This window comes from Providencia sp. PROV_01, assembly GCF_053098325.1.
Genome location: NZ_JBRFKD010000002.1, coordinates 1282611 through 1340281, shown reverse-complemented (window position 1 = coordinate 1340281; position 57671 = coordinate 1282611). Strand labels below are relative to the sequence as shown.

Here is a 57671-nt window from a genome sequence, read left to right as displayed (position 1 = left end):
GTGCAAGCGACCCGCGGTATCTACTAACAGCACATCGTAGAATTGCAATTGTGCGTGTTTTAATGCTTTTTGAACAATAGCAGCGGGTTTTTCTTGTACTTCCGAAGGGAAAAAATCAATTCCAACACTTTCAGCTAACGTCTCTAATTGTTTAATCGCCGCGGGGCGATAAACGTCAGCAGAGACAACTAATACTTTTTTCTTTTGTTTTTCTTTTAAAAGCTTACCTAATTTTGCAACGCTGGTTGTTTTACCCGCACCTTGCAAACCCGCCATTAAAACGACCGCAGGAGGTTGTGCGGATAAATTAAGTTGGTGGTTTTCGTCCCCCATCGCGCGAGTCAGTTCATTTTGAACTATTTTGATGAACTCTTGGCCTGGTGTTAGACTTTTATTGACATCTTGCCCAACCGCATTTTCTTTAACTTTTTGAATGAATTCACGGACTACTGGCAAAGCAACGTCAGCTTCCAGCAAGGCCATGCGAACTTCGCGTAGTGTTTCTTTAATATTTTCATCAGTTAGACGCCCACGCCCACTGATATTGCGCAACGTGCGCGATAGTCTGTCAGTTAAATTATCAAACATATGTCTTAGCTCAATTCTGTTGATGGGCCGATGTCAGCCTGATCTGGTTGCTAATACAGATAATTTCAAGTGCGTGTTATCTAACAACTTGAATTATAAGCATCAATGCCTTCACAATGAGGAAGGAAAACCAACACTAAAAATAATCGCGGCAAAATAATGCCCCATTGTAACATGCCCGCAGTTTTTTCGCTGCCCCCTGTTTGAAACGGATGATACAGGTTATTATGGCTTGAATTTAATAATACGAACCAACCCCGTAGGCACATGAAGTGCTATCCGCAATGAATATATTGCGATTGGCCCGTCCAATAGTTGGAGCCTGCACTCGTACAAGTTATACTATGAAATAACTTTCCACTAAAAATGATTAACGACACTATACTATGCCCGTATTTGCAGTCATAGCAGTTTGTACATACATGGTCAGTCTGTTACTGATCGTCCCCGGCCAAGTGCGTAAACAGCCGTTTTACCGCCATCTCGCGCTTTTTCTTGCCGTTGTTGCGTTAGTAACTCACGCTATTACATTGAAATTCTTGATTTTCAGTGAAGCCGAAGGACAAAACCTCACTCTGTTGAATTTAGGCTCAACAGTGAGCTTACTCATGTGTGTGATTATGACTGTTGTCGCTTACTGGGGAAAGGCTTGGTACTTAACGCCCATAGTCTATAGTTTTGCCATCATTAACTTGATGCTGTCAACGCTAATGCCTGGTGAGTTTATTACGCATCTCGAAGCTCGCGTCCCCCTGTTTGTTCACATTGGCCTCGCTTTGTTGAGCTATGCAACACTTCTTATTGCGGCTTTATATGCATTACAAGTGGCTTTAATCGACCATCAACTAAAAAACAAAACCTTAAAATTTAGTCCCGATATGCCACCGATGATGGTGATTGAACGTAAAATGTTCCATATCACTCAAGTTGGTGTCATTTTGCTAACTCTGACCTTATGCACTGGCTTTATTTATATGGATAATATTTTTGATAAAGAAAATATTCATAAATCAGTGTTATCCGTTATCGCCTGGTTTGTTTATATCACTCTACTTTGGGGGCATTTCCATGGAGGATGGCGAGGTAAGCGCGTTCTATTTTTCCATGTTGGCGGTTCAATCATCTTAACTATGGCTTTTTTTGGTAATCGTCTAATACAGGAGTTCATGGTATTTTGACGCAAATAAAGTCACTACTTTCACCACATAAGGAAACTTGTTTTGGATGATGTGTCCACGAGTACGCTAATCATCATATTGATTGTTTTAATTTTTATGTCAGCCTATTTTTCTGCATCAGAAACTGGGATGATGACGCTAAACCGTTATCGGTTAAAACATTTAGCAAAACAAGGTAATCGCTCAGCGATACGTGTTGAGAAACTGCTTAAACATCCTGACAAGCTGTTAAGCCTAGTCCTTATCGGTAACAACTTAATCAACATAGTTGCTTCCGCATTAGCCACTATTATCGGTATGCGACTATATGGTAACGCGGGTGTAGCGATGGCAACCGGGATCCTAACTTTTGTGATACTCATTTTTGCCGAAGTTATGCCAAAAACACTGGCAGCGCTGTACCCTGAAAAAATTGCATTTCCAAGTAGCTATCTCTTAAAACCATTACAAGTAGTTATGATGCCTATTGTTTGGGCATTTAATACTATTTCAGCACTACTGTTACGTTGCATTGGGGTGAAATCACTAACCGCACGAACTGATGCGGTTAATAAGGAAGAGCTACGCACCATTGTTAACGAATCAAAGCATAAAATTAGCCGCCGAAATCAAGACATGCTGATTTCCATTTTAGACTTAGACAAAGTCACAGTTGGCGATATTATGCTACCCAGGAATGAGATTGTTGGTATTGATGTCAATGATGACTGGAAATCAATTATTCGGCAGCTTACGCACTCCCCTCATGGCCGTATTGTGCTTTATCGCGATTCACTTGATGACTCTATTGGCATTTTACGCGTCCGCGAAGCGTACCGTCTCATGATGGAAAAACGTGAATTTAATAAGCAAAATCTCATTAAAGCTGCAGATAACATTTATTTTATTCCTAACAGTACACCGTTAAATGTTCAGTTAGTTAACTTCCAGCACAATAAAGAAAAACTCGGGATTATCGTTGATGAATATGGCGAGATTCAAGGTCTTATCACTGTAGAAGATATCTTAGAAGAGATAGTTGGTGATTTCACCACCTCTATGTCACCATCCTTAGCTGAAGAAGTTTTGCCACAGAGCGATGGGAGCGTTCTTGTGGACGGTTCTGCTAATATTCGTGAGCTGAATAAGGCTTTTGATTGGAATCTCCCTGTAGATGGTCCTAGGACGGTTAATGGCATGGTTTTGGAAGTCATCGGTGATATTCCACAACTTGAAGAGCAAATCGTGGTAGGACATTACCTTATCGAAGTATTAGCGATGAATGAAAATATCGTTAAGCAGGTCAGGATCACACCTCTTACTTTTAGTTCTCAAGTCCCCGACCTTTGATTTCTTCATAAACTTGCCATTAAATTCTGCTATAAAAATAAAAAGAGCCTTAATTGGCTCTTTGCATAAAGAATATTTGATAAAAACTAAACGTGTAGCTGTTCAAGTTTCTCAGCAGGTAATGCTAACTCATCGTTCTTATTGATACCAATTTCAGATGCAAGAACATTACGTGCAATTTGCTGAGCTTCTTCCAGTGAGTGCATTTTATATGTGCCGCACTGATAGACATTCAATTCAGGAATTTTGTTTTGGTCTTTCACCTGCAAAACATCTTCCATTGCTGCCTTCCATGCATTAGCAACACGCAGTTCATCGGGCTGACCAATAAGGCTCATATAAAAACCAGTACGGCACCCCATTGGTGAAATATCAATAATTTCAACACCATTACCATTGAGGTGATCACGCATAAAGCCTGCAAAGAGGTGCTCTAAAGTATGCGTCCCTTTTTCTGTCATGGCTTCTTCATTTGGTACAGTAAAACGCAAATCAAAAACCGTGATGGTATCACCACTTGGTGTTTTCATGGTCTTTGCCACACGTACAGCAGGCGCTGACATGCGAGTATGATCGACAGTAAAGCTATCTAATAATGGCATTTTGTGACCTCCTCAAAAATAAAAAATATTTTCTAAAATAAATGAAACTATTTTGAAAATGCAGAGTCTGAATTATTGAAAGACGCGCAATTTGTTATCATCCCTAATTCTCTAAGAGATTTTTTATTTGGCCACCTAGAGTGGCCATTTCTTTTAGCGTCCTGCATGAATGCGTAGATAGTCCTCAAAGCTTTCGCTCTCACTTTGTTCCATCTTCGCTTGCTTCTCTATTGAAGCCAATCGTGCTTGCTCAAATTGCTCTTCAGTTATCACTTCATACGGTTCATTCACTAACTGTTCAAAATATTTTTCAGCTAATTCTAACCCGTAGCCACCAATGCCTTTCTCTAACATTTCATCCATAACGAGCGCTGAATATGTGAGAGTTGGGTCTTTAAACATAGCGACAAATTGGTGACAAACTTCTTGATATTTTGCATCGCAACAAGTGTCTAACACTTCAGCCACGCGGATCAAGTCATTAAATAATTGCTGTCCAACTTCAACTAACGGCTTAACTTCACTACCACAACCGAAACCAATAACTTGACCTGGCTTACGACCTTCAAGGATGACACGATTCCAGTTTTGACGGCAACAGTCTAATTCTTGTGCATTCATTTCAGGCGCATCAGCGAGTACACACCATATTAAGAATAGATCAACAAAACGAGCTTGAGTTTCATTAACGCCTATTGCACTAAATGGATTGATATCAAGTGAACGGACTTCAATGTACTCAATACCACCGCGCAATAATGCATCGGAAGGTGATTCATTGCCTTTAGGAACGCGTTTCGGGCGTATTGGGGCGTAGAGCTCATTTTCAATTTGTAGCACATTGGTATTTAGTTGAATATATTTGCCGTCTTTTTTGACACCCAGTTTTTCAAATTCAGCTGAAGGCTTATGGATAGCTTTTTTCAGGTTTTCTACGTATTCATCCAATTTATTGAATGTGATATTTAAATCACTTTGTGATTTATTTGTATAACCTAAGTCACTCATACGTAGAGATGTCGCATAAGGCAAGTAATACGTACCACAGTCCGTTTTATCAAATGACAGCGACGTCTCCCTATCTTTCAAAAAAGAGCCGCAAATCGCCGGAGAGGCGCCAAATAGATAAGGAATAACCCAACCAAAGCGGTAGTAATTTCTAATCAGACGTAAATAGCCTTCAGAAATTTTTTCTTTACCGCTTTCTTCATCTTCAATACCTGCCCATGCTCGCCAAAATTCAATCGGCAAAGAGAAGTTATAATGCACGCCTGCTATCGTTTGCATCAAAGCACCATAACGATTTTTAAGGCCTTCACGGTACAGCGTTTTAAACTGCCCCACATTAGAAGAGCCATATTGCGCAAGAGTGATTTTATCTTCACTTTCAATAAAGCACGGCATACTCAACGGCCACATTCTTTCATCTTGAAGGTGACGAGCTGTATAGCGGTGTAAATCTCGCAAGAAAGCCAAATTATGGCTAATGCTTTTATCTACAGGAGTAATAAATTCGAGTAGGGACTCCGCAAAATCTGTCGTGATCCATTTATGTGTTAAAGCTTTTCCCAGCCCTTCTGGATGCAAGGTCTCTGCAATTGCGCCTGTTGGGGTTACACGCAATGTTTCACGCTCTATACCACGTTGAATACCATTTAGTGTTTCTGGGTGCGCCTCTAACCATGAGAGCGCTTTCGATACGTCCGGGATCAAGTCGACCTCCCGCCTGTGATGTTAATTTATTTTATTAAGGCAATTACTTTAGCTTAAATCACATAAATTGTCGCTGTCTAGATGTGTGGTTTATGAGGGAATAAATCAAAGATGCATGGAAAATGCGATTTAGTTAATTTTATGAATGGTAATTTTAGGCAAAAAAAACTCCTCAAATGAGGAGTTTCTTAATGATGGTGCATCCGGGAGGATTCGAACCTCCGACCGCTCGGTTCGTAGCCGAGTACTCTATCCAGCTGAGCTACGGATGCAAAATTCATTCGATTTTGAATCGATATATTCTCAATAACTTATCTGAGTTAAATTAAAAGGTATTATTGATATGCTAAGTTATTAGCTAAGAGATGGTGCATCCGGGAGGATTCGAACCTCCGACCGCTCGGTTCGTAGCCGAGTACTCTATCCAGCTGAGCTACGGATGCATACTTAATGCAAAGGAGTGCTGCTCTCTCAAACTTCTTTATCAACTTCTACTTCTATAAATCAACTTCTTAGTTAATGCTTTGTTTGGCTGCTAAAACCAAAACAAAACCCCATCAGATCTTCTCATAGGGTTAAAGATGGTGCATCCGGGAGGATTCGAACCTCCGACCGCTCGGTTCGTAGCCGAGTACTCTATCCAGCTGAGCTACGGATGCATAATCTAAAATGGCGGTGAGGGAGGGATTCGAACCCTCGATGCAGCTTTTGACCGCATACTCCCTTAGCAGGGGAGCGCCTTCAGCCTCTCGGCCACCTCACCATATTTTAGTTACACACGATTTGTTTTTTCAAACATCTCGTTGCTGTGTGGCGCACATATTACTTTCCTAGACTTAGAAGTCAAACAATTTTTCCAAACTTTTTGCATTCCGGTGTCTGTTTGCACATTTCACAAGCAAGATGATTAGTTTAACACCGGAAAAGATATATTTCAGCCCCTATGACACTAACTTTATAAACAAAAATACTGGAAAAAAATTATTCTACAAATGAATAAAAATATGTTCACAGGATTGATTAGCCTATATTTCAAACAAAAGGAAACAAAATTTCAGTACATGAGAACCGAAAACTAAACAATAATGTGAGTTTGATGCTAGAGAAGTATAAAAATGAAAGGATATTTTTAGAATATAATACGAGTAAGACAAGCGCCCATTCTTGCTGTGTGGTCAATCATTGGACGCTTATTCATTATTATTGATTATCTGGTTGAGTCTTTTCAGCCTGGATCCGTTGATAAATTTCTTCACGGTGAACAGAAACTTCTTTTGGCGCATTAACACCAATACGAACTTGGTTGCCTTTGACACCCAATACAGTAACTGTTACCTCATCGCCTATCATGAGTGTTTCACCAACTCGACGAGTCAGAATAAGCATTCTTTGCTCCTTGAAATATTAAAAGAGTCGGGTCTCTAGGTATCCCCCGCTATTGTCCATCACACACCGTGAAAACGTAAAGCAATGACATTCACCTAAAGCATTGATGCCATCAATACAAGCATTCTAATTATTTACAAGCAAAATATAGCACTACAAACGATACATTAACAATGCCGCAACAGATTAAAGTTGCCTCATCTTTTAATGAGGCAACTTTGTAAGTGCTTACAGGCGTGCTTCAACCCATTCTTCGACACTCGCCATAGCAGTAGGTAATGCGTTAACGTCAGTACCTCCTGCTTGAGCCATGTCTGGGCGGCCACCACCTTTACCACCAACTTGACCTGCAATGTGGGAAATCAAGTCACCTGCTTTAATTTTAGCAGTTAAATCATTAGTCACCCCAACAATCATACTGACTTTATCACCACTTGTTGTTGAAAGCACGATAATCGCTGATTTCAACTGATTTTTAAGGTCATCAACCATAGTTCTCAACAACTTAGGATCAGTATCTCCTAATTGAGTCACTAATAATTTGACGCCTTTCACGTCTTTCGCTTTGCTGCTTAGTGAAGCACTTTCTTGAGATGCTTGTTGATCTTTTAGTTGCACAATTTCTTTTTCGAGCTGGCGAGATTTTTCTAATGCCGCTTTCACTTTCTCGACAAGGCTATTCATATCACCTTTAACCAAGTGCGCAATTGCCGAAAGTTGCTCTGATTGATTGTGAATACTTTCAATTGCTGTAGTGCCTGTCGTCGCTTCAATACGACGAACACCTGCAGCCGTACCCGATTCACTCAGAATACGGAATAAACCAATATCTCCGGTACGACGCGCATGGGTACCACCACATAATTCGATAGAAAAATCACCCATACTCAGAACACGTACACGCTCTTCATATTTTTCACCAAATAATGCCATAGCGCCTTTTGCTTTTGCACCTTCTAAATCCATTAGTTCGGTTTCAATTTCTGAGTTTTTACGGATTTGCGCATTCACAATATCTTCTACTTGGCGTAGTTGGTCTTGTGTCATCGCCTCAAAATGAGAGAAGTCAAAACGCAAGTATTTATCATTAACCAATGACCCCTTTTGAGAAACATGGTCACCTAATACTTGGCGTAGTGCCGCATGCAGTAAGTGCGTTGCTGAGTGATTTAAACGGATCGCATCACGTCTAGCACTATCCACGAAAGCGGTAATTCTATGATTAACAACGAGTGATCCCGCTTCAACCTTACCAATATGCCCAATCGCTTGACCATATTTTTGCGTGTCAGTAACTTTAAAGCTCGCACTATCATTATTTAAATAACCAGTATCACCGACTTGCCCACCAGACTCTGCGTAAAATGCTGTTTTGTCTAGTATAACTAGGCCTTCTTCACCAGCATTCAAGCTATCTACAGGCTGGCCATCTTTATATAATGCAGTAATAGTAGCTTGTTGCTCATCATATTGATAACCGGAGAATTCACTGCGCTTATCAACTTTAATTAAAGAGTTATAATCTGCCCCAAAACCACTGGATTCGCGCGCACGACGACGTTGGTCCTCCATCGCTCGCTCAAAACCTTCTTCGTCGACTTTAATATTGCGTTCACGGCAAACATCTGCCGTTAAATCGATTGGGAAGCCATAGGTGTCATATAAGCGGAATGCGGCTTCACCGTCCAGAGTATCCCCTTTCAGTGAGGCAAGCTCTTCATCTAATAATTGAAGACCACGTTCTAAAGTACGAGCAAATTGTTCTTCTTCGGTCTTGAGAACTTTTTCGACCATTGCTTGCTGGCGTCCAAGTTCATCAGCCGCGGACCCCATGACGTTAATCAGTGGCGCCACTAATTTATAGAAGAAGGTATCTTTCGCACCAAGCATATAACCGTGACGAACAGCACGACGGATAATGCGACGCAGAACATAACCACGGCCTTCATTTGATGGAATAACACCATCACTTACAAGGAATGCACAAGAACGAATATGGTCAGCAATAACACGTAATGATTTATTTTCTAAATCTGTCGCACCTGTTGCTTTAGCAGCAGCAGCGATGAGATCGCGGAAAATATCAATTTCATAGTTTGAATTAACGTGCTGCAATACTGCAGAAATACGCTCTAAGCCCATTCCTGTATCGACTGAAGGTTTTGGCAGAGGCTCCATTGTCCCGTCAGATTGACGGTTAAATTGCATGAAGACCAAGTTCCAAATTTCAATATAGCGATCACCGTCTTCTTCTGGGCTTCCTGGAGGCCCACCCCATATGTGGTCACCGTGATCATAGAAAATCTCAGTACATGGGCCACAAGGACCTGTATCACCCATCTGCCAGAAGTTATCTGACGCATATGGCGCGCCCTTGTTATCACCGATACGAATAATACGCTCAACTGGAACACCAATTTCTTTGTTCCAAATGTCATAGGCTTCATCATCAGTTGCGTAAACGGTCACCCACAGCCTTTCTTTTGGTAAGTTAAACCATTCTTCGCTAGTCAATAATTCCCAAGCAAAACGGATTGCGTCATGCTTAAAGTAATCGCCAAAGCTAAAATTGCCTAACATTTCAAAAAATGTATGGTGGCGAGCGGTATAGCCCACATTTTCTAAGTCGTTATGTTTACCACCCGCGCGCACACAGCGCTGCGCGGTTGTCGCTCGGGAATATGCTCTTTTATCCAGACCAAGAAATACATCTTTGAACTGGTTCATCCCTGCGTTTGTGAACAATAGTGTAGGGTCATTATTTGGCACTAGTGAACTACTAGAGACCACTTGATGACCTTTTGTATGAAAAAAGTCGAGAAACGCTTGACGGATCTCAGCGGTGCTTTTACTCATATTTATCCCGATATCAAGCTGGAAACAGAATTACGAATTGTTGAGATGGAATGTAACATCACCTCTAATCAACTCTCCGATTAAAAAGTGACTGATAAGATAAAGTCTCTTTGTGCAGAAGTAAAATATAGATACATCCATTCGCAGCTTTCATTGTAAAGCGTCTAGATATTTTCTGAAAGTATGTTTATACCTTGCACTGGCGTATTTTTCCACAGAAAAACTGTTCAATAAACTATTAATGTAATAGGTTTAAAACAAAACAGGCGCAACCACATCAGCGGAGCGCCTATAATTTACTTACTAATCAATAAACTAGATTGATATTAAAATTCTTCTGGTGTTTCTTCTTCATCAGAATCATTGATAAAGTCTGTTGCCGCACTGCTAAATTCACCAGTGTGGTTTAATAACATTTCACGCAGTTTGGTATCAATTTCTTGAGCGACTTCAGGGTGCTCTTTTAAATAATTTGTTGAATTAGCTTTACCTTGGCCAATTTTATCGCCGTTATAGCTATACCAAGCCCCTGCTTTTTCAATTAATTTGTGTTTTACACCCAAATCAATTAACTCGCCGAAGGTATTAATACCTTCACCATACAAAATTTGGAATTCAGCTTGTTTAAATGGCGCTGCAACTTTGTTTTTTACCACTTTAACGCGAGTTTCACTACCGACGATTTCCTCGCCATTTTTCACTGCACCAATACGACGGATATCTAAACGAACAGATGCATAAAATTTTAATGCATTACCACCCGTTGTTGTTTCTGGGTTACCAAACATAACACCAATCTTCATACGAATTTGGTTGATAAAGATCAGTAGGGTATTAGATGTTTTTAAGTTACCCGCTAACTTACGCATTGCTTGGCTCATCATACGAGCAGCTAAGCCCATATGTGAATCACCAATTTCACCTTCAATTTCTGCTTTTGGTGTTAACGCAGCAACGGAGTCAACGATGATTACATCAACCGCACCTGAGCGAGTTAATGCATCACAAATTTCTAGCGCTTGTTCACCGGTATCAGGTTGAGAGCACAGTAAGTTATCAATATCGACGCCTAATTTTTTAGCATAGATAGGGTCTAAAGCGTGTTCAGCATCGATGAAAGCACACGTTTTACCGCTACGTTGTGCTGCTGCAATAACTTGCAGGGTTAGTGTTGTTTTACCTGAGGATTCAGGGCCGTAGATTTCAACAATACGACCTAGTGGCAAGCCACCAGCACCCAATGCAACATCAAGGGATAAGGAGCCTGTTGAGATAGTTTCAACATCCATAGAGCGGTCTTCACCAAGACGCATAATGGAACCTTTACCAAATTGTTTTTCAATTTGGCCTAATGCTGCTGCAAGTGCTTTTTGTTTGTTTTCATCAATAGCCATGTTTACTCCCTAAGTGCAATGATTTGACCACTGCAAATAAAACGATTGAATTCGGTTTGTTGAAACTGATTATACTGTATAATCATACAGTATCAAGGAAATTTTTAATTTAACTGCTTTAAAAGTGTTTCAAGTATATAAACTGTTGATTGAAAACGAACTTCGTTTCGGTTTCCTTGAAACACTCTATGTTGTGTTGTGACAAATACCGTTTGGTCTGCCTGTTTTTGCGCAAAACCAAACCATACCGTACCAACAGGTTTTTCTATACTACCGCCCCCAGGGCCTGCTATTCCACTAACTGAAACAGCGAAATCTGCACTGGCTTCTTGCAAAGCGCCTTCCGCCATTTCTGTAACAACTTGTTGGCTTACAGCACCATACCGTTGTAAAGACTCGCTCTTAACACCAATCATTTGATGCTTTGCTTCATTACTGTATGTCACAAAACCGCGCTGAAAGTAATCTGAGCTACCCGAGATATCGGTTAAAACCTTCGCAACCCAGCCCCCGGTACAAGACTCAGCGGTTGTGACTGTTTTACCCTGTTCTTTCAGTTTCAGTCCAATCTGAATACTCAGTGTTTCAAGCCGTTTCTCATCTATCATGATGCTATCTACCTTTATGCCATTTTTTTACGAGCACGATCCCAAACCCATAAACCCGCAATCGCAATTGCAAATACAGCACCAAAACCAATACCCGCATTCACAACGGATAAACCTGCTTTAATTGCCAGTGAGTACAAGCCTAACATAATCAGCATTGCACTATTTTCACCTAAATTTTGTACGGCGATCGCATTCCCTGCGCCAACGGTTTCTTTCCCTTTTTCTTGTAATAATGCATTCAATGGAACGACAAATAAACCGCCAAAAATCCCAAGAATAATTAAAATAAAATAGGATGGAATAATGTTAGTTTGCAAGGAAAGTAACACTACCATCACACCTATAATAACTCCCGCAGGGATGCATCGATAAACCGTTTTTAAGGTAATAAATTTGGCAGCAAGCCCCGCACCTGCGACTATCCCCACCGCAACCATCGCATTTAGAATGGTTGGTGTGGTGTTGTCTTGTAACCCCAACGCTACAGGCACCCATGCAACGAGCAGAAAACGCAACGTTACCCCGGCCCCCCAGAACAAGCTAGTTCCGACTAGTGAAAAACGACTCTCTTGATTCGCCCATAGCACACGGCAAGCACTGAAAAAAGACGCCATCAACAGCTTAAGATCCCAACCTTTTCCAGGCCTCGCCGCAACTAAGTGTGGGATGAAAAAATTCGCAATAACGGCTAACGCATACAGTGCAGCACATGTACCTAACGCTAAGATTAAGTTAATATCGGACAGCATTCCTCCGACAACTGACCCCACTAAAATGGCTGCAATTGTTGAAGCCTCCATCACACCATTGGCCTTAACAAGGTTATCGCCGCCAGTGAGTTCACCGAGAATACCGTATTTAGCCGGTGAATAGGATGCTGCACCGATCCCCACTAACCCATAGCAAAGGAATGGGTTTAGGCCAAAACAAATCCCTAGTGCTCCAATAAATTTAAAGATGTTAGAAAACAACATCACTCGGCCTTTTGAAAACCTATCCGCGATTTGCCCAACAAATGGCGCTAAAATGATGTAAGTAAAAACAAACACCATTTGCAAGATAGGGTGACTCCACTCGGGGTAAAATTCGGCTTTGAGCTGGGCTAATATGGCAAATAATAATGCATTATCCGCAAATGCAGAGAGGAACTGTGAAGCCAGTACTGCTTTCATACCTCGGCTCATTAGCGGTGAATTGGAAGTGCTTTCTTGCATATTATTCATCCTTTAATGCCATTTGCTTTAATGTAACAAAATCCGTTTTACCACTACCTAGCACTGGCAACTCTTTAACAAAACGAATATCGCGTGGAACCGCTAACTCGGTTAATCCTTTACTTTTGGCTGCACTGGATAATGCGCTACGGTCTAATTCTTTATCTGTTGTGAACAAAACAAGTGCTTCACCTTTACTGCTATCTGGCTTTGTAACCACACCGTGATTTGCATTGGGAGAAATAGATGCCACCATTTGCTCGATACTTTCGAGGGAAACCATTTCTCCTGCAAGTTTAGCAAAACGTTTAACACGGCCTTTTATAGTACAGAAATTTTTATGGTCTAATTCAACGATATCACCAGTGTCGTACCAACCTTCCTCTATTTCACCTTGTGCATTTTCAGCTTGCGGTGTTTCAAGGACGCCAGGGGCTTCAACGCGCAAATACCCTTTCATAATATTTGGGCCTTTAAGCTGTAATTTACCACCCTGTTCAATTCCAGAAATTGGAATAATTCGCGCTTCCATTTCAGGTAAAATTTGCCCAACAGAGCCTTCTTTCGCGGCCATAGGGACATTGATTGATACAATTGGTGCACATTCAGTGACCCCATAACCTTCAAGAATTCGGATGCCAAATTTATCAAACCAGATTTTTTTCGTTTTATCCGATAATTTTTCTGCACCGGCAACCACATAACGTAAACGTGCGAAATCATACTGATGAGCAAACCGTGCGTAGTTACCTAAAAAGGTTGATGTTCCGAATAATACGGTGCAGTTTTTGTCATAGACTAATTCAGGAATGACTCGGTAATGCAATGGGCTTGGATAAAGGAAAACTCGGCTTCCTGAAAATAGAGGGATAAATAAACCAACCGTCAAACCAAATGCGTGAAATAACGGCAGTGACGACATAAAACGGTCACGTGGGGTGAAATCAGCGATCGTTTTTATTTGTTCTACGTTTGCCATCAAGCTAGCATGGCTGTGAACAACACCTTTTGGTGTACCTTCAGAACCAGATGTGAATAAAACAACGGCTTCATCAGACGGTTTACGAGGAAGAATGGCTTTTTTAGGGTTGAATAAGTGTTTAATAATCCATAATTTATCTTGCCATGTTACCGTATCTTTTAAATCTTCAAGATAAATCCAACTTGCTTCTGGCACTTGTTCTGGAATATGCGTTAAGTTGCCTTTTTCCAAAAATTGGCGCGAAGTAAAGACTACTTTCGCCGCAGAGGCTTTTAACGCGTTACTAATACCGTGACTGCCCGCTGTGTAATTGAGCATAGCAGGTACTCGGCCTCTCATTAAAGCACCGAAAATTGCAGCCGCGGTGACTGTCGCATTTGGCAATAATAGGCCAACTCTTTCATTTTCATGTGTATAGCGTTCAATAATACGACCAACCCCTAAGGTTTTTTTCAATAGGGATTGATATGAGTCTTCTTTAAATGCGATGTCCTCGATACAAGGCGTACGGCGCCCAAAAAACTGAACACTTTGAATAAATTCTTCAACTAATGTGACTTGTGGTAAACAAGACATACGAGCAGATTTCATGATTTGGTACAGGTGTTCACCAGCCAGAGCTCGACGCTCTACAGCCTTAGGTGCTTCAGGCATTGGGATAGCTTGTGCCGGCAATATATGCAATGTGATCTTCGGAAACCATTTTAATGGAAAAATGCCTTTCAGACGCCCAAAATGGCTATATTGAGCCCCTTCTATACGAATAGGAACAACTTTTGCTCCAGACTTTGCGGCCACAAAAGCCGCTCCTTCGTATATTTTCATTAAAGAGCCATGAACTGAAATTCGGCCTTCTGGAAAAATAACTATCGGGCGCCCTTTTTCTACCTCTTTAACTAGATGACGAATACCTAGAGGGTTGGCAGGATCAAGAGGGACAATATCTGCATAGGGCTTAAGGCGCTTCACCATTTTTGGTGTGGCAAATGTTGAATAAACAGCAAATACAGGTTTAACAGGTAAGAAAAGTGCGATTAATACACCATCAAGGAAAGAAACATGATTAGGTGTAATCAAACATTTATCTTGATTAAACTCTTTCGCATCACCAATAACTTGCACGCGAAACAAAAATTTAAGTACTGTTTTGACTATCTTTGCCAACATAATGAGTCCCTATACTATGATTATATTTTTATATATTAGTGTGATACAACTATACCTTTAGTGACATCTATCTTACTGAGCTACTCCCTTTGCTCTAATTAGTATATTCCGAAAACACCGCAGGCTTATTAGTCATTAGTTTAAGTTAAATCATTAAGTTGTGCGATGATATCGTCGACAGGCTGCGCAGCATCAATAATATGGTGAGCAGTCGCACGGTAGATAGGTTCCCTTTGTTGCATCACTTCTTCAATTTCTTCAATTAAAGATTTCCCGGTCAAACTTGGTCGTTGATCCGCTTGTGGCTCTGCTGCAAGGCGTTTTGCTAAAACTTCAGGATGGGTATTTAAATAAATAACAGTGCCGTTATTACGCATAATTTGCTGATTTTCTTCTGCGAGAACCAGGCCTCCGCCAGTAGAAACAATCATATTATTTTGCTTAATCGACTTAAGGACGTCAGTTTCTAGCTGACGAAAGTAATCCCAACCGTGCTGTTCAACAATTTCAGCGATACTTTTTCCCGCTTTTTCTAAAACCAATTTATCTGTATCAACAAATTGATAGCCTTTAGATTCTGCAAATTTTTTACCAATTGTGGTTTTACCCGAACCTCTTGGACCGATAATGTAAAACATTAAATTTCATCCCATCATCATGAATACTAAGCAATACTGATTACAAATTTACTTATGATAAATTGCTTAATTTGACAAATAAAAAAAGAAAGCCACACAAGTGTGGCGATAGATTGCTGCCAAACATATTATGTTTGGCAGCAATCTAATAGGTTTTGAAAATAAACTAGGAAAATCAATTTATTGATTTTTGGCTGATAACACAAAGCGGGAAAAACCACGCTTTTATCTCGCTTTGTCAACAACCTCAAGCCACACAAGTGTGGCTATCTCATCATTTTTACTCATTATGGACGACTCAAAAAGTCGCCATATCCGATCCATTTATACGTTGTTAGTGCATCTAACCCCATAGGGCCACGTGAGTGTAATTTCTGCGTACTTACTGCGACCTCTGCACCTAAACCAAACTGACCACCATCAGTAAAGCGAGTGCTTGCATTAACATATACCGCTGCTGAATCTACACATTGAACAAAATAGTCAGCTTGATGAATAGATTCTGTCAAGATAGCATCAGAATGCGCAGTACCATACTGGCGAATATGGTCAATAGCTGCGTCAATGTCATCCACAATTTCTACGTTAAGATCCAGTGATAACCACTCATCGACAAGGTTTTCAGGTTTTACATCAACAACTTTCGCTGGGCCTTGTTTTAGTAATGGAAGTGCTTTTTCACTCGCATGCAGAGTGACTTGTTGCTGCGCCATTTTTTCACTTAAAAACGGTAGGAACTCAGTCGCAATCTCTTTATGAACTAATAATGTTTCAAGTGAATTACAGGCACTTGGGCGCTGAACTTTCGCATTAATAATCACATCAATGGCTTTATTAAAATCCACCGATTTATCAACAAATGTATGGCAAACGCCAATGCCCCCGGTAATTACCGGGATCGTGGATTGCTCACGACATAATTTATGTAACCCCGCACCGCCACGAGGGATTAGCATATCAATGTAACGATCTAATTTGAGTAATTGTGCAACTAATTCACGGTCCGGATTATTAATAGCTTGTACTGCATCTGCTGGCAAGCCGCTATTTTCCAATGCTTTTTGAATAACTTCCACTACCGCAAGGTTAGTATGATGCGTCTCTTTCCCGCCACGCAAAATGACCGCATTACCTGTTTTTAAACATAACGAAGCCACATCAACGGTAACATTAGGGCGAGCTTCATAAATAACGCCAACAACTCCCAATGGAACACGGCGACGTTGTAAATTTAAACCGCTATCCAATTGGCTTCCATCAATGATTTGCCCAACAGGATCAGCTAATTGACATACTTTTCTGACATCATCAGCAATACTTTTTAAACGCTCTGGCGTCAATAATAATCGGTCTTGTAACGCCTCACTCATACCGCTTGCTTTTGCCTGCGCCATGTCTTTTTGATTCGCGGCAAGTATAACTGCATTATCTTGTTCTAGTAGATCTGCAATTTGTAATAGTGCTGCATTTTTTTGTTTGGTACTTAACTGAGCTAATTGCCATGAAGCAACTCTTGCTGCCTTACCCATTGTCTCTAACATAATTAACTCACTATCATATCATCACGATGAACAGCCACAGAACCGTGTTCATAGCCAAGTATTTTGTTGATTTCTTGTGAATGGTGCCCAGCAATCATTCTCAGTGCATCACTGTTATAATGGCTGACCCCATGAGCTAGGTCTTTTCCTGCCATATTACGAATACGGATCACTGCGCCTCGAGAGAAATCGCCTTCAATCTTTTTAATTCCTTTTGGCAACAATGAACTCCCTTTTTCCATAATTGCCAGTTGTGCACCATCATCAATGTAGACATCCCCAGCGGCTGGAGCACCGAAAATCCAACGTTTACGATTTTCCATTGGATTTTTTTGCCCATAAAAACGGGTACCAACTGGAAGATTTTCAATAACCGCATTAATAACATCGGGTTTATTGCCTGCTGCAATGATAACATCAATTCCTGCGCGGCCCGCGACATCTGCTGCTTGTAATTTAGTTGCCATTCCACCGGTTCCTAACCCGCTAACGCTTCCCCCCGCCATTTCACGAAGTTCATCATTGATACCATACACTTCGGGTATCAATTTTGCATTTGGATTACTGCGTGGGTCAGCATCATATAAGCCTTCGATATCCGTGAGTAATAGCAGTTTGTCGGCATCGCCAAGAATCGCGGCCAAAGCGGATAGATTGTCATTATCACCGACTTTAATTTCTGCGGTAGCAACGGCATCATTTTCATTAATAACTGGAATGATTCCGTTATCTAACAGAGCTTGCAAGGTATCTCGTGCATTTAAGAAACGTTCTCTGTCTTCTAAATCGGCTCGTGTCAGTAACATTTGCCCGATATGAATACCATAAATGGAGAATAACCGTTCCCATAACTGAATTAAACGACTTTGACCGACCGCCGCAAGCAATTGTTTAGATGCTATGGTAGCCGGCAGTTCGGGGTAATTTAAATGTTCGCGACCCGCGGCAATTGCCCCAGAAGTCACAATAATAATGCGATGCCCTTTTTCATATTGCTGCGCGCATTGCCTGACAAGCTCAACAATATGAGCTTGATTTAAACGGCGCGAGCCCCCTGTTAATACACTGGTCCCTAATTTAACTACCAGCGTCTGGCTATTTTTCATCATTTTTCTGCCATTAGGATTAATAAACCAAAAAGTAGGTATCATTTTTATCAGGAGAAGCGCGTTATGCCAACAAGCATAACGCAAAATTCAACAAAAGTTGGTTTAAAACAAATTTATGCGCTTAATTCCAGTTTTAATTCTGCCATTAGCGGGGAGGGAAAGAGGCTTAACTCAAGTTCAGATAATTGTTTTGCAAGGGCTTGGTGAAATGACACTAAATTTTGCTCGGTCGCTTCAATGGTTGCCGCATCTTTTAGTGCTTTGACTTGCCAACTACCATGACTGTTGTATAGGCCAAAATGATAAATAAATTCAAAGCCCTTATCAGTTGCTACCAATTTTAGCCACCACCCCCAAAATTCGCGTTTTTCTGGGGCAATATTTGCATTCACGCAAACAACGAGGCTATCAAATATATAACAGCCATTTAAACATTGTTTTTCACGTAAATAAGGTCCTATCGAAGCAAACTTCTTTAAATACTTTCCATTTGAGTAATCAGTCGGTAAAGCCATGTTAAGGATCTCCTTCTTGGGAAGATCCCTTTTTAACAAATGGGTAAAAATAAGCAAGTTATTAAATAAAATTAAAGTATTTTTGCTTTTAACCAATTAGTAGTTTCACTTAACGCCTTTTCAAAATTAGCAAAAACAGGCTGGCTTGGTAGCATTATCGTATCAGCATCCATCGAAGAGCGTCGAATTAAATCAGATTCGGCTTTAGGGCTATAAATATCATCTTTGAGGCTAACCGATAACATTGGGACTTTACTGCGTCGCCCTAAAAGCCCTTGATTTTTAAGTGAATAACAACTTAACTCATGGCGTAAAGCAGAACCATCAACTTGATAAATACCCAAACGACTGGCGAACACATCCAGAACCATTCGAGGAATATCCTGCTGATATTTCTCTTCATGCAATAAACTGTGCACAATTGGCCCTATGACAGCGACTGCTTTAATCTTATCTGGACACATATAAGCTAATCTTAATGCTATATTTGCGCCAAAACGCATACCCACGATACCAAAACGCGTGTGGTCAATCCAAGCGATATCCCCAATCTGGCGAACAATTTGCTCATGTAGGGTGCTTGTTTCCTGTGTAAGCTTTTGTTTTACCGAATAACCAATAGATGGCATATCCAGTGTTAGCATCGCAATACCGAGAGGTTCGAGGTAGTCACGGAAATAGCGGCAAAAATCAATTTGTAAGCTATCTAACATGCCGCAAATCATCACGGTCGGGTAAGGCCCTTGACCGTGTGAAGGAATATGTAAAAAGCCACAGACTTCTTTTCCACCATCAACTTTAAATGGAATTTTCTTTAAGCGATATTGAGAAAATTTTGCTGCGCTATCATACGCTTTACAAGCCAACAAAATAGCTTGGTCAGCCAGCTCGTCACCTTTAATAAAAGGATAAGCTGCAATGCTGTACAAATTAGCAGAACGCAACCAAGCATCCCCTGCTTCTGCACCTTTTTCAAACTCTAACGCTTTTTGCTGCCAATGCATGGCTTGCTGGGACCATTCAAAACACCAGTTTCCACGACGATTACCAATGACTGTATCCAATAAATTATCATCACTACGCTCAGCATCTGAGATAGCAATACGGCTTAGCACCTCTTCAATTTCTAAGGCGTCTATTCCCCGCCAAATCCACATTAAGCGGTTAATCATACGGTACCACCCCGCATGGTGAGACCCACTTAACACACTATGTTCTTTAATTTGAGAAATTGTTTGAGATGAATAAGAGACTAATGTTGACGTTTCAACTTGTCTGACTTTAGGTTTGAAAAGTTTTTCTGAAAGGTTTTGCTGAGTCATCCCTATTTCCTTGTCTATCAGAGTTGAATTTGGCCAAAAATAAAGGGAATGCAAAAATGCACTCCCCAAATTATATCGTGTTTAGCTTAAAAATTTTAGGTATTAATGTGTTTTTGCAATCAATAAATTCTATAACACTTTATAATTACAATGTTTTTACCTAAAGCTCGCGTAAAACACAGATTTATTTATCTTGTTCACACAATGGTTTAACAAAAACGACGCCCATATCCCATGGCTGTTCGATCCATGTGTCTTGTGGAATATCAACTACGTAGTCATCCACTAATGGACGCCCTGCAGGTTTTGCAAAAATAGTAACAAAGTGGGCTTTAGGGTACATGTTACGGATAGCTTGAGCTGTGCCGCCTGTATCCACCAAATCATCAATGACAATATAGCCTTCACCATCACCTTCAGCACGTTTAATCACGGTTAATTCGCGCTGGTTGTCATGGTCATAGCTAGAAATACAAACGGTGTCAACGTTACGAATACCAAGTTCGCGTGCTAGAAGTGCTCCAGGAACAAGGCCACCACGGCTAACCGCGATAATACCGGTCCATTGCTCTACTGGTAATAAACGTTGTGCGAGTTTACGGGCATGTATTTGCAACATATCCCACGTTACGACATATTTTTCGCTCATAAAATTCGGGTCCCGACTGCTGAGTAAATCTGAAATGTGTCTTGCGGAAAAAAGGTTGCGCGAGATTATAGTGATTTGGCCGGTTAAAAACCAGTAAAAAGCACCATTCGACATTAATTATTATCATTTACACTGTCCATTGCTCAAAAGAAAGTGTTATCCTGAGTTTATAAAAGAGGCAGCCTTTAATTCGAAACTTCAGGCTGTTAGGTCATAATTACAGCAATATTCCTTTTAAAATTGAAGCTGAAATTAACGTTGGTTGCCGATCAGCTCCTACTGGGTTATTCAGGATATTATCCCTAAATAGTTCAATTTGTAGCTAGGCGGCAAATGAGTAAATCCTAGGAGCATACATAAGTATGTGACTGGGATTTATGAATGAAGCCAACAACGCTACAGATTGAAATATAAAGGGAAAATAAAAGGAGAGAGACGTGTCTGAGCTAGCTACATTATCCCCCCAACCACTATGGGACATCTTCGCGAAAATCTGTTCTATCCCGCACCCTTCATACCACGAAGAAGCCTTAGCCGCACATATTGTTGATTGGTCAAAACAAAAAGGCTTTCACGTTGAACGTGATGAAGTGGGTAATATTCTGATCCGTAAACCTGCAACCCCTGGTTATGAAAACCGCAAAGGCGTTGTTTTACAAGCTCACTTAGACATGGTGCCACAGAAAAATAACGACACGGTACATGACTTTAAAACAGATCCAATTCGTCCATATGTTAATGGTGAATGGGTCACCGCTGAAGGAACCACTTTAGGTGCTGATAACGGCATTGGCTTAGCTTCTGCGTTGGCTGTTCTTGCTGATGATAGTGTTGAGCATGGGCCAATGGAAGTTCTTCTGACCATGACTGAAGAAGCCGGCATGGAAGGTGCGTTTGGCTTGAAAGCAGGCTGGTTACAAGCCGATATTCTGATTAACACCGACTCAGAAGAAGAAGGTGAAATTTACATGGGTTGTGCTGGTGGGGTTGACTTTACCTCTACGTTTGACCTGACACGTGAAGCATTACCACAAGGCTATAAAACCTTCACAATGACCCTAAAAGGCCTAAAAGGTGGGCACTCTGGTGGTGATGTACATTTAGGCTTAGGTAATGCCAATAAGCTGTTAGCACGTTTTCTAGCTGGCCACGCAGAAGATTTAAACCTAAAACTATTAGATTTCAGAGGTGGTACTGTTCGTAACGCCATTCCTCGGGAAGCTTACGCCATTATTGCCGTTCCTGCGAACAAAGTCGCTGAGTTAACTGCCCTAAGAGCTCGTTATGAAGATATTCTGAAAAATGAATTAGCCGTCGTTGAGCCTAACCTTGTTCTGCTACTAGATGAAACGCAAAGCGAATTAAAAGCACTTTCTGATGACTGCCAAAAACGTTTTGTTTTCTTCTTAAATGCGGCGCCAAACGGTGTGATCCGCATGAGTGATGTTGCCATTGGCGTGGTTGAAACCTCACTTAACGAAGGTGTTGTACGACTAACTGAAGATAAAGCAGAAATTATCTTCCTTGTTCGTTCACTTATCGATAGCGGCAAAAACTACGTTGTTAACATGTTGACATCTATCAGTAAATTAGCACAAGCCCAATACCGTGCAGAAGGTAGCTACCCAGGTTGGCAACCAGATGCAGACTCACCAGTAATGCATTTAGTCAGCGATACCTACAACAAGCTGTTCGGTAAAATCCCTAATGTCATGGTGATCCACGCAGGCCTTGAGTGTGGTCTATTCAAAAAACCTTACCCAGACATGGATATGGTTTCAATTGGGCCAACTATTCGCGGTGCACACTCCCCTGATGAACGTGTACACATTGCAAGCGTTGGAGAGTATTGGAAATTACTAACTGCGGTTTTAAAAGCAATTCCAGTCAAAGAATAAGCAATTAATTGTTATGAAACACCCATCATGCGATGGGTGTTTTTTATAATTCAAGTAATAATTGCCTTTCAAGCTGTGGGCTTTGCAGCATCACATGCAAACCAACTAACCGAACACCACGCCCTAAGCGGCGATTATCCCAAACTTGTTTCGCTATCTGGACTAAATCTTGTTTATTGAGAATTGGGTATACGTGTTCTTGTGTTGTTTGCTGAAAGTCTGCAAATTTAAATTTTACACCTTGACGAGCAATACGCAGATCGGGTTTTACCTTCGCTAGACGTAATTGTAGTTCGTCATAGAGTTTATCAAGCAGAGGCAGACAATCGCTCCATTGATATATATCTTCTGCAAGGGTGCGTTCAACCCCTACCGACTTTCTGAGTCTATCAGGGTTAATAGCACGCTCATCGATACCATGGCATCGATCCCAAAGTACCTGCCCGAATTTACCCATGCTTTTAACCAATGTAACAACATCATATTTTTGGACGTCAGCACAAGTGAGTAACCCCATATCCGCTAATTTCTGAGCGGTTACCTTACCCACGCCAGGAATTTTTTTAAGGGGCAAGCTAAGAATAAATTGATCCATATTTTGCGGCGTGATCACGAATTGGCCATTGGGTTTATTCATATCTGAAGCTATTTTCGCCAAAAATTTTATTGGCGCTATCCCCGCTGAAGCGGTTAATTGCAGTTCATCAAAGATTTGCTGGCGAATGGCCTCAGCAATTAGCGTTGCAGAGCCATGTAATTGCGTACAATCAGTGACATCCAAATAAGCTTCATCAAGAGAAAGTGGTTCTATGAGGTCAGTATAGCGAGCAAATATTTTTCGAATATACAGGGAGGTTTCTTTGTAAAGTGCCATATGCCCAGGAACCACTTTCAAGTGAGGGCAAAGCCTAAGTGCAATCGCAGTAGACATCGCACTGTGAACACCGTAGCGACGGGCTTCATAATTTGCAGTACTAATAACGCCTCGGCGATCTGCGCTTCCCCCCACTGCAATGGGGACATTACGAAGGCTTGGGTCGTCACGCATTTCGATCGCTGCATAAAAGCAGTCCATATCAATATGAATAATTTTACGCACGGGTTAACTCTGCCAATTAAACACCTGATTAAATATACAGTATTTTTATTAGCCATGCAATTATTGTCACATCACCATAAAATTGACGAATGAAAAAGCTAACTCCATGATAATTAGGTAATTCATATTATTGCAATAATCATCTGCCAAGCTATCCAACTCTAGATTCGGCTTAAAGTTTGTCTTAAAAATAAGTATTACTACTTACTTTTAAACAAAAAAGTAATAAAAAGAGTTGTTTTACCAACAACAATATCTTGAAAAACTATTTATGGATCATCTCTATGGCAATTATATCAACATCAAAATATGTTAAATTTATGGCTCCTCTCATTATGCTGCTTGCTAGCCAAACAGTTTTCGCACTTTCCCCTAATTTAGCACTATCCCCTAAAATTGTAGCTCACCGTGCAGGAACAGCAGATGCACCAGAAAACACAATTTATGCCATTGATTTAGCCAAGCAAAATAATGCCGATGCTATTTGGCTTACCGTTCAACTTAGTAAAGATAATCAATTAGTCCTATATCGTCCGAGTGATCTAGATTCATTGACGGACAAAAAAGGTAACGTATCTGCTTATACAGTAGAACAACTCAATCATGTCAATGCTGCTTATAAGTTTAGTCAAAAACATAATCAGCAATTCCCCTTACAAAAAACAACTATCACTACACTAGAAAATATTCTGCAAAAATACCCAGACACAACTTTCTACGTAGATTTAAAATCCCCTGACGCCAACCCTGATATTCAAGCAAAGGCGATTTTAGCTCTCTTAGATAAAACTAATGCATTTAACCAAGTACGTTTTTATTCCACTAATGATGAATTTTTAAAAGCACTCAAATCCCTTTCTCCAAAGATCCCATTATTTGAAAGTCGTGATGAGACTCGCACCCTGTTGGCAAATGTTGTGATGAACCATCAATGTTCAATAGAAAATGACAAAACAACAACTCGCTGGTATGGCTTTGAACTACATCGTAAAGTTGAAGTGGTCGAAAAATATACTTTAGGCGAAGCACGCTCGCCAGCAACCCTTTCATGGGATAAAGAAGCCATTGACTGTTTTAGAAAAAATGGCAATGCCTATATCATTGTCTTTGGTGTTAATAATGACAGTGACTACCAACTCGCAAAAGAAATTGGTGTTGATGCTGTAATGGTTGATTCCCCAAAAGCATTTAAAAAATAATCTAATAACATCACCTAAGCTATTATTACTTTAATAATAGCTTAGGAATTAAATCACATCTTAAAAACATTCTTTTCATCAATTAATAATAATTGTTCTTAATTTACTGCTATAGAAAACTTGATATATTTAATCCATCACAAAAATTCTATTTAAAATAATTTAAAAAAGGTTTTATATGTCAAATATTGGAACAATGATTGTCGAGAATTATTGGAATGAAACATTAAGGAAAGTTGAAATACATTATCATAATAGTGATAACCCCTATGATAATGTGTTTATATTTTATAATCTAGCACATGCCACATCTAGCTCTAACGTAAATTCATTCCCTTACTCAACAACAGGTAAAAGTGCTTGGAAAGCTAAAATTACTACGAAAAGTAATGAACTGTAGAGTAGTGGTGATTTTTTACCTTGCCAAATTAACAACAATGATAATGGAAAGGTCACGATTAGATTTGATGGTGAGACAAAAAGCATGCATGTTAATTACCCTGTCTCTGTTTCATGTGCTAAGAAAATGCAATTAATTTAGACTGTATAACGGGAAAGTAATATTTGGAGATGTCTAATAACTATATTTAGACATCTCCGGCTCATTACTAGTTATAGAACCGTTAAATATTACTATTCAAATAATACGGTTTTTATCCAGTAATTTTTGACGGGCTTCTTCACGCGCCATACGTTTTTTACGTGCATCACAAGGCTCAGGGCAATCACACACCTTTTCAACACCAATACTGCTTAACCCGCCGCAGCTACCTTGGATACTCTTACGTTTAATAATATACCCAAGTGACATACCTAAAAAGGCCAGCAAAAACAGTGCAAAGGCTGCAATAAAAATATTCAGCATTTTTTATCCTCCTACAACTACTGTTTTTTGGTTAAAAATGGTTCGAATGCCTTAGTATAGCGCTCTTCAAAACCTTTATCTGTCTTAACAATCATAAAAACAGGAATATTCATTTTTTCAGCTAAAGCAAAGCCAACTTCAGGCCCTAAAACATTTAGTCCTGTAGATAAGCCATCAGCACTCATGCAATTTTCTGCAATTACTGTAATAGAGACTAAATTATGTGTGATTGGTTTTCCTGTTTTTGGGTCTATCGTATGAGAAAAACGAACGCCATCTTGCTCGAAGTAATTACGGTAGTCCCCTGATGTAGCGATAGAGCGGTCACCTGGTTCAATAATCTCTTGTGCTGTTTGGCTGACACCATCCGATGCGGGTTTTTCTATTGCGATACGCCATGGCACTTCTTTACCATTTGTTCCTTTCGTACGCACTTCACCACCAATATCAACCATATAATTATTGATACCTAATGATTCTAAATATTCAGCAACAACGTCGACACCATAACCTTTCGCAATGGAGGAAAGATCGACATATAGCTCAGGGATTGTTTTAATTAAGTTATTATCTTGAACAGCGAGTTTTTCGATACCAACCCATGCTCTGCGCTTAGCCAATTCTTCATCCGAAGGTGCTTTAGTGACTCTTCCTTCAGGGCCAAACCCCCATAAATTAACTAAAGGCCCAACCGTTACATCTAATGAACCATCTGTCAGCTTATTAATTTCAATGGCTTTTTTAACTACAGTTGCCGTTGCTGCAGAAACAGGGAACGGTGTATTGACTTCTTTAAACTGATTAAAACGACTTAATTCTGAGTCTGGGCGATATGTTGACATTTGGTCGTTAACTTCTTCCAAACGTTTATCTATTTCGGCTTGAATTGCTTCAGGCTTTGGCTCCGAAGAATCTGTGACATATTTAACCGAATAATACGTACCCATTGTTTGCCCCTGAAGATTCTGTTGTTCAGGTCCACCACAGGCAGTAAGAAACAGTGCTGCAACAAATAGCAGTACCGAGGTATAAATTCTTTTACTTAGCATAATTTTCTCCGCGTCAATCATGAGCGCATTTTGTTAAGGCCGCCCAGACTATTAACACACTTTACATCGTCACCCATGCAGAGAATGTTCCAGTCAAAATAATCATAAACCTACCTATTAACCGTTAACTAATTAGCGCTTAATAGATTTACTAAAATCACAAAGAGGGAAAATATTTTCCCTCTTTAAAGTGTTACTGTCTACTGACTTTGATTAGTCTAATAAAATCAGCTAAGTTGCTTAACCACCGAAGTCATCCAATAAGATATTTTCATCTTCAACTCCGAGGTCTTTCAACATTTTGATCACGGCAGCATTCATCATTGGAGGACCACACATGTAGAACTCACAATCTTCCGGTGCTGGATGATCTTTCAAGTAGTTTTCATATAAGACATTATGGATGAAGCCAGTATAACCATTCCAATTATCTTCAGGCATAGGGTCAGAAAGTGCTACATTCCATGTAAAGTTTTCATGTTCTGCAGCGAGTTGGTCAAAATCTTCGGTGTAGAACATCTCACGGACAGAACGTGCACCATACCAGAAACTAATCTTACGTTTAGAATCTAAGCGGCGCAGTTGGTCGAATATATGAGAACGCATTGGTGCCATACCCGCACCACCACCGATAAACACCATTTCAGCTTCCGTTTCTTTAGCGAAAAACTCACCAAACGGCCCAGAAATAGTCACTTTATCCCCTGGCTTTAATGACCAAATATAAGAGGACATAATTCCTGGTGGAACATCCGGATTACGAGGTGGTGGTGTAGCAATACGCACGTTTAGCATGATAATACCATGCTCTTCCGGGTAGTTTGCCATGGAATAGGCGCGAACAGTTGGCTCTTTAACCTCAGACACATAACGGAATAGGTTAAATTTATCCCAATCTTCACGGTACTCTTCTGGTACATCAAAATCTTCATATTTGACAACATGTGCCGGGCATTCAATCTGAATAAAGCCACCCGCACGGAAAGGAACGACCTCTCCTTCTGGAATTTTCAATTTCAGCTCTTTAATGAAAGTGGCTTTGTTATCATTAGAAATAACTTCACACTCCCATTTTTTCACGCCAAATATTTCTTCTGGAAGCTCAATTTTTAAATCTTGCTTAACGTTGACCTGACACGCTAACCGGCAGCCTTCTTTTGCTTCACGTTTGTTAATGTGAGAAAGCTCAGTAGGCAGAATATCACCACCGCCTTCTTTGATTTTCACACGGCACTGACCACAAGAGCCACCACCACCGCACGCTGATGAAACAAAAATACCTTGGTTTGATAACATGCCTAATAGCTTGTCACCCGCAGGAGCTTCAAAACTTTTGTCTGGATCGCCATTAACTTCAACTTTGATGTTCCCTGTGTTGACTAGCTTGGATTTTGCAAACAGGATTAAGCCTGTCAGCACCAAGACAATCAGGGTAAACATCACGACACCTAAAATAATAATTTCCATGAATTCTTCTCGCCTTTATAGCTGCACACCGGAGAAGGACATAAAGCCCAATGCCATTAAACCGGTTGTCACAAAGGTGATACCTAACCCTTTTAGACCCGATGGAATATCTGAGTACTTCATCTTCTCTCGAATAGCTGCCATCAATACGATTGCGAGCATCCAACCGATCCCCGAACCGAACCCATATACGACCGATTCGCTAAAGTTATAGTCACGTTGCGCCATGAAAGAAACACCACCAAAAATGGCACAGTTAACGGTAATCAATGGCAAAAAGATACCTAACGCGTTATACAGTGATGGGAAGTAGCGATCTAAAATCATTTCAAGGATCTGAACTAACGCGGCAATAACACCGATAAACGTGATGAAGTTCAAGAAGGATAAGTCGATACCTTCAGCAATCGCACCATCACGCAATACTAAGTTGTATACCAAGTTATTAGCTGGGACAGAAATCCCAAGAACTACCGTTACAGCGATACCCAGTCCAAAAGCAGTTTTTACATTCTTCGATACCGCAAGGAAGGTACACATTCCCAAGAAAAATGCTAATGCCATATTTTCAATAAAAATGGCTTTAACAAACAGGCTAATATAGTGTTCCATGTGATTAGTCCTTCTCTACCTGAGCTGGTTTCAGGGTACGTAACCCCCAAATCAGCATACCGATGATAAAGAATGCACTTGGCGCGAGGAGGAACAGGCCATTTGGCATGTACCAACCACCGGTTTGTAGTGATTCAAAAACTGTGATACCAAACAATTTGCCGGAACCAAATAACTCACGTAAAAAGCCGACTAAAACAAGGATCACACCGTAACCTAGACCATTACCAATACCGTCCATGAAGCTTTCAATTGGTGGTGCTTTCATTGCATAAGCTTCAGCACGCCCCATTACGATACAGTTAGTAATAATCAAGCCAACAAATACAGAAAGTTGTTTTGATATTTCATAGGCATATGCACGTAAAATTTGGTCAACCACAATAACTAAAGAAGCAATGATTGCCATTTGAACGATAATACGTACGCTGCTCGGAATATAATTCCTGATGAGTGAAATAAAGAAGTTAGAAAATGCCGTCACTAAGGTTACAGCAATCGTCATAACGAGTGCTGTTTCTAACTTCGTTGTCACTGCCAGTGCAGAACAAACCCCTAATACCTGTAAAGCAATTGGGTTGTTATCCAATAACGGTCCAAGTAGGACGCGTTTTACTTCTTTTGAATCAGCCATTATTCAGCGCTCCTTCACGTACTTTTTTCAGGAACGGACCAAAACCGTTATCCCCTAACCAGAAATCAAACATATGCTGGATTCCGTTTGATGTTAGAGTCGCACCTGAAAGGCCGTCGATACCGAATGGGTTATCTGTCGCACCACCGCGCACTATTTTAATTGCCGGAACCCCCTGCTCATTGAACAGTTTTTTACCTGGCCATTGGGCTTTCCACTGAGGGTTATCAACCTCACCGCCCAGCCCTGGTGTTTCGCCATGTGCATAGTAAGTAATACCACGAGAGGTGACACCATCTACATCTACCGCAATAAAGGCATACATGACAGACCACAAACCAGAGCCGTAAACAGGTAAAATAATTTGTGATACTTTTCCAGCTTCATCTTTAACTAAATAGATTTCAGCGCTATTGGCACGACGGCGAATTTTTGCAATATCTTCTGCAGGAGAGAGTGCAATACTCGTTTCTTCGCTGCGTAGCTCGCTATTTAAGTCATAACGGCTAGTGCTATCAGATAATTCATTAGTTTTAAAATTCAAAAGTTTAGGTTCGATACGATCCTTATATACATCTTGAACTTCCTCAGCGGTCATTTTAGGTTGCAGCAAGCCAGCAACACTTAAAATATTACGTTGAGTATCTAACTGAATCTGTTCTTGCTGCTGTGGTTTTAGACCAACTGCAGCCCCTGCGACGACAATAGAGCAAACTAGACAAAGAATAAAAACAACTAGAAATGTTCTGCCGACGCTATCGTTATTCATTGGTTTTTCATTAGCCACGAGCTTTTCTCCGCTTAATATTTGCTTGAACGACCAGATAGTCAAACAGAGGAGCAAACAGGTTGGCGAATAGGATCGCCAGCATCATCCCTTCTGGATAAGCTGGGTTAACAACCCTGATAAGAACACACATTACACCGATCAGAATGCCGTACGCCCATTTACCTTTGTCTGTGAAAGACGCTGATACCGGGTCTGTCGCCATAAAAATCATACCGAATGCGAAGCCACCAAGTACCATGTGCCACCACCATGGCATGGCAAATAACGGGTTAGTATCAGAGCCAATAGCATTGAATAGGTAGGACATTGCAATCATGCCAACCATCACGCCAGCAACAATACGCCATGATGCGATACGGAAGAACATGATAAGAGCACCACCAATAAACAACATCAGTGTTGACACTTCACCAATTGAACCTGGCATATTACCTAAAAAGGCTTGCATCCAAGTAATAGGTTCATGAGTCACCGTGTTCATTAGGGCATGCTCACCACCGGTTGCCCATTGTGATAATGGTGTCGCACCAGAGAAGCCATCTGCTGCAGTCCAAACTAAGTCACCTGATATTTGAGCAGGATAAGCAAAGAATAAGAAAGCACGGCCAGCTAATGCTGGGTTTAAGAAGTTACGCCCAGTACCGCCAAAAATTTCTTTCGCAACAACAACCCCGAAAGTGATACCTAATGCAGCCTGCCATAAAGGAATGGTTGGTGGCACAATCAAGGCAAATAAAATCGAGGTAATAAAGAAGCCTTCGTTAATTTCATGGCCGCGGATCATGGCGAATAAAACTTCCCAGAAACCACCGACTAAGAAAACGACAGCATAAATAGGAAGGAAATACACCGCACCTAGCAGCATTTTACTTCCCCACCCTGCATCCATCGAAAGTGATGCACCTAGAAACTGTGCTAAGCTATAATGCCAATCACTCGCGAGAACTTGCTGTAACTCCGCCCCGCTATATAATTGGTGCAAAGCTGGGATGGCTTGGTTACCAACGTTATACATTCCCCAGAACATCGCTGGGAAAACCGCTAGCCACACCAATATCATCATACGTTTCAGATCGATGGTATCCCTGACATGAGAACGCCCTTTTGTTACCGTACCCGGCGTATAAAAAACAGTCGAAACTGCTTCAAATAACGCATAGTATTTTTCTAACTTTCCACCGGGCTCAAAATGGTGCTCATACTTTTCAAATAAATTTTTCAGACCCATGGAATCACCCTTCTAGCTCAATCTTGGTCAGAACATCACGTAGCACTGGACCATATTCATATTTCGCTGGGCAAACATAGGTACATAAACCTAGATCTTCTTCGTCCAACTCTAAACAGCCCAATTCTTGTGATGTATCAGTGTCTCCAGCGAGGAGATCGCGCAACAAATGAGTGACCATGATATCGAGAGGCATGACTCGCTCGTAATTACCAATTGGTACCATCGAACGCTCACCGCCGTTCATTGTCGTTGTGAAATTAAAACGTTTATTTTTCAGGAAGTGCCCGATTGTGGTACGCGTAATCGTAAACTTATTAACACCAGGCATAATCCAGCCAAATAACTCTTTATTGCGACCTTCGGCTAACACTGAAACTTGATTGTGAAAACGACCAAGATAGTGATGAGTATCATCACATGTCACGCCCCAAAGGACTGAACCAGAAATAATACGATTTTCACCCGCTTTAAGCTGACCTTGTGTTAATTCATATAAATCAGCACCTAGACGAGTACGCAGAAGACGAGGCTTTTCAACTTGTGGCCCTGCTAATGAAATCACGCGGTCTGTATATAGGTGACCCGTAACAAATAGCTTACCAATAGCAATAACGTCTTGGTAATTAAGGCTCCAAACTTTTTTCTTGATGCTAACGGGTTCCAAGAAATGAATATGAGTTCCCACTAAACCTGCAGGATGCGGCCCTATAAATTGGGTATAAGAAATTTGGTTATGAGCCGTATTCTTCGGTAAGTCTCCCTCTCCATGACAAACATGGATTTTACCTTCTGTTAAACGGCTTAGAACCAAAAGCCCATCGTTAAATGCTTGTTCTTGCTCTTGAATAACTAAAATAGGATCCGCTGCAAGTGGATTGGTATCCATTGCAGTGACAAAAATAGCGATAGGTGAAGAACCTGGTTGTGGAGAACGGCTAAATGGACGCGTTCTTAAAGAAGTCCACAAACCCGATTTTATCAAGTTTTCTTCGACTTGCTGTTGCGTTAATGTAGATAGCTCATCACGAGTATAAGCTGCAAAAGTTTCTTGTTCATCACCATCTATTTCGATGACAACAGATTGAAGCACACGACGCTCACCACGATGAATAGCAACAATTTTACCGCAGGCTGGGCTTGTAAATAAAACCCCTGGGTTCTTTTTATCTTCAAAAAGAACCTGTCCTTTAACTACACGCTCACCTTCTTTAACCAGCATCGAAGGACGCATTCCGACATATTCCTCACCTAGCACAGCTACGTGTTGAATTTTCGGGCCGTCTTCTATCACTTGGGCTGGCTCACCTGCAATAGGAAGGTTGAGGCCTTTTTTAATTTTAATCATAAGATCTGCACAAGTTTATCAGTTAAACCCTAAGCTAACGATTCAGCAATGAATGATAGCGACTCATTAAATAAAAAATAGCTCAAGCAATAGGCATCACTTAAGCAGGTATTCTCACATAATTGTTACTAAATTTTATCTTCTGCCAACCATAATTTTATCAGTTCCCACTCTCTATGTCCGGCTATAGAAGTGACATAGTTCAAGCAAATTGCATTAATATTTAAATTTTTTTGTTAACAATTCGATATTATCGATATTTAAGCTCACATTTATCGATCATTGTTCATTATTTAAACAATAAAGGTTCATTTAAAAACTATTAACAAACTATATTAATTTTCGATTTACTCGTCTAGAATGCATAAAATATGTACTCTTTTTATTCAATAACATTTTCTTGATATGGCTTAGATATGAAATTAAGTAAATTTTTTAGTGCAATTTTCTTATTTGTACTCATATATTCTCCTGTTATTCAGGCAAGTAACTATTCATTTCTACTTAATAATAACGTATCGGATAGCCCAAACTCATCTATTTTTATTCAAATATTTAAGCAAGAAGGTTTATTAGAACTCTACCAAAAAACGCCATCAGGAAAATATAAACTGTCGAAAACTTACCCAATTTGTAAGTTTTCTGGCGGGCTAGGCCCCAAAAAAATTGAAGGTGACCTGAAAAGTCCAGAAGGATTTTATCAAATTACTGCCGAACAGCTCAATCCTAATAGTCGGTATTACCGATCTATCAATATTGGTTTTCCTAATGAGTTTGATAAAGCACAAGGTTATAGTGGCAGCTATCTTATGATCCATGGCAGTTGCGTTTCTGTGGGATGTTATGCCATGACGGACAAATATATGGGTGAGATTTACCAAACAGTAGAAACAGCCTTACTCAGTGGACAGTCCGTCATTAATGTCAGCATTTATCCATTTAAAATGACAAATGAAAATATGCTGCGCTATCGCAATTCCAGCCACTATGCTTTTTGGAAACAATTACAACCGGCCTATGAGTATTTCAACCGCACAGGAAGGCCTGCTGAGGTGTCAGTCTCTTTAGGTAAATATGCGGTTATTGACCAAGCTGAGACCCCAACAAAATTGTTAGGGTCTAAATCACAATATGCGCTCACCAAGATAGAATAAGACAAAATTGCCTGGGTCAATTCGCTGCCAGTTTTCGTTGCCCGTGAGTGGTTGCGTTGCGATCACAGAGACCACATCAGTAGGTGTCGTACACTGTTCGAAATCGATTTCAATATCTTGGTCAAGTAATTTTGCTTTACCAAACGGTGCCGCCAATGTAAATTCGTCGAGCTAAAGGCCATCATATATTGCCCATCGGACAGCAACATATTAAATACGCCTTTATGACGCAATTGGTCAGCTAGTGTCGCAATAAAACGGAACACACTTTTCCAATTCGATGGCCTACGTGGATACTTTTCACTAAGTTGATGAAGTATCCAACAAAATGCCCATTCGCTATCGGTTTCACCTATCGGGCAATAGCGCCCAGTTTTTAGTGTACGATAGCCTTTTAACTGCCCATTGTGCGCATAAGTCCAATTACGCCCCCATAGCTCCCGTGTAAAGGGGTGAGTGTTCACTAACGACACATCCCCTCGGTTTGCTTGGCGAATATGAGCAACAATACTTTCTGATTTAATCGGGTATTCCTGCACAAAGCGAGCGACAGGTGATAAAAAACTAGGTTGAGGATCTTTAAATGTGCGACACCCGAGCCCCTCATAAAAGGTGATTCCCCAGCCATCTTTATGTGGGCCCGTTTGACCTCCTCGGGAAATCAACCCACTGAGGCTAAACGAAATATCAGTTGGAACATTGGCACTCATGCCAAGTAACTCGCACATTTAAAAAACTCCTGAAACAGTAATAACGTTATTTCACCATCTCTTTTTCAATTAACTGAATTAAGATATGAATAACTTTAATATGAATTTCTTGAATACGGTCGGCATAACCAAAGTGTGGGACACGAATTTCAATATCCGCAGTTCCAGCCATTTTCCCGCCATCTTTACCTGTTAATGTGATGACTTTCATGCCTTTTTCACGCGCAGCTGCAATCGCTTTAATAATGTTTCCAGAATTGCCCGAGGTAGAAATTCCAAGTAAAACATCGCCTTTCATGCCAACGGCTTCAATAAAACGTGAGAAAACATACTCATAACCGAAGTCATTACTCACGCAAGATAAATGACTCACATCTGAGATTGCAATCGCAGGATAGCCCGGACGGTTTTCGCGGTAACGCCCTGTTAATTCTTCAGCGAAATGCATTGCATCACAGTGAGAGCCCCCATTACCACAAGATAATACTTTGCCACCCGCTTTAAAAGAGTCAGCCAGTAAAACGGCAGCCTGTTGGATAGCAGCAATATTGGCGTCATCGCTAAGGAAATTCGATAACGTCTCGGCCGCTTCTGTCAGCTCACCGCGGATTAGGTCTTGATACATGAGATTTCCTCTTAATTAAGAATACGTTATAAAAAACACGATTAATTCAGATTCAAATTATCCTAAAAGAAAAATGGCGCTCCATGGCAAAACTCAGATAGATATCAGTAATTAATCTTTAATAGTCAGATTGTTGCACAGGGATAATTTTGTTTCTACTTTTGATTGCGCTGTCTTGATCCTACCGACAAAATTCATCGTGACTCATAGCTAATAACCTGACTTTTCATAGAGCCAATAATACAAATTACTACGATATTTTCCTTTATATGACGTTTTTGTGAGCTAAGTTGTAATTAGGATGTAAATATATTGCTAATTCTTTATTAATGGGTATAGATTAAAGCAACAAACAGGTCAGACCTCTTACAAGTAGACAGGAGCTTCGCTATGATCCTTCTCAGCATCGTGTTATTTCTCGCCTTAATAGGCGTACTTTGTTATCACAAAACATCTTTGGTTTTTAGCTCAGTATTATTATTGGCTTATACCGCGGTTATGGGAGTCATCGATATTTGGAGCTACTGGATGTTACTGCCAGTTGCCTTGGTATTATTTCCTTTTGTCTTCACTCCTGTACGCCAATCGCTTTTCTCTATCCGCGCGATGAAAATGTTCCAAAAAGTCATGCCTCCTATGTCGAGCACAGAAAAGGAAGCCATTGACGCAGGAACAACGTGGTGGGAAGGCGACCTTTTCCGCGGAGCGCCAGATTGGAATAAATTGCATAACTATCCAAAACCACAGCTAACCGCAGAAGAACAAGCTTTTATTGATGGGCCTGTTGAAACCGTTTGTGGCATGGTCAACGACTTCGAAGTGAGCCATGAACTGGCAGATCTAACACCTGAAGTGTGGCAATACCTGCGTGATCACCGCTTCTTCGCGATGATCATCAAAAAAGAATACGGTGGCTTAGAGTTTTCTGCTTATGCGCAATCTCAGGTTCTACAAAAGCTCGCTGGTGTCTCCGGTATTCTTGCTATCACTGTAGGGGTACCCAATTCATTAGGTCCGGGTGAATTACTGCAGCATTACGGCACTGATGAACAAAAACAACGCTATTTACCAGGCTTAGCTACGGGTGAAGAAATTCCGTGCTTTGCATTAACCAGCCCTGAGGCAGGTTCCGATGCTGGTGCTATCCCAGATTCAGGTGTCGTTTGTATGGGTGAATGGCAAGGCGAGCAAGTATTAGGAATGCGCTTAACATGGAACAAACGCTATATTACTTTGGCACCAATTGCCACTGTATTAGGCCTCGCATTCAAACTTTCAGACCCTGATAAACTATTAGGTGGCGAGAAAAACCTTGGTATCACCTGTGCACTAATTCCAACCAATACCCCTGGCGTTGAAATTGGTCATCGCCACTTCCCACTAAATATTCCATTTATGAATGGTCCTACACGCGGAAAAGATATTTTTGTTCCAATCGATTACATTATCGGTGGGCCAAAAATGGCAGGCCAAGGCTGGAGAATGTTGGTTGAGTGTCTTTCTGTCGGTCGTGGTATTACATTACCATCGAACTCAACTGGTAGTTTGAAGAGTATTGCTATCGCGACAGGGGCTTACTCTTATATTCGCCGTCAATTCAAATTACCAATTGGTAAAATGGAAGGTATTGAAGAACCACTAGCTCGCATCGCAGGTAATACCTATCTGATGGACGCAGCAGCAACTCTCATCACCTCTGGAATTATGTTAGGTGAGAAACCTGCCGTTTTATCCGCTATTGTTAAATACCACTGTACACACCGTGGCCAGCGCGCCATTATTGATGCCATGGATATTACGGGTGGTAAAGGCATCTGTCTTGGGGATTCAAACTTTGTTGCCAGAGCTTACCAAGGCGCACCTATCGCCATTACGGTTGAAGGGGCAAATATCCTAACCCGCAGTATGATCATCTTCGGTCAAGGGGCTATCCGTTGCCATCCATTCGTATTAGAAGAAATGGCCGCAGCACAAGATAATAACTTACATAAATTCGATAAAGCCGTATTTGGGCATATAGGTCATGTGGTTAGTAATCAATTCCGTAGCTTCTGGCTTGGTTTAACCAATGGTCGCGGAAGTCATGCACCAACCAAAGATGAAACGCGCCGTTACTATCAAATGCTAAACCGCCAAAGTGCCAACTTAGCATTACTATCCGATGTTGCCATGGGTGTGTTAGGGGGTAGCTTGAAACGCCGCGAACGTATCTCTGCTCGCTTAGGGGATATTTTAAGCAACTTGTATCTCGCATCTGCAACCTTAAAACGTTATGAAGATGAAGGTCGCCAAAAAGCAGACTTACCATTAGTGAAATGGGCGGTTGAAGATTGTTTATATCAATCAGAAAAAGCGATGGATGATCTCCTGAAAAACTTCCCTAACAAGTTGGTTGCGGGGGTAATGCGCATCACCCTATTCCCTACTGGCCGAGCGATGTCAACACCATCAGACCGACTAGACCATAAACTGGCTCAAATCCTGATGGAACCATCAGAAACACGTGATAGGTTGGGCCGTGGGCAGTATTTAACACCTACGGAAAACAACCCTCATGGCCTTGTAAACCAAGCTCTGCTCGATATCATTGCTGCTGAACCTATTTTCGAACGTATCTGCCGCTTAAAAGAGCGTAAACTCAGCTTTACTCGCTTAGATAAACTTGCTGACCAACTACTTCCTGAAAACGTAATTACGCAAGAAGAAGCTGGTATCTTGCGTAAAGCAGAAGCAAGCCGGTTACGGACGATTAACGTCGATGAGTTTGAGTTTGATGATTTGGGTGTACTTCCGACAAAAAAGTCACCAGATGAACCTTCAAATGAAGAAACTAGTAAGAAAAAGAAAGCGGCTTGATTAATTTTAGCTAGTAAATCAAAGGGAACTCAAGAGTTCCCTTTGTCATTTAGATTTAAAGCAAATAATCACTGAAATATTCGGCTACTTTGTCTTCATCAATACCTAAATGCCCCTTCCAGCCAGCCCATGGCATCTCCATATCTGAGCGACCTTTAGTATTGTTTAACTGGGACTCAGTACTCACAAGGTCACCAAAATTAACCCTCGACGCTAATGATAAAGGAATAAACTGATTTGGTATCACACCGATCAATGCTAAAGATTGTAAAACCCCTCTATGTGTATATTTATTACCCGGGATTATTTTGGCTTCAGCCAAACGCTTTTCAAAATGGCCGGGGGTTTCATCATCCTTAGCAGAACGAAATAAATCCAATAACTGGTTAAATTTAATTTTATCGTCCCCAAGCGGTTGTACTGGCTCAACATTAAGTAAGTGTTTTAAATTTAAATAAGCATATGAGGTATTACCTGTATAGGAATTTCCGTAATACAAGCAATATTGAAAGTAACTATCGTTGATGTGAATTTTTCGATTGGAATCACTGCATACCCAGCAACAGGCTAATTGTGGTTTTTCTATATAGTCATGAATCTGTATATTTTGGAGCTTATGAAAAGCACCTAGCACTGAACGTCCTCGTAAATAACTTCCGCCAACACCTGCAATAAAAGTATCAAAACAGCGCTCTTGGCTGAGTTTTTCCTCTTTTTTTAAACTGTTGAACTTGTGCATAATATCAGCATGGTCATTGAAAGACTCAATGTGATTCACTTGCCAATTAATTCGAGCGAGTTCCAATTGTTCTTTGGCTGACAGTGTACTTTGACTATAAACAGAAACCTCACGACCAACGTCATATTGGCTATTTTCGTACTTATACAGTTTACGAAGAACCCTCATCACTTTTTGCACTGATTTTTACCTTCTAGCTTTTATTATGTTGCGTAGAATTTATACAAGGTAGGTAAAGTACATGGGAATATAGATGTGGTGAATCAGAATAACCGCATCTTACAATAATAGCCCTATGAGTAAGATGCAGTTATCTATAATGAAAGGAAGACTTACAGCTCCAGAGCCAATAGCTCTTCAATCGTTTGGCGGCGGCGAATCAATTGTGGCTTACCATCAACAAACATCACTTCCGGCAATAATGGACGGCTATTGTAGTTTGATGACATGGATGCACCGTAAGCGCCAGTGTCATGAAAAACCAGAAAATCGCCAACTTTCACCTCGGGTAAAGCGCGGGTTACCACTAAACCGCCCTCTAACTGGGTAAATACATCTCCTGATTCACACAGTGGGCCAGCAACAATTGTGTCTTTTAGTTGGGCCCCATCAAGGTTACGTCCATCCATCGGTAATACCGAAATATGGTGATAACTGCCATACATCGCTGGACGCATTAGGTCATTAAAACCACTGTCTACAAGCACATAGTGGCGACTACCCATATCTTTAACAGCTCGCACTTCTGCTAATAGTACCCCAGACTCAGCAACTAAATAGCGGCCGGGTTCTATTTCAAGTTCAATTTTGTGCCCTAAGTGTTGTTCGATGCGTTGGCGAGCGTTATCCCATAAGCTGTAATAATGCGGTACATCGATTAATTCATCACCTTCACGATAAGGGGTTGATAACCCACCGCCTGCTGAAATGGCATGAAGGTCAACCCCTGCGGTTGTGACTAACGCCACCATAGAATCACACACATCGGCAAGATGTTGATAGTCAACCCCTGAGCCAATATGCATATGGATACCAACTAGCGATAAATTGTAATGGCGAATTTTCTCTAACGCTGCAGGTAAATCTTCATGCCAAATACCGTGCTTACTATTTTCACCACCAGTATTGGTTTTTTGGCTATGGCCGTGACCAAAACCTGGATTGATGCGTAACCAAACAGGATGGCCAGCTTTTTGTTCGCCAATTTGCTCAAGCATGTCAATAGAGCCTGCATTCACAGGGATATCTAGCTCAGTCACTTTCGCTAATGTGGCTCTATCGAGCACATCTGCTGTAAATACGATTTCTGAGTTCTCACGTCCAGGCTGGAACCCTGCCACCAGCGCACGTTCTATTTCCCCTAAAGAAACAGAATCGACTTTAACGCCTTGTTGTTTCATTAAGCGCAGAATATGAATATTCGAACATGCTTTTTGTGCAAAGCGGACAGTATCAAAAACTTGTAATTGCTTGATACGCTCAATAATCACCGCGCTATCATAAACCCAAACAGGGCTACCATACTGCTCAGGTAATACACGTAAATATTCAGATGTTAAATATTGGCTTGTTGTCGTTGCGAATGAAGTCATTGTCTTTCTCGTTTGCAAGTTTTTATTATATTAAAAGCTATTATTCAAAGAATAATACGGGAAAAAAAATATCTATTTTGCTAAAGTCTATTCATATTTGATATAGACTTTATTTAAGGACTTCCTATGCAAGCCATTTCATGGCGGCACATTGAAATATTCCGTGCAGTAATGACAGCCCCCAACCTGACGGAAGCCGCTGCACTGCTAAACACCTCACAACCAACTATCAGCCGTGAACTTGCTCGCTTAGAATACCTTTTACAGTTTAAGTTATTCGATAGGGTCAAAGGACGTCTACAGCCAACAGCACAAGGATTACGGTTTCTTGAAGAAGTCGAACGCTCTTATTATGGTTTGGAACGCATTAAAAACTCAGCGGAAACTATCCGACGCTTCGAACATGCCCAAATCTCGATAACCTGTTTACCTGCTTTCGCGCAATCTTTATTGCCCCATGTTTGCCAATCGTTTATGGAAAATTACCCTGATGTCAGCATCACAGTGATCCCGCAAGAGTCTCCTGTTCTTGAAGAATGGTTGTCCGCTCAGCGTTACGATTTCGGTTTAACAGAACATTTGCAAATGCCTCCGGGCACTGAACAACAAACACTGGGAAGTTTAAATGAAGTGTGTGTCTTACCCGCAAACCACCCTTTAGCCCAAAAAGAAGTCCTAATCCCCAATGATTTTCAAGGCCAACGTTTTATTAGCCTATCATTAACTGACAGCTATCGTCAGTTGATTGACTCAACATTTGCGGAGCACCATGTCGAGCGCAAAATGGTCATGGAGACGCATTCAGCATCATCTATTTGCGCTATGGCACTAAAAGGGATTGGGATTTCTATTGTTAACCCTTTAACTGCATTAGATTTTCATCAACAATCTGCTGGGAAGTTGGCTCTGCGCCCACTCAGCTTTTCCATTCCTTTTACCGTTAGCTTGATAAAACCTATTCACCGCCCTTCATCACAATTGACCAATATTTTTACTCAACATTTAGAGGATAACTTTAATCAAATAAAAACCCAGCTAATTTCCGCGCTGTTGCATCAATAACTGCCAGTGAGGTGAAGTTACAAACCAATTAGCGAGATAATCAATCACCACCCTCAATGCAGTTGGCATTTTTTGCCGACTCGTATACACAGCGTAAATACCTAGAGGCATTGGCGTATATTCAGGTAATAGTTGAACTAACGCCCCTGAGGCCAAATGATCAGCAACAGAATAATATGGTTGCATAGAGATACCCGCGCCCTGCAATGTTGCCTCAGCGAGAAATACGGATTCATTCGCACTTAATCGCCCATCAACCAATACACTATGCTGCATACCTGCCTTTTCAAAGACCCATAAGCTACGACCAAAAAAATTGTAGGTTAAGCAATCGAGTAAAACTAAATCTTCTGGTTTTTCGGGATATTTTTTCCCTTTTAAAAAATCAGGTGAAGCACAAATGACAGAATGGCAAGTTGACAATGGTTTTGCGATTAAACTCGGCTCCAGCTGATTAGTAATACGGATAGCCAAGTCAATTCGTTCCTCTATTAAATTAACTGATTTATTCGATATTTGCATATCTATAGCCATATTCGGATAGAGTTTCATAAACTCAGCAATAGCCACAGAAAGTGCACTTTGGGCAATAGATTGTGAGCAACTAATGCGCACTAAACCGGATAATGCTTTTGCATCAAGCTCTTGCTGCACAGGGACCATTTGGGAAATAGCATTAAGTTGCAAAGATTGTTGATATACCCCTTCCCCCGCTGAAGTTAAACTTAATTTCCGCGTGGTACGATTTAATAAACGCACTCCCGCCCATTGTTCCATTTCCGACAAATAGCGAGTCACCATCGCTCTCGACATCTCTAATTTTTCTGCTGCTCCACTTAGGCTGCCTTGTTCAACGATAGTAATAAATACTTCTGCTGCCTTTAATCTATCCATACCACTCTCATTTGACCGAATTGTGCAACAAACAACACCTAATTATGGGGTTTTTCATCTTATCATTGCAATTTAATATACACGCCATGCAAAAAACAAGCTTTCCTGTATAACTTTATTTTAGGATACAAAATGAAATTTACCTTATTAGCTGCAATCGCGTTATTCGCTACTACGATAAATATGACCCAAGCTGAAACACTAACATTAGATGTTTATAATCCTGGAAATAACAGCGTATTTCCGGTTTCCTCTGAAATTATTAGCGGTTCAAGTGAAGTGGTGTTAATTGACGCACAATTTCAAAAAAATGATGCACAACAATTGGTTGATAAAATTAAAAAGCTCAACAAGAAATTAACCACGATTTATATTAGCCACTCAGATCCAGATTACTATTTTGGGCTCGATACCCTAACAAACGCCTTCCCTGAAGCTAAAGTGGTCGCGACAGCAAACACAGTTGAAGCCATTAAAGCAACTAAAGATGGCAAACTGGCTTACTGGGGTGGTGTATTAAAAGATGAAGCACCTGCCCATATTATCGTCCCTGAGGTCATTAAAGGAGATAGCTTCACAGTTGATGGTGAACGACTTGAAATTAAAGGCCTTGATAGCGCATCACCAGATAGAACTTATGTCTGGGTTCCATCATTAAAAGCCGTTGTAGGGGGCGTTATTGTTTCTGACAATATTCATGTTTGGGTAGCAGATACACAAACAGAAGAGTCACGTAAAAATTGGCAGCAAACATTAAAAGACATCAAAGCACTGAACCCAATAACCGTTGTTCCCGGTCACTTTACGGGAGCATCTAAATTAGATACAAGCACGGTTTCTTTTACTCAAAAATACTTACAAGATTTTGAAAATGCAGCAAAAACAAGTAAAAACTCAGATGAACTCATCCAAAAAATTGCGGTAAAATATCCACAATTGGATGACAAATCAAGTTTAGAACTTAGTGCAAAAGTTGTTAAAGGCGAAATGCAGTGGCCTCAATAACCAAGTGATACTCACTATTGCAGCCATTTTGCGCGGTATGTTCCGTAGCAACTCACTGAATGACTAAAAGCAATTTGGCTGATTTCACCGAATGATAGTGGTATTAATTTTTTGATGATAATGATACAACTTAACTCAAATTACTTAAAAAGATCAAATAGAGAGAACGATTATGAGCAACATCACCCTACACTATATTTATGACCCTTATTGCGGCTGGTGCTATGCCGCTGCGCCTTTAATCGAAATTGCCAACCAACACCCAAGTATCAACATTGAAATGCATGGTGGTGGTATGTTAGCTGGCAATGCACGCCTACATTTAGATGATAATTTTCGCCAATATATTCTGCAAGCTGATAAGCGCATTGCATCCATGACAGGGCAAGTATTTGGCGATGACTATATAAAAATGCTACACGAACCTAATTTGGTTATGGACTCAACACCACCGCAAACCGCTATATTAGCGGCAACCAAGCAAGGCAAAGGCTTTGAGATGCTTAAAGCCATTCAAAAAACACACTACATTTCAGGACGCCATATTAAAGATACCGCGGTACTTCTTGAGCTCGCCAAAGAAATTGGCCTCGATGTAACCCAGTATGTGTCCGACTACAGTGAGTGTGAGCAACATGAAACTGCGGCCCACATTGAAACAAGTAAGGCTCTGTTAGCGCAGTCAGGTGCATCCGGTTTTCCAACTCTGTTAATACAACAACAGGGGAAATGGTTACGAGTTCCATTACAGAATTACCTCGGTGAGCCGAGTAAATGGCAGCAATTTTTAGATTCTTTGGTAACCGCAGCGTCTTAATAATCACCCTTTTTAATAAGCCACCTTTCAATTATGCGCATAAGGTTGTCATTTAATTTAATATTCAATTATTGATAAATACAACCATGTGCTAGCACTAATAATTAACGCGGGGCCAAATGGAATCGTCTTCGTTGTTTTAGCTATTTGCACCCCAGATAATATCTCGGCGTGGGCTAGATTTACCAGTTGCTTTTTTTGGTATATTTTAGGCCATAGCCCAAAGTTAACCCAGTATTGTAATAGCCCCAACCCTGCAGCGGTGGCCAAAAAGTAAGGTAACTCCCAAACACCAAGCCAAGCCGAACAAGCGGCAACAAGTTTAAAATCCCCTCTCCCCATTTGTGGTTGATAAGTTTGTTTTTCAACCAGTGTAACCACCATTAACATCACTAAGTAGCTGATCAGTACTGCATAAATAGCTGAGACTACATTCCCATTTGGTAAGTGAATTTGATATAGCAACCCCACCCATAATAATGGGTACGTAAGAACATCAGGGAGATAACCTATTTTATTATCAATGATAAATAATGGTATTATTAAATTAATATATAATGTTAAAAATAAAATAATACGTAAATTATTAGATGAATAATATATTATAAAAATTAGCACACTATATATTAGAAGCAAAACAGTATTTTTAATAATAATTTTGGATTTATCAAAATGAACAACGGGTAAATAAATAAGTAGTTTTTTAGTCGTAAAAAAGGATATTAGCAGCATAAAAAAAGAAGAAAAAACACAAATAAAATCAATTATATTTATAGATTTATCATTTTGACATGATAATGTAAATTGCTCAGACGGCGAAATAATAGATATAACCGATGATATTAAAGTACAGAGTAACTCCCTCATATTAACTCCTTATTCCTTTATGGAGATAAAAATAAATATACTGTGAATTTCTGCTATCCCCAACACTTTAATTCCGTTGAGTAGAGTCGGTTTATTCGAATATCATGATCTTCTAGTTTACTTTCATCACTGTTTAAGATGTCACCTATGGCACAGACATACTATAAAAGGTCAGTATTTCGTTATAAACTAGGTAGCAGCGCTTGAGTTTAACAATTCAACCCCCATATTCATCAAAGTTATATTATTTATTAACCCAGTCTGTACTAAGGAAAAGCTATGCGCATTCCACGCATTTATCACCCAGAGCCTCTTCAAATAAACACAACAATTTCTCTTGGTGATGATGCTGCAAACCATGTAGGTCGAGTACTGCGCATGACCGCAGGCCAAAAACTCGAACTTTTTGATGGCAGCAATAAAACCTTTAGTGCTGAAATTACTGAAGCAACTAAAAAAAATGTATTCGTACACATTAAAAATAGCCAAGTTGACGATAGAGAATCCCCTCTCGATTTACACCTCGGGCAGGTCATGTCTCGTGGGGAAAAAATGGAATTTACTATCCAAAAATCTGTCGAACTCGGAGTTAATACAATAACACCTTTGTTATCAGAACGTTGTGGTGTTCGCCTAGATGGCGAACGGCTCGATAAAAAATTACTTCAATGGCAAAAAATTGCGATTGCTGCCTGCGAACAATGTGGCCGCAACCGAATTCCAGAAATTCGCCCAGTACAAACCCTTGAAGCATGGTGCGCGGAAACTGACGGTGCATTTAAAGTCAATTTGCACCCACGAGCAACAGAAAGTATTAATACGTTACCCTCTGAACTGAAGAAAGTACGATTGTTGATTGGCCCGGAAGGTGGCTTGTCAGCAGACGAAATTGCCATGACAGCAAATTATCAATTTACCGATATACTGTTAGGGCCTCGAGTATTACGAACAGAAACGACTGCGCTAACCGCTATCACAGCACTACAAGTGCGCTTAGGTGATCTGGGGTAAGGAGAAAAAATGATCAAGCTCGGTATAGTGATGGATCCTATTTCATCCATCAAAATCAAGAAAGACACCAGTTTTGCAATGATGCTGGAAGCTCAGCGTCGAGGTTATGAAATCCATTATATGGAAATGAATGACCTGTATTTACACCAAGGTGAAGCTCGCGCACAAACAAAAATCGTGACAGTCGAAGAAAACCCAGAAAAATGGTACGAATTTCATGGGGAACAAGATATCCCCCTAAGTTCACTTGATGCCATTTTAATGCGGAAAGACCCGCCTTTTGATACTGAATTTATCTATGCGACTTATATTTTAGAAAGAGCGGAACAAGCTGGCACCTTAATTGTGAATAAACCGCAAAGCTTACGTGACTGCAATGAGAAACTCTTTACTGCTTGGTTTGCTGAGTTAACACCGGACACATTGGTCACGCGCAGCCCACAAAAGTTAAGAGATTTTCACCAAAAACATGGCGATGTCATATTCAAACCACTAGATGGTATGGGTGGCGCTTCGATTTTCCGTCTTAAACAAGATGACCCAAATGTGGGCGTAATTATCGAAACGCTAACGGAACATAGCTCCCGTTACTGCATGGCCCAAAACTTCCTACCAGCAATTAAAGATGGTGATAAACGTGTCTTGGTGGTGGATGGTGAACCTGTTCCTTATTGCTTAGCGCGAATTCCAGCTCAAGGTGAAACCCGAGGTAACCTTGCAGCGGGTGGCCGTGGGGAAGCTCGTCCATTAAGTGAAAGTGACTGGGCCATTGCGCGTGCCGTAGCGCCAACATTAAAAGAAAAAGGCTTAATTTTTGTTGGCCTTGATATCATTGGTGACCGTTTAACCGAAATTAACGTGACTAGCCCAACGTGTGCACGGGAAATTGAAGCCGCATTTGATATCTCCATTACAGGTATGTTAATGGATGCCATTGAACGCCGTCTCAATAAATAATTTATAGTGGTGGTTTATCTTCACTGATGGCTTTTATTATTTTCACACAATAAAAGTCATCCGTTTTATTTACCACCTATAAGTTTGCCTTTTATTGTGTTCTCTCAATTGTTTTAAATTTGCTGGAGTCTAAGTTTGAATCTGCAAAACCATTTTCTTATCGCCATGCCATCCTTAACAGACCCTTATTTTGAGCAGTCAGTCGTTTATATGTGTGAGCACAATGAAAAAGGGGCGATGGGGATTGTGATTAACAAGCCTATTGATGATTTTTCTGTCGATAAGATGCTTAAAAAACTCGAAATTACGATTTCAGATAAAATTGATAACCGTAATTTAAAGAAGCCTGTCATTGCGGGTGGTCCCGTGGCTGAAGAGCATGGGTTCATCTTACACACACCGATAAAAGGTTTTTTATCGAGTCTGCACTTAAATGATGAAGTGATGGTGACAACGTCAAAAGATATCTTAGAGACTTTAGGAAGTGAGCACTCCCCCTCAAACTCTTTAGTTGCACTAGGTTATGCAAGCTGGGAACCAGGCCAACTTGAACGTGAAATCATGGAAAATAGCTGGTTGACCGTTGAAGCTTCTCCTGAGCTTATTTTTGATACACCAATTCATGAACGCTGGACTGCTGCAGCTAAATTAATTGGTATTGATATTCATACTATTTCAATCCAAGCGGGGCATGCTTAATGTCTGGAAGAACTTTGTTAGCCTTTGATTTTGGAACCAAAAGCATCGGTGTGGCCGTTGGACAAGAAATTACAGGTACCGCGCGACCATTAACCTCACTAAAAGCCAGCGATGGCCGCCCTGATTGGCAACAAATCGAAAAGTTACTTAAAGAATGGCAACCTCAGTTGGTTATTGTTGGCCTTCCCCTTAATATGGATGGCACGGAACAACTGGTTACAAGCCAAGCCCGTAATTTTGCAAATCGAATTCATGGCCGTTTTGGTGTTAAAGTCGAATTACATGATGAACGTCTTTCCACGGTTGAAGCAAAAGCAGGCCTTTTTGAACAAGGTGGTTATCGAGCTTTGAGTAAAGGAAAAGTAGATTCTGCGTCTGCTGTTGTGATCCTTGAAAGCTGGTTTGAGCAACATATTTAAGCATTGCGTATTTTACGTGGTTATTTTTAGCTTAACCTCATGCAATGGTGCCGTTCTGATGTAATTTGCTTTACACTATGGTCAATAGCCGCTATTCATGTAAGACATGAATAAAATAGTATTGAATAAACCATATTGAATAAAATAATGACCATTCAAAATAATATCTCTGATGTCACCGCGCGTATTGAGCATGCTGCCGCAGAGTGTCAGCGCTCACCACAAGACATTACGCTACTCGCGGTAAGTAAAACCAAACCTTGTGAGGCTATTTTAGAAGCTATAGAGGCAGGCCAACGCCAGTTTGGTGAGAACTATGTGCAAGAGGGCGTTGAGAAAATTCAATATTTCTCTGATAGAAATGACTTAGTTTGGCATTTTATCGGCCCATTACAATCGAATAAAAGCCGCCTTGTTGCTGAGCACTTTGATTGGTTCCATACCTTAGACAGAACCAAAATCGCTCAGCGCTTAAATGACCAACGTCCAAGTGGAAAAGCGCCCCTCAATGTGCTAATTCAAATCAATATCAGCGATGAAAACAGTAAATCAGGTATAACACTCGCAGAAGTTGCAGACCTTGCGGCGCAAGTCGCTACGATGCCAAACCTTGTGCTACGGGGCCTGATGACGATCCCTGCACCTGAAACGGATTATGAACGCCAATGTGCTGTGTTTCATCAAATGAATGAGGCATTTAAGCAATTAAAAACCACTTACCCCACTGTTGACACTCTTTCAATGGGGATGACTGACGATATGCGTGCAGCAATCCATTGTGGCTCAACACTTGTTCGCATAGGAACCGCTATTTTTGGCGCTCGCCAATATCACCAATAAGATAGGAGAACAGAATGCAACATCGTAAAATTGCCTTCATCGGCGCCGGAAATATGGCTCACGCCATCATTGCTGGGCTGGTTAACCATGGTTACCCTGCATCGATGATCACGGTGTGCTCTCCTACACCGGTACGTCGAGACAAACTGGCCGAGCAATATGGCATTATCAGCAGTCATGATAACTTAGCTGCGGTCAAAGCCGCTGAGGTCATTATCCTAGCGGTTAAACCACAAATGATGAAAGAAGTGTGTGAACCGCTGCAAAATGCCACAAACTTTGACCAAAAATTAGTGCTGACAATCGCCGCGGGGATCCCTGCAGAGCGTTATAATGATTACTTTGCACACCAACTGAATTTAGTACGCATCATGCCAAATACGCCATCGTTGGTGGGTAAAGGTGTTAGCGGGTTATTTGCTCAAGGGAAGGTTTCTGAGCCAGACAAACAGTTTGCTCAAGAGCTGATGCAAAGTGTTGGCTCCACGATTTGGTGCCAACAAGAGCAAGACATCAATAAGATTATTGCCATTACTGGTAGCTCCCCTGCCTATTTCTTTCTGTTTATGGAATCAATGCAGCAAAAAGCAGAACAACTCGGTTATGATAAGCAACAAGCTCGCGAGCTCGTTCTGAATGCAATTGAAGGGGCTGTAGAACTAGCTAAGTCACAAAGTGACACGGACTTTTCGGCTTTACGTGAACAAGTCACCTCTAAAGGCGGTACCACCGCGATGGCTTTAGAGCAATTTTATAATGGAAATCTTCCGCAAATTGTTGCCGATGCAATGCAAAGCGCAATACACAGAGCAGAAGAAATGGAAAAACTTTTTTAAATTAATCGCGGAATTCACCATGCAGACCTTAGTATTCGTCGTTACTACCCTGATCCAACTGTATATTTTTGTATTACTACTGCGCGTATGGATGCAGTGGGTACGCGCAGACTTTTATAATCCTTTTTCGAAATTTGTCGTTAAAGCAACACAGCCTATCGTCGCACCATTACGCCGAATCATTCCTTCTTTTGGCGCGATAGATACCGCTTCAGTGGTTGTTGCGTTTGTTTTAGCCATTGCAGCCATTATCTTTGGTATGTGGGCAACAAACTTACTCCCTATTTTAGGTATAAGCATTTTACCTATGGGATTGATTTTATTATTAACCTATACCGGTAAACTAATTTTTTGGATGATTTTAATCCGTGCAATTCTAAGCTGGGTTAGCCAAGGCCGTAACCCAGTAGATTATTTATTATACCAATTAACCGAACCTTTAATGGCGCCAATCCGTCGCATCATTCCTGCTATGGGCGGGTTAGATTTCTCTGCAATGATTGTGATGTTTATTTTAATCGCATTGAATTACCTGCGTGTAGATATCTCACTGATGATTGACCCATCATTGACTGCAATGATGTATTCCATTGGTATTATGTAAAAACGAGTTTTAAATAATGCAAAAAGTTGTTTTAGCCACCGGTAACCCCGGAAAAGTGAATGAGTTAGCTGGCCTACTACGTGATTTTGGGATGGATATCGTCGCACAAACCTCATTAGGCGTTGAGTCCGCAGAAGAAACGGGCTTAACTTTTATTGAAAATGCAATCCTAAAAGCGCGTCATGCAGCAGCACAAACCGGGTTACCCGCAATTGCTGATGATTCAGGAATTTCCGTTGATGCCCTTGGTGGCGCGCCGGGGATTTACTCTGCCCGCTACGCAGGTGAAGAAGCAACAGACGAGCAAAACCTAGTTAAGCTATTAGAAGCAATGAAAAATGTGCCTGACGACCAACGTCAGGCTCAATTCAACTGTGTGTTAGTTTATTTGCGGCATGCAGAAGACCCTACGCCATTAGTATTCCATGGCCGTTGGCACGGTATCATCACCCGTGAACGCAAAGGCCAAGGCGGCTTTGGTTATGACCCCATATTCTATGTTCCTGAATTAGGTTGTACCTCAGCAGAGCTAACAAAAGCGGAAAAGCAAGCCGTTTCACATCGTGGAAAAGCACTCACAATGATGTTGGATGCGCTAAAGAATGCTTAAATTACCCCCGCTGAGCCTGTATATCCATATCCCTTGGTGTGTACAAAAGTGCCCTTATTGTGACTTCAACTCACACACACTTAAAGGTGAGATCCCTCAGCAAGAATATGTGGCACACTTATTGGCCGATTTAGACACCGATGCAAAATTAGTTGCAGGACGTTCGGTGAAAACTATTTTTATTGGGGGCGGAACACCCAGTTTATTAAGTGCTGAGTCAATGCAAGCTTTAATGGATGGCGTACGTCAGCGAGTTGATTTAGACCCACATGCAGAAGTTACCATGGAAGCAAACCCTGGTACTGTTGAAGCTGGTCGTTTTGCAGGTTACCAAGCCGCAGGAATTAATCGTATTTCTATTGGCGTACAAAGCTTCGGTAACGATAAACTAATCACTTTAGGGCGTATTCATGGCGCTGATGAAGCGAAGCGTGCTGCTCAGTTAGCCGCTAATCTTAATTTAAGAAGCTTTAACCTCGATTTAATGCATGGGTTACCCGCGCAAACTCAGGTTGAAGGTTTATCAGACCTGCGCCAAGCTATTGAACTTGCCCCTCCGCACCTGTCTTGGTACCAACTCACTATTGAACCTAACACTCAATTTGGCTCACGCCCTCCGGTATTACCCGATGACGATACACTGTGGGATATTTACACTGAAGGCCATAAATTATTGAGTGCGGCAGGTTACCAGCAATATGAAACATCCGCCTATGCTAAACCCGGTTACCAATGCCAACACAACCTCAATTACTGGCGCTTTGGTGACTATTTAGGTATCGGTTGCGGCGCTCATGGAAAAATTTCTTTTGAAGATGGTCAAATTTTACGAACCGTAAAAACAAAACATCCTCGAGGTTATATGGAGGGCCGTTATATGCACCAATCCTATGACGTTGGCGCTTCCGATAGACCATTTGAATACTTCATGAACCGCTTTCGCCTTCTTGAAGCCATGCCACGCGCTGAATTTACCCAATATACAGGGTTACCAGAATCAACAGTTAGAGCGGCTATTGATGAAGCTTTAGCTAAAGGCTATATCACAGAAACCGTGAATGAATGGCAGATTACAGAGCATGGAAAGTTGTTTCTCAATTCGCTATTAGAGCTATTTTTAGGTGAAGAATAGCGGCTATTCGGTTCATTTATAAATTACTTCACTGATAAATTAGATGAAAGCCCACTTCAAACGAAGTGGGCTTTTGTTTAGAGATAAAAATGAAATAGACAAGAATAACAATTGAGGTAATACATATTGCCACCATCAATAAGACAGTGGCAGATATCTGTTATAGAGCATTCACCACCGCATTAACTTGCTCTGTTAAGCTAACTAAACCGCCACCTGACAAGTACCATAAGTCAGATTGCAGGTAAGTAATTTTGCCATCTTTATAAGCTTTGGTTTCTTGAATATTGCTATCTTCAAATACTGTTTTATCCAATTTACCTGCACCAATCGCTTCGCTACGGTCAACAATCAGGATCACATCTGGGTTAGCTTGAGCAATAGTTTTGGTATCCACAACACGGCGTTTTGCTTTATCTGCACTTTCATCAACCGGTAGGTCAGCGCGTTTTGCTTTCACAACGTTGTAAACAACGGCTTGGCTATTTGGAATTAATTTGCCGTCATTATGCATCAATACTAAAACTTTTTTATTGGAATCAGCCGCTTTCTTCTGGGCGTCTGCGATGACTTTATCTAATTGGACTAACTGCTCATCAACCGCTTTTTGGTTACCGTAGAGCTCACCAATCACACTAATATTGGCTTTTACAGAATCAATATAGTGTTTGCTATCAGAGCCTAGATTGATAGTGGGTGCAATTTTTGATAACTCATCATAAGACTTACCTTGACGACCTGTGATCACAATCAGATCAGGTTTTAATTGTGCGATTTTGGCTAAATCAGGTTGTTTCATTCCACCTGCGTTTTCCATTGATGCAGGAATACTGCCTTTTATATAAGCAGGAGCATTGCCAGTTGGTAGTGCAACAACCTTGTCACCTAAGCCGAGTTTTTGCATTGAGTCATAAACACCGAAATCAAACAGAACCACTTTTTGTGGTTTTTTCATGACTTCAGTTTCACCTGATAGGTGTTTGATCGTCACTTTTTCAACGCCTTGTGCTGTAACCGCATTTGGAGTGAAAGTGGTAGATTCAGCGCTAAGAGCAAAAGGCGCAGAGAATGACAACACAGAAACAAGCAGAGCAGGAATGAATTTTTTCATTTAAATGATCCCAATTTAGTCATTAAGCCAAACCCGCATTGTAAAGTGAGTGGCTTAGATGTCAATCAAATAAGAATCAATTTCATTTTCATTCCCATTAATGGAGTTAATATCACACAAATTGATGATAACGATAATATAGATAAATAAAAAAACAGTAATGTACAAAAATACGCTACTGTTCATAAGGTTATTATTGATTTTAAATCGATCAGTGACTTTTGATTGAATTAAGTAATGAGACGCGTTGTTGCTCTATTGAAGTCACTTTAGAACAAACTTGTTGGCCGAATTGCTGGAAGCTTTTCTCTTGTTTTTTCCATTCAGATTCAAGTTCTTGTTGTAACCCGCCTAAGTTACCTAGCATACCTTGTAACGCTTTATTGGCATCACCACCCGATAATAATTGCTTACGCCCCATCTCATTAATGCTGTCTTGTAAAATACCGCCTAAGCTTTCATTGACTAACTCGCGCCCTTTCGTTTCAACCGTTTTCATGGCTTTATGGTGAAACACATAACCATTGGGACGAGTCTCAATAATTTGGTTGATTTGCCCATTAAGATCTTTTTCTAATTTTGTTAACCGGTTACGGATATTGCTGTCACTACCAACCACTTTAACGACAACTTTGTCTATCGTTTCCCTTGAAGTTGATAATTTTTTTTCTGATTCTTGTTTTATCCAAGGTAAATCCTGACGAATATCGGCTTGGTAACGAATAGCTTGCTGCTTTTGCGCCTCTGTTGCAGCCACATTTTTACCGTTAAGTGTGATTTCACCGTTTGGCGTAATTTTTAAATCACCACTCGCACCAATGACTTGCACACTTTCGGGTGTCATAAAGATGTCATCCTTTGGTGTTACAGAACAGTTATAATCTGCAGCTTGGCTCGTCGCACAAGCAAGGAGTGAAAATGCAATTAATGTACGGCGTAACATAAAATCTCCTAGTAGAGCATTAATTAAAAAACAGAACGCCCAATTCGTTTCGATAATAACTCTAAAGCCGCACATCCGACTAAAGAGTTCCCCGCCGAGTCTAGCTCAGGTGACCAAACCGCGACCGTAAATTGGTTTGGTACTACGCAGACAATACCCCCGCCAACGCCAGACTTACCGGGCATTCCTATCCGAAATGCAAACTCACCAGAGCCGTCATACATACCACAAGTCATCATTAATGCATTGATTTGTCTTGATTGCAGCGGTGTGATGATGGGGTCAATAGAGCAAGATGACATTCCTTGCGATGTTAAATAAGAAAAACATCTCGCTAATTCAACACAGTTCATACTTAGAGAGCAATAATGAAAATAAGTTTCGAGAACTGTTAAAACATCATTTTCAAAATTCCCAAAAGATTTCATAAGATAAGCAATGGCCGCATTACGGCTGGCGTGTTCCAGTTCTGAGCGAGCGACAACTGTGTCATAGCTAATATCCGGTTCGCAAGACAACTTTCGGACAAACTCCAACATACGCTGTTTTGGTGCGCTAAGGCGTGATTGCAGCATATCAGCGATAACAATGGCTCCCGCATTAATAAACGGGTTTCGAGGTATCCCCTTTTCCATTTCAATTTGAATTAGCGAATTAAATGGTAGCCCGGAGGGTTCTTTACCTACTCGGCTCCAAATTTCCTCTTCCTCATAACGCGTCATTGCAAGCGTAAGGCTTAATACTTTTGAAATAGATTGAATTGAAAAGCGTTGATATGCATCCCCTGCGGTAAAAATATCACCATCGATTGTGGATACAGCAATACCTAAATGGTGGGAAGGCACACAACCTAAAGCAGGAATGTAATTTGCAACACAACCTTGCCCAATCAGTGGGCGAACTTGGTCTAGGATATCGTTGAGTAGCTGGTTAGAAAACATGGCGCTCAAAACGTTGACTCCAGATAGTATTTGCAACAGAAAATAAAGGCACCCAATTTTTGGATGCCTCTTCAAGCGACTGAAAGTTCAGTTTATTTATTGAGGTTGACTCAATAAAATTATTCTTCCCACCAAACATCAAAAAGCTCAGAAACGACGACGTCATTCATACCTTTTGATTTTAACCAGTTTTCAACAATTTGACGGTGCTCTTCGGTACATTTGCCAATTTTTTGTAGGCAAACGATCCCTTCCCAGCTCATATAGCCACTTGCTTCAAATGCTAAACCATTCGGTTCAATCGCTTCTGCAATCAGTTGGTCAACGGTGCTGTCAACTTCCTCAATCGGCGTACCTTCTTTAAAGCTCCACTTAACGGTAAAGCCTAACTCTTGGAACTCATCCAAGCGTAATTTTTTACGTAAACGACGACTACGTTGTTGTTTAGCCATTATTTGATCCTCTCAAACATTAAATCCCATACACCGTGCCCTAACCGCTGGCCGCGCTTTTCAAATTTTGTTTCTGGTCTTGTTTCTGGACGAGGAACGTAATCACCTGATGGCGATAAGTTTTTATACCCTTCGACACTCGTCATCACTTCAAGCATGTGCTCTGCATAAGGCTGCCAATCCGTTGCCATATGGAAAACACCACCGATAGCTAGTTTACTACGAATTTTTTCTGCAAACGGAACTTGCACAATACGGCGCTTATTGTGTTTCGCTTTATGCCATGGGTCAGGGAAAAATAACTGAACCATTTCAAGGCTTCCATTTGGGATCATGCAGTCTAAAACTTCTATTGCATCATGGCACATCACCCGCAAATTGGTGACATTTTCTTCTTTTGCTGATGCTAAACATGCGCCAACACCGGGAGCATGAACTTCGATACCTAAAAAGTTTTTATCTGCATTTTGAGATGCCATGGTCACCAATGAGGCGCCCATCCCAAACCCAATTTCCAAGGTAACTGGATTTGAGTTATTAAATACTTTGGCAAAATCAAAAGGCTCATTGATAAAATCGATGCCTTTTTCTGCCCATTCTTTTTCTAATGCGTCTTCCTGACGTTTTGTCAGACGCCCTTGACGGCGGACAAAACTACGGACTCGGCGCATAACCCGCCCATCTTCATTATATTCGGGGGAGATAACATTATTGATCATAATAAAGGTTCTAAAATGAATGCCCAATTAAGTTAGTGTGCCAACAATCAAGTTTATAAGGTGATTGGTTACCAAATTTATCAATTTACAGCCCTAAATGCCCAAGTTACAGTGAGTACCCTTACCCTTGAAGCATGATGGATATCGGAGTTTAGCAAAACTTCCACAAGGATGCAGTTGATAATTAGCTAACTTTACACTAAACAACACAATAGCGGTTTACAGCCCTCTTCGTCTATGTTGCAATTCCTGCCATGACTGGAAATATCAATAAAAAATAAAACTATCAATGGAAGCTCAACAATTTTCATCTGCAGTGCTTGACTGGTATCACAAATACGGTCGTAAAACGTTGCCATGGCAACAGGAAAAATCGTCCTACCATGTTTGGTTATCAGAAGTCATGCTGCAACAAACCCAAGTGAGTACTGTAATCCCCTATTTTGAGAAGTTTATCTCTCGTTTTGAGGATGTTACCGCCCTTGCCAACGCACCTCTTGATGAAGTTTTACACCTATGGACAGGACTCGGCTATTACGCTCGGGCTCGGAACCTCCATAAAGCGGCACAAGTGATCGCGACTCAATATGATGGCTCGTTTCCCACTACATTTGATGAAGTATTAGCGCTACCCGGTGTTGGCCGGTCCACTGCTGGGGCAATTTTGTCTTTATCGCAAAAACAGCATTATCCTATTTTAGATGGTAATGTTAAACGTGTATTAGCTCGAGCTTATGCGGTTGATGGCTGGCCGGGTAAAAAAGAAGTCGAAAATCGCTTGTGGGAAATCAGTACTGATGTCACGCCAAAAGAGGGAGTTGAATTTTTTAACCAAGCGATGATGGACTTAGGTGCGATGGTCTGTACTCGCAGTAAACCAAAATGTGAGCTGTGCCCACTTAATTTTGGTTGCATGGCCTATGCCAATCATTCATGGCAAAACTACCCGGGCAAAAAGCCTAAACAGAAAATTCCTGAAAAAAGTGCTTGGTTTCTAATTATGCAGCACGGTGACAGTGTGTGGTTAGAGCAACGCCCACCATCCGGTATTTGGGGGGGATTATTTGCCTTCCCACAATTCAATTCTTTAGAG

53 protein-coding genes, 4 tRNA genes and 1 pseudogene (1 of these 58 only partly in view) are annotated in these 57671 nt (G+C 40.9%); 19 read left to right on the top strand and 39 right to left on the bottom strand.

The annotated features are described in order from the left end of the window. Nucleotides 1-588 carry the 5' end (the start) of a signal recognition particle protein gene (gene ffh, locus ACU696_RS06720; protein WP_096864778.1) on the bottom strand. It extends 774 nt beyond the left edge of the window, so 588 of the gene's 1362 nt are visible here — the first part of the coding sequence; it begins with the start codon at nt 586-588; the stop codon falls past the left edge of the window. Nucleotides 589-974: 386 nt separating this feature from the next. Between ffh and ACU696_RS06715 the strand changes: the two genes are divergently transcribed. Further along, nucleotides 975-1766 (top strand): cytochrome C assembly family protein, encoded by a 792-nt coding sequence (locus ACU696_RS06715; RefSeq protein ID WP_004264820.1) that lies wholly within the window; start codon nt 975-977, stop codon nt 1764-1766. A 42-nt stretch (nt 1767-1808) separates the two neighbouring features. After that, entirely contained in the window at nt 1809-3095 is a 1287-nt protein-coding gene (locus ACU696_RS06710) for a CNNM domain-containing protein (protein WP_109911980.1), read from the top strand. 86 nt (nt 3096-3181) lie between these two features. Here the strand turns inward: ACU696_RS06710 and luxS are convergent, their stop codons facing one another. The 18 genes from luxS to gpt all read right to left on the bottom strand — a co-directional run bounded on the left by luxS (nt 3182) and on the right by gpt (nt 20794). After that, a complete protein-coding gene (gene luxS / locus ACU696_RS06705; protein ID WP_004914042.1) occupies nt 3182-3697 on the bottom strand; it encodes an S-ribosylhomocysteine lyase in 516 nt (171 codons plus the stop codon). A 153-nt stretch (nt 3698-3850) separates the two neighbouring features. Continuing rightward, on the bottom strand, nt 3851-5410 hold the full coding sequence (gshA, locus tag ACU696_RS06700; protein ID WP_004914045.1) for a glutamate--cysteine ligase: 1560 nt from the start codon (nt 5408-5410) through the stop codon (nt 3851-3853). Between the two features lie 195 nt (nt 5411-5605). Continuing rightward, nucleotides 5606-5682 (bottom strand) — tRNA-Arg (locus ACU696_RS06695). 94 nt (nt 5683-5776) lie between these two features. Continuing rightward, nucleotides 5777-5853: transfer RNA gene (locus ACU696_RS06690), tRNA-Arg, on the bottom strand. 139 nt (nt 5854-5992) lie between these two features. Beyond that, nucleotides 5993-6069: transfer RNA gene (locus ACU696_RS06685), tRNA-Arg, on the bottom strand. Nucleotides 6070-6080: 11 nt separating this feature from the next. Beyond that, nucleotides 6081-6173: transfer RNA gene (locus tag ACU696_RS06680), tRNA-Ser, on the bottom strand. Between the two features lie 437 nt (nt 6174-6610). Beyond that, nucleotides 6611-6796 carry a carbon storage regulator CsrA gene (csrA, locus tag ACU696_RS06675; RefSeq protein ID WP_004264815.1) on the bottom strand — a complete coding sequence of 62 codons (186 nt, stop codon included), beginning with the start codon at nt 6794-6796 and terminating at the stop codon, nt 6611-6613. Nucleotides 6797-7024: 228 nt separating this feature from the next. Further along, complete coding sequence (gene alaS / locus ACU696_RS06670; RefSeq protein ID WP_164528478.1) at nt 7025-9652, bottom strand: alanine--tRNA ligase; 2628 nt, start codon at nt 9650-9652, stop codon at nt 7025-7027. A 326-nt stretch (nt 9653-9978) separates the two neighbouring features. Beyond that, nucleotides 9979-11046 carry a recombinase RecA gene (gene recA / locus ACU696_RS06665; RefSeq protein WP_004914068.1) on the bottom strand — a complete coding sequence of 356 codons (1068 nt, stop codon included), beginning with the start codon at nt 11044-11046 and terminating at the stop codon, nt 9979-9981. Between the two features lie 104 nt (nt 11047-11150). Continuing rightward, nucleotides 11151-11654: a nicotinamide-nucleotide amidase gene (pncC, locus tag ACU696_RS06660; RefSeq protein ID WP_109911978.1), complete on the bottom strand. Its 504-nt coding sequence runs from the start codon at nt 11652-11654 to the stop codon at nt 11151-11153. 14 nt (nt 11655-11668) lie between these two features. Continuing rightward, on the bottom strand, nt 11669-12871 hold the full coding sequence (gene lplT, locus ACU696_RS06655; RefSeq protein WP_109911977.1) for a lysophospholipid transporter LplT: 1203 nt from the start codon (nt 12869-12871) through the stop codon (nt 11669-11671). Between the two features lies 1 nt (nt 12872). Then, on the bottom strand, nt 12873-15020 hold the full coding sequence (gene aas / locus ACU696_RS06650; RefSeq protein ID WP_109911976.1) for a bifunctional acyl-ACP--phospholipid O-acyltransferase/long-chain-fatty-acid--ACP ligase: 2148 nt from the start codon (nt 15018-15020) through the stop codon (nt 12873-12875). Nucleotides 15021-15160: 140 nt separating this feature from the next. Further along, nucleotides 15161-15658 (bottom strand): shikimate kinase AroL, encoded by a 498-nt coding sequence (aroL, locus tag ACU696_RS06645; protein ID WP_004914075.1) that lies wholly within the window; start codon nt 15656-15658, stop codon nt 15161-15163. 287 nt (nt 15659-15945) lie between these two features. Further along, complete coding sequence (gene proA / locus ACU696_RS06640; RefSeq protein WP_109911975.1) at nt 15946-17199, bottom strand: glutamate-5-semialdehyde dehydrogenase; 1254 nt, start codon at nt 17197-17199, stop codon at nt 15946-15948. Nucleotides 17200-17201: 2 nt separating this feature from the next. Beyond that, on the bottom strand, nt 17202-18305 hold the full coding sequence (gene proB, locus ACU696_RS06635; RefSeq protein WP_117162884.1) for a glutamate 5-kinase: 1104 nt from the start codon (nt 18303-18305) through the stop codon (nt 17202-17204). Between the two features lie 116 nt (nt 18306-18421). Next, nucleotides 18422-18823, bottom strand: a complete 402-nt coding sequence (gene crl, locus ACU696_RS06630) for a sigma factor-binding protein Crl (protein ID WP_109911974.1) — start codon at nt 18821-18823, stop codon at nt 18422-18424. A gap of 71 nt (nt 18824-18894) precedes the next feature. Beyond that, nucleotides 18895-20145, bottom strand: coding sequence for an esterase FrsA (gene frsA / locus ACU696_RS06625; protein WP_004914084.1), 1251 nt, complete (start codon nt 20143-20145; stop codon nt 18895-18897). Nucleotides 20146-20329: 184 nt separating this feature from the next. Then, a complete protein-coding gene (gene gpt, locus ACU696_RS06620) occupies nt 20330-20794 on the bottom strand; it encodes a xanthine phosphoribosyltransferase (RefSeq protein ID WP_004914086.1) in 465 nt (154 codons plus the stop codon). Nucleotides 20795-21231: 437 nt separating this feature from the next. On the opposite strand from gpt, the gene pepD reads away from it, so the two are divergent. Further along, nucleotides 21232-22692, top strand: a complete 1461-nt coding sequence (gene pepD, locus ACU696_RS06615) for a beta-Ala-His dipeptidase (RefSeq protein WP_109911973.1) — start codon at nt 21232-21234, stop codon at nt 22690-22692. Nucleotides 22693-22735: 43 nt separating this feature from the next. Here the strand turns inward: pepD and dinB are convergent, their stop codons facing one another. Continuing rightward, nucleotides 22736-23791, bottom strand: coding sequence for a DNA polymerase IV (gene dinB, locus ACU696_RS06610; RefSeq protein ID WP_004914090.1), 1056 nt, complete (start codon nt 23789-23791; stop codon nt 22736-22738). A gap of 284 nt (nt 23792-24075) precedes the next feature. On the opposite strand from dinB, the gene ACU696_RS06605 reads away from it, so the two are divergent. Then, entirely contained in the window at nt 24076-24990 is a 915-nt protein-coding gene (locus ACU696_RS06605) for a glycerophosphodiester phosphodiesterase family protein (protein WP_110732235.1), read from the top strand. 637 nt (nt 24991-25627) lie between these two features. Here ACU696_RS06605 and nqrM read toward each other — a convergent pair. The 8 genes from nqrM to ACU696_RS06565 all read right to left on the bottom strand — a co-directional run bounded on the left by nqrM (nt 25628) and on the right by ACU696_RS06565 (nt 32983). Further along, entirely contained in the window at nt 25628-25855 is a 228-nt protein-coding gene (gene nqrM / locus ACU696_RS06600; RefSeq protein WP_004914094.1) for a (Na+)-NQR maturation NqrM, read from the bottom strand. A 17-nt stretch (nt 25856-25872) separates the two neighbouring features. Continuing rightward, the gene (locus ACU696_RS06595) at nt 25873-26904 is read right to left on the bottom strand and encodes an FAD:protein FMN transferase (RefSeq protein ID WP_042851653.1); all 1032 of its coding nucleotides are present in this window, start codon (nt 26902-26904) and stop codon (nt 25873-25875) included. Between the two features lie 240 nt (nt 26905-27144). Beyond that, nucleotides 27145-28371, bottom strand: a complete 1227-nt coding sequence (gene nqrF / locus ACU696_RS06590; protein WP_004914098.1) for an NADH:ubiquinone reductase (Na(+)-transporting) subunit F — start codon at nt 28369-28371, stop codon at nt 27145-27147. 15 nt (nt 28372-28386) lie between these two features. Further along, nucleotides 28387-28983: an NADH:ubiquinone reductase (Na(+)-transporting) subunit E gene (gene nqrE / locus ACU696_RS06585; RefSeq protein ID WP_004914100.1), complete on the bottom strand. Its 597-nt coding sequence runs from the start codon at nt 28981-28983 to the stop codon at nt 28387-28389. 4 nt (nt 28984-28987) lie between these two features. Continuing rightward, nucleotides 28988-29617, bottom strand: coding sequence for an NADH:ubiquinone reductase (Na(+)-transporting) subunit D (locus ACU696_RS06580; RefSeq protein ID WP_004914102.1), 630 nt, complete (start codon nt 29615-29617; stop codon nt 28988-28990). After that, a complete protein-coding gene (locus ACU696_RS06575) occupies nt 29610-30404 on the bottom strand; it encodes a Na(+)-translocating NADH-quinone reductase subunit C (RefSeq protein WP_004914104.1) in 795 nt (264 codons plus the stop codon). The genes ACU696_RS06580 and ACU696_RS06575 overlap by 8 nt, the downstream gene beginning before the upstream one ends. Beyond that, nucleotides 30397-31635: an NADH:ubiquinone reductase (Na(+)-transporting) subunit B gene (locus ACU696_RS06570; RefSeq protein ID WP_004914105.1), complete on the bottom strand. Its 1239-nt coding sequence runs from the start codon at nt 31633-31635 to the stop codon at nt 30397-30399. The genes ACU696_RS06575 and ACU696_RS06570 overlap by 8 nt, the downstream gene beginning before the upstream one ends. A 4-nt stretch (nt 31636-31639) precedes the next feature. Continuing rightward, a complete protein-coding gene (locus ACU696_RS06565) occupies nt 31640-32983 on the bottom strand; it encodes a Na(+)-translocating NADH-quinone reductase subunit A (RefSeq protein ID WP_109911970.1) in 1344 nt (447 codons plus the stop codon). Nucleotides 32984-33399: 416 nt separating this feature from the next. On the opposite strand from ACU696_RS06565, the gene ACU696_RS06560 reads away from it, so the two are divergent. Further along, nucleotides 33400-34137 carry a L,D-transpeptidase family protein gene (locus ACU696_RS06560; RefSeq protein WP_109911969.1) on the top strand — a complete coding sequence of 246 codons (738 nt, stop codon included), beginning with the start codon at nt 33400-33402 and terminating at the stop codon, nt 34135-34137. On the opposite strand, the pseudogene ACU696_RS06555 reads toward ACU696_RS06560, so the two are convergent. Further along, nucleotides 34108-34865, bottom strand: a pseudogene (locus ACU696_RS06555) (class II glutamine amidotransferase). The gene ACU696_RS06560 and the pseudogene ACU696_RS06555 sit on opposite strands and share 30 nt — an antisense overlap. 28 nt (nt 34866-34893) lie before the next feature. After that, nucleotides 34894-35472: a D-sedoheptulose 7-phosphate isomerase gene (gene lpcA, locus ACU696_RS06550; RefSeq protein WP_004914109.1), complete on the bottom strand. Its 579-nt coding sequence runs from the start codon at nt 35470-35472 to the stop codon at nt 34894-34896. Nucleotides 35473-35862: 390 nt separating this feature from the next. Here lpcA and fadE point away from each other — a divergent pair, with 390 nt between their 5' ends. Further along, nucleotides 35863-38328, top strand: coding sequence for an acyl-CoA dehydrogenase FadE (gene fadE / locus ACU696_RS06545; protein ID WP_447343051.1), 2466 nt, complete (start codon nt 35863-35865; stop codon nt 38326-38328). 55 nt (nt 38329-38383) lie between these two features. Here the strand turns inward: fadE and ACU696_RS06540 are convergent, their stop codons facing one another. Together ACU696_RS06540 and lysA are read right to left on the bottom strand one after the other, a co-directional pair. Then, complete coding sequence (locus ACU696_RS06540; protein WP_245211131.1) at nt 38384-39247, bottom strand: hypothetical protein; 864 nt, start codon at nt 39245-39247, stop codon at nt 38384-38386. A 152-nt stretch (nt 39248-39399) separates the two neighbouring features. Continuing rightward, the gene (gene lysA, locus ACU696_RS06535) at nt 39400-40659 is read right to left on the bottom strand and encodes a diaminopimelate decarboxylase (RefSeq protein ID WP_109911968.1); all 1260 of its coding nucleotides are present in this window, start codon (nt 40657-40659) and stop codon (nt 39400-39402) included. A gap of 126 nt (nt 40660-40785) precedes the next feature. Here lysA and ACU696_RS06530 point away from each other — a divergent pair, with 126 nt between their 5' ends. Then, a complete protein-coding gene (locus ACU696_RS06530) occupies nt 40786-41721 on the top strand; it encodes a LysR family transcriptional regulator (protein ID WP_109911967.1) in 936 nt (311 codons plus the stop codon). Here the strand turns inward: ACU696_RS06530 and ACU696_RS06525 are convergent. Further along, on the bottom strand, nt 41695-42615 hold the full coding sequence (locus ACU696_RS06525; RefSeq protein ID WP_117162822.1) for a LysR family transcriptional regulator: 921 nt from the start codon (nt 42613-42615) through the stop codon (nt 41695-41697). The genes ACU696_RS06530 and ACU696_RS06525 overlap by 27 nt on opposite strands. Nucleotides 42616-42747: 132 nt before the next feature. On the opposite strand from ACU696_RS06525, the gene ACU696_RS06520 reads away from it, so the two are divergent. Continuing rightward, nucleotides 42748-43620, top strand: coding sequence for an MBL fold metallo-hydrolase (locus ACU696_RS06520; protein WP_209102213.1), 873 nt, complete (start codon nt 42748-42750; stop codon nt 43618-43620). 172 nt (nt 43621-43792) lie between these two features. Continuing rightward, the gene (locus ACU696_RS06515; RefSeq protein WP_004914127.1) at nt 43793-44437 is read left to right on the top strand and encodes a DsbA family protein; all 645 of its coding nucleotides are present in this window, start codon (nt 43793-43795) and stop codon (nt 44435-44437) included. Nucleotides 44438-44494: 57 nt separating this feature from the next. On the opposite strand, the gene ACU696_RS06510 is transcribed toward ACU696_RS06515, so the two are convergent. After that, entirely contained in the window at nt 44495-45304 is an 810-nt protein-coding gene (locus ACU696_RS06510) for a prepilin peptidase (RefSeq protein ID WP_227024214.1), read from the bottom strand. A 279-nt stretch (nt 45305-45583) separates the two neighbouring features. Between ACU696_RS06510 and rsmE the strand changes: the two genes are divergently transcribed. From rsmE to hemW, 9 genes are all read left to right on the top strand, one after another. After that, entirely contained in the window at nt 45584-46315 is a 732-nt protein-coding gene (rsmE, locus tag ACU696_RS06505) for a 16S rRNA (uracil(1498)-N(3))-methyltransferase (RefSeq protein WP_115166703.1), read from the top strand. A 9-nt stretch (nt 46316-46324) separates the two neighbouring features. Continuing rightward, nucleotides 46325-47272 (top strand): glutathione synthase, encoded by a 948-nt coding sequence (gene gshB / locus ACU696_RS06500; protein ID WP_123382462.1) that lies wholly within the window; start codon nt 46325-46327, stop codon nt 47270-47272. 135 nt (nt 47273-47407) lie between these two features. Continuing rightward, a complete protein-coding gene (locus ACU696_RS06495) occupies nt 47408-47971 on the top strand; it encodes a YqgE/AlgH family protein (protein WP_447343050.1) in 564 nt (187 codons plus the stop codon). Further along, the gene (gene ruvX, locus ACU696_RS06490) at nt 47971-48390 is read left to right on the top strand and encodes a Holliday junction resolvase RuvX (RefSeq protein WP_004914142.1); all 420 of its coding nucleotides are present in this window, start codon (nt 47971-47973) and stop codon (nt 48388-48390) included. Before ACU696_RS06495 ends, ruvX begins: the two co-directional genes overlap by 1 nt. A gap of 147 nt (nt 48391-48537) precedes the next feature. Next, nucleotides 48538-49230, top strand: coding sequence for a YggS family pyridoxal phosphate-dependent enzyme (locus tag ACU696_RS06485; RefSeq protein ID WP_109911963.1), 693 nt, complete (start codon nt 48538-48540; stop codon nt 49228-49230). A 14-nt stretch (nt 49231-49244) separates the two neighbouring features. Continuing rightward, nucleotides 49245-50066 (top strand): pyrroline-5-carboxylate reductase, encoded by an 822-nt coding sequence (gene proC, locus ACU696_RS06480; protein ID WP_109911962.1) that lies wholly within the window; start codon nt 49245-49247, stop codon nt 50064-50066. Nucleotides 50067-50085: 19 nt separating this feature from the next. Further along, entirely contained in the window at nt 50086-50670 is a 585-nt protein-coding gene (locus ACU696_RS06475) for a YggT family protein (protein WP_042851654.1), read from the top strand. A 16-nt stretch (nt 50671-50686) separates the two neighbouring features. Continuing rightward, the gene (rdgB, locus tag ACU696_RS06470) at nt 50687-51280 is read left to right on the top strand and encodes an RdgB/HAM1 family non-canonical purine NTP pyrophosphatase (RefSeq protein ID WP_109911961.1); all 594 of its coding nucleotides are present in this window, start codon (nt 50687-50689) and stop codon (nt 51278-51280) included. Continuing rightward, complete coding sequence (hemW, locus tag ACU696_RS06465; protein WP_004914156.1) at nt 51273-52412, top strand: radical SAM family heme chaperone HemW; 1140 nt, start codon at nt 51273-51275, stop codon at nt 52410-52412. Before rdgB ends, hemW begins: the two co-directional genes overlap by 8 nt. A 160-nt stretch (nt 52413-52572) precedes the next feature. On the opposite strand, the gene ACU696_RS06460 is transcribed toward hemW, so the two are convergent. From ACU696_RS06460 to trmB, 5 genes are all read right to left on the bottom strand, one after another. Beyond that, nucleotides 52573-53523 (bottom strand): siderophore ABC transporter substrate-binding protein, encoded by a 951-nt coding sequence (locus ACU696_RS06460; RefSeq protein ID WP_004914159.1) that lies wholly within the window; start codon nt 53521-53523, stop codon nt 52573-52575. A 211-nt stretch (nt 53524-53734) separates the two neighbouring features. Beyond that, nucleotides 53735-54466 (bottom strand): YggN family protein, encoded by a 732-nt coding sequence (locus ACU696_RS06455; protein WP_004914162.1) that lies wholly within the window; start codon nt 54464-54466, stop codon nt 53735-53737. Nucleotides 54467-54489: 23 nt separating this feature from the next. After that, nucleotides 54490-55416, bottom strand: coding sequence for a glutaminase B (gene glsB / locus ACU696_RS06450; protein ID WP_094962054.1), 927 nt, complete (start codon nt 55414-55416; stop codon nt 54490-54492). A 110-nt stretch (nt 55417-55526) separates the two neighbouring features. Next, nucleotides 55527-55859 (bottom strand): YggL family protein, encoded by a 333-nt coding sequence (locus tag ACU696_RS06445; protein WP_109911960.1) that lies wholly within the window; start codon nt 55857-55859, stop codon nt 55527-55529. Further along, a complete protein-coding gene (gene trmB, locus ACU696_RS06440) occupies nt 55859-56578 on the bottom strand; it encodes a tRNA (guanosine(46)-N7)-methyltransferase TrmB (protein WP_109911959.1) in 720 nt (239 codons plus the stop codon). The genes ACU696_RS06445 and trmB overlap by 1 nt, the downstream gene beginning before the upstream one ends. A 289-nt stretch (nt 56579-56867) precedes the next feature. On the opposite strand from trmB, the gene mutY reads away from it, so the two are divergent. Next, a partial coding sequence (gene mutY / locus ACU696_RS06435; RefSeq protein WP_447343049.1) for an A/G-specific adenine glycosylase occupies nt 56868-57671 on the top strand: 804 nt, incomplete at its 3' end.

Bases quoted from the DNA above. Each gene is read 5' to 3' on its own strand.
- ACU696_RS06715 (WP_004264820.1), top strand. From the start codon at position 975: ATGCCCGTATTTGCAGTCATAGCAGTTTGTACATACATGGTCAGTCTG.
- luxS (WP_004914042.1), bottom strand. From the start codon at position 3,697: ATGCCATTATTAGATAGCTTTACTGTCGATCATACTCGCATGTCAGCG.
- csrA (WP_004264815.1), bottom strand. From the start codon at position 6,796: ATGCTTATTCTGACTCGTCGAGTTGGTGAAACACTCATGATAGGCGAT.
- alaS (WP_164528478.1), bottom strand. From the start codon at position 9,652: ATGAGTAAAAGCACCGCTGAGATCCGTCAAGCGTTTCTCGACTTTTTT.
- recA (WP_004914068.1), bottom strand. From the start codon at position 11,046: ATGGCTATTGATGAAAACAAACAAAAAGCACTTGCAGCAGCATTAGGC.
- pncC (WP_109911978.1), bottom strand. From the start codon at position 11,654: ATGATAGATGAGAAACGGCTTGAAACACTGAGTATTCAGATTGGACTG.
- lplT (WP_109911977.1), bottom strand. From the start codon at position 12,871: ATGCAAGAAAGCACTTCCAATTCACCGCTAATGAGCCGAGGTATGAAA.
- aas (WP_109911976.1), bottom strand. From the start codon at position 15,020: ATGTTGGCAAAGATAGTCAAAACAGTACTTAAATTTTTGTTTCGCGTG.
- aroL (WP_004914075.1), bottom strand. From the start codon at position 15,658: ATGTTTTACATTATCGGTCCAAGAGGTTCGGGTAAAACCACAATTGGT.
- proA (WP_109911975.1), bottom strand. From the start codon at position 17,199: ATGTTAGAGACAATGGGTAAGGCAGCAAGAGTTGCTTCATGGCAATTA.
- proB (WP_117162884.1), bottom strand. From the start codon at position 18,305: ATGAAAAATAGCCAGACGCTGGTAGTTAAATTAGGGACCAGTGTATTA.
- crl (WP_109911974.1), bottom strand. From the start codon at position 18,823: ATGGCTTTACCGACTGATTACTCAAATGGAAAGTATTTAAAGAAGTTT.
- frsA (WP_004914084.1), bottom strand. From the start codon at position 20,145: ATGACTCAGCAAAACCTTTCAGAAAAACTTTTCAAACCTAAAGTCAGA.
- gpt (WP_004914086.1), bottom strand. From the start codon at position 20,794: ATGAGCGAAAAATATGTCGTAACGTGGGATATGTTGCAAATACATGCC.
- ACU696_RS06605 (WP_110732235.1), top strand. From the start codon at position 24,076: ATGGCAATTATATCAACATCAAAATATGTTAAATTTATGGCTCCTCTC.
- nqrM (WP_004914094.1), bottom strand. From the start codon at position 25,855: ATGCTGAATATTTTTATTGCAGCCTTTGCACTGTTTTTGCTGGCCTTT.
- ACU696_RS06595 (WP_042851653.1), bottom strand. From the start codon at position 26,904: ATGCTAAGTAAAAGAATTTATACCTCGGTACTGCTATTTGTTGCAGCA.
- nqrF (WP_004914098.1), bottom strand. From the start codon at position 28,371: ATGGAAATTATTATTTTAGGTGTCGTGATGTTTACCCTGATTGTCTTG.
- nqrE (WP_004914100.1), bottom strand. From the start codon at position 28,983: ATGGAACACTATATTAGCCTGTTTGTTAAAGCCATTTTTATTGAAAAT.
- ACU696_RS06580 (WP_004914102.1), bottom strand. From the start codon at position 29,617: ATGGCTGATTCAAAAGAAGTAAAACGCGTCCTACTTGGACCGTTATTG.
- ACU696_RS06570 (WP_004914105.1), bottom strand. From the start codon at position 31,635: ATGGGTCTGAAAAATTTATTTGAAAAGTATGAGCACCATTTTGAGCCC.
- ACU696_RS06565 (WP_109911970.1), bottom strand. From the start codon at position 32,983: ATGATTAAAATTAAAAAAGGCCTCAACCTTCCTATTGCAGGTGAGCCA.
- ACU696_RS06560 (WP_109911969.1), top strand. From the start codon at position 33,400: ATGAAATTAAGTAAATTTTTTAGTGCAATTTTCTTATTTGTACTCATA.
- lpcA (WP_004914109.1), bottom strand. From the start codon at position 35,472: ATGTATCAAGACCTAATCCGCGGTGAGCTGACAGAAGCGGCCGAGACG.
- fadE (WP_447343051.1), top strand. From the start codon at position 35,863: ATGATCCTTCTCAGCATCGTGTTATTTCTCGCCTTAATAGGCGTACTT.
- lysA (WP_109911968.1), bottom strand. From the start codon at position 40,659: ATGACTTCATTCGCAACGACAACAAGCCAATATTTAACATCTGAATAT.
- ACU696_RS06530 (WP_109911967.1), top strand. From the start codon at position 40,786: ATGCAAGCCATTTCATGGCGGCACATTGAAATATTCCGTGCAGTAATG.
- ACU696_RS06525 (WP_117162822.1), bottom strand. From the start codon at position 42,615: ATGGATAGATTAAAGGCAGCAGAAGTATTTATTACTATCGTTGAACAA.
- ACU696_RS06520 (WP_209102213.1), top strand. From the start codon at position 42,748: ATGAAATTTACCTTATTAGCTGCAATCGCGTTATTCGCTACTACGATA.
- ACU696_RS06515 (WP_004914127.1), top strand. From the start codon at position 43,793: ATGAGCAACATCACCCTACACTATATTTATGACCCTTATTGCGGCTGG.
- ACU696_RS06510 (WP_227024214.1), bottom strand. From the start codon at position 45,304: ATGAGGGAGTTACTCTGTACTTTAATATCATCGGTTATATCTATTATT.
- rsmE (WP_115166703.1), top strand. From the start codon at position 45,584: ATGCGCATTCCACGCATTTATCACCCAGAGCCTCTTCAAATAAACACA.
- gshB (WP_123382462.1), top strand. From the start codon at position 46,325: ATGATCAAGCTCGGTATAGTGATGGATCCTATTTCATCCATCAAAATC.
- ruvX (WP_004914142.1), top strand. From the start codon at position 47,971: ATGTCTGGAAGAACTTTGTTAGCCTTTGATTTTGGAACCAAAAGCATC.
- ACU696_RS06485 (WP_109911963.1), top strand. From the start codon at position 48,538: ATGACCATTCAAAATAATATCTCTGATGTCACCGCGCGTATTGAGCAT.
- proC (WP_109911962.1), top strand. From the start codon at position 49,245: ATGCAACATCGTAAAATTGCCTTCATCGGCGCCGGAAATATGGCTCAC.
- ACU696_RS06475 (WP_042851654.1), top strand. From the start codon at position 50,086: ATGCAGACCTTAGTATTCGTCGTTACTACCCTGATCCAACTGTATATT.
- rdgB (WP_109911961.1), top strand. From the start codon at position 50,687: ATGCAAAAAGTTGTTTTAGCCACCGGTAACCCCGGAAAAGTGAATGAG.
- hemW (WP_004914156.1), top strand. From the start codon at position 51,273: ATGCTTAAATTACCCCCGCTGAGCCTGTATATCCATATCCCTTGGTGT.
- ACU696_RS06460 (WP_004914159.1), bottom strand. From the start codon at position 53,523: ATGAAAAAATTCATTCCTGCTCTGCTTGTTTCTGTGTTGTCATTCTCT.
- ACU696_RS06455 (WP_004914162.1), bottom strand. From the start codon at position 54,466: ATGTTACGCCGTACATTAATTGCATTTTCACTCCTTGCTTGTGCGACG.
- ACU696_RS06445 (WP_109911960.1), bottom strand. From the start codon at position 55,859: ATGGCTAAACAACAACGTAGTCGTCGTTTACGTAAAAAATTACGCTTG.
- trmB (WP_109911959.1), bottom strand. From the start codon at position 56,578: ATGATCAATAATGTTATCTCCCCCGAATATAATGAAGATGGGCGGGTT.